This window comes from Pseudomonas guangdongensis, assembly GCF_900105885.1.
GTDB classification, from domain to species: domain Bacteria; phylum Pseudomonadota; class Gammaproteobacteria; order Pseudomonadales; family Pseudomonadaceae; genus Geopseudomonas; species Geopseudomonas guangdongensis.
The window spans coordinates 501575-557672 of record NZ_LT629780.1; the positions used below are offsets into that span (position 1 = coordinate 501575).

General features: G+C 69.2%; 49 protein-coding genes and 1 pseudogene (2 of these 50 cut by a window edge). 23 read left to right on the top strand and 27 right to left on the bottom strand.

Going from position 1 to position 56098, the window contains the following annotated elements; genetic code table 11:
- Nucleotides 1-49: the 5' portion of an SDR family oxidoreductase gene (locus BLU22_RS02495; protein ID WP_090211868.1), read on the bottom strand. 644 nt of this gene lie to the left of the window's left edge; the window shows 49 of its 693 coding nt (coding positions 1-49); it begins with the start codon at nt 47-49; its stop codon lies beyond the left edge, outside the window.
- A 176-nt stretch (nt 50-225) separates the two neighbouring features.
- Nucleotides 226-1533, bottom strand: coding sequence for an alginate export family protein (locus BLU22_RS02500; RefSeq protein WP_090216207.1), 1308 nt, complete (start codon nt 1531-1533; stop codon nt 226-228).
- Nucleotides 1534-2001: 468 nt separating this feature from the next.
- Here BLU22_RS02500 and feaR point away from each other — a divergent pair, with 468 nt between their 5' ends.
- The gene (gene feaR, locus BLU22_RS02505; RefSeq protein ID WP_090211870.1) at nt 2002-2952 is read left to right on the top strand and encodes a transcriptional regulator FeaR; all 951 of its coding nucleotides are present in this window, start codon (nt 2002-2004) and stop codon (nt 2950-2952) included.
- Between the two features lie 15 nt (nt 2953-2967).
- On the opposite strand, the gene BLU22_RS02510 is transcribed toward feaR, so the two are convergent.
- Together BLU22_RS02510 and BLU22_RS02515 are read right to left on the bottom strand one after the other, a co-directional pair.
- Nucleotides 2968-4176 (bottom strand): aminotransferase class III-fold pyridoxal phosphate-dependent enzyme, encoded by a 1209-nt coding sequence (locus BLU22_RS02510; protein ID WP_090211872.1) that lies wholly within the window; start codon nt 4174-4176, stop codon nt 2968-2970.
- Nucleotides 4169-4867 carry an MOSC domain-containing protein gene (locus BLU22_RS02515; RefSeq protein WP_090211873.1) on the bottom strand — a complete coding sequence of 233 codons (699 nt, stop codon included), beginning with the start codon at nt 4865-4867 and terminating at the stop codon, nt 4169-4171. Before BLU22_RS02515 ends, BLU22_RS02510 begins: the two co-directional genes overlap by 8 nt.
- Nucleotides 4868-5002: 135 nt before the next feature.
- Between BLU22_RS02515 and BLU22_RS02520 the strand changes: the two genes are divergently transcribed.
- A complete protein-coding gene (locus tag BLU22_RS02520) occupies nt 5003-5881 on the top strand; it encodes a LysR family transcriptional regulator (protein WP_090211875.1) in 879 nt (292 codons plus the stop codon).
- 240 nt (nt 5882-6121) lie between these two features.
- On the opposite strand, the gene BLU22_RS02525 is transcribed toward BLU22_RS02520, so the two are convergent.
- The 7 genes from BLU22_RS02525 to bioB all read right to left on the bottom strand — a co-directional run bounded on the left by BLU22_RS02525 (nt 6122) and on the right by bioB (nt 14643).
- Nucleotides 6122-7888, bottom strand: a complete 1767-nt coding sequence (locus BLU22_RS02525; RefSeq protein WP_090211876.1) for an acyl-CoA dehydrogenase C-terminal domain-containing protein — start codon at nt 7886-7888, stop codon at nt 6122-6124.
- 106 nt (nt 7889-7994) lie between these two features.
- A complete protein-coding gene (locus BLU22_RS02530) occupies nt 7995-9800 on the bottom strand; it encodes an acyl-CoA dehydrogenase C-terminal domain-containing protein (RefSeq protein WP_090211878.1) in 1806 nt (601 codons plus the stop codon).
- 67 nt (nt 9801-9867) lie between these two features.
- Nucleotides 9868-10551: a dethiobiotin synthase gene (bioD, locus tag BLU22_RS02535; RefSeq protein ID WP_090211879.1), complete on the bottom strand. Its 684-nt coding sequence runs from the start codon at nt 10549-10551 to the stop codon at nt 9868-9870.
- 138 nt (nt 10552-10689) lie between these two features.
- Nucleotides 10690-11484 (bottom strand): malonyl-ACP O-methyltransferase BioC, encoded by a 795-nt coding sequence (bioC, locus tag BLU22_RS02540; protein ID WP_090211881.1) that lies wholly within the window; start codon nt 11482-11484, stop codon nt 10690-10692.
- 81 nt (nt 11485-11565) lie between these two features.
- Nucleotides 11566-12288, bottom strand: coding sequence for an alpha/beta fold hydrolase (locus BLU22_RS02545; protein ID WP_090211883.1), 723 nt, complete (start codon nt 12286-12288; stop codon nt 11566-11568).
- 2 nt (nt 12289-12290) lie between these two features.
- A complete protein-coding gene (gene bioF, locus BLU22_RS02550) occupies nt 12291-13463 on the bottom strand; it encodes an 8-amino-7-oxononanoate synthase (RefSeq protein ID WP_090211885.1) in 1173 nt (390 codons plus the stop codon).
- Between the two features lie 127 nt (nt 13464-13590).
- The gene (gene bioB, locus BLU22_RS02555; RefSeq protein ID WP_090211886.1) at nt 13591-14643 is read right to left on the bottom strand and encodes a biotin synthase BioB; all 1053 of its coding nucleotides are present in this window, start codon (nt 14641-14643) and stop codon (nt 13591-13593) included.
- A 110-nt stretch (nt 14644-14753) separates the two neighbouring features.
- On the opposite strand from bioB, the gene BLU22_RS02560 reads away from it, so the two are divergent.
- The 8 genes from BLU22_RS02560 (at nt 14754) to BLU22_RS02595 (ending at nt 24375) form a co-directional block, all read left to right on the top strand.
- The gene (locus BLU22_RS02560; protein ID WP_157718959.1) at nt 14754-15509 is read left to right on the top strand and encodes a ComF family protein; all 756 of its coding nucleotides are present in this window, start codon (nt 14754-14756) and stop codon (nt 15507-15509) included.
- Nucleotides 15510-15593: 84 nt separating this feature from the next.
- Entirely contained in the window at nt 15594-15773 is a 180-nt protein-coding gene (locus BLU22_RS02565) for a hypothetical protein (protein WP_090211887.1), read from the top strand.
- Nucleotides 15774-15821: 48 nt separating this feature from the next.
- Nucleotides 15822-16796, top strand: a complete 975-nt coding sequence (locus BLU22_RS02570; protein WP_090211888.1) for a serine/threonine protein kinase — start codon at nt 15822-15824, stop codon at nt 16794-16796.
- A gap of 134 nt (nt 16797-16930) precedes the next feature.
- A complete protein-coding gene (rarD, locus tag BLU22_RS02575; RefSeq protein ID WP_090211890.1) occupies nt 16931-17815 on the top strand; it encodes an EamA family transporter RarD in 885 nt (294 codons plus the stop codon).
- Nucleotides 17816-18665: 850 nt separating this feature from the next.
- Nucleotides 18666-20843 carry a malate synthase G gene (locus BLU22_RS02580; RefSeq protein WP_090211891.1) on the top strand — a complete coding sequence of 726 codons (2178 nt, stop codon included), beginning with the start codon at nt 18666-18668 and terminating at the stop codon, nt 20841-20843.
- Between the two features lie 205 nt (nt 20844-21048).
- Nucleotides 21049-21600, top strand: a complete 552-nt coding sequence (locus tag BLU22_RS02585; RefSeq protein ID WP_090211893.1) for a glutathione peroxidase — start codon at nt 21049-21051, stop codon at nt 21598-21600.
- Between the two features lie 124 nt (nt 21601-21724).
- Complete coding sequence (locus tag BLU22_RS02590; RefSeq protein WP_090211894.1) at nt 21725-23659, top strand: putative nucleotidyltransferase substrate binding domain-containing protein; 1935 nt, start codon at nt 21725-21727, stop codon at nt 23657-23659.
- A complete protein-coding gene (locus tag BLU22_RS02595) occupies nt 23656-24375 on the top strand; it encodes a 3'-5' exonuclease (protein ID WP_090211896.1) in 720 nt (239 codons plus the stop codon). The genes BLU22_RS02590 and BLU22_RS02595 overlap by 4 nt, the downstream gene beginning before the upstream one ends.
- 48 nt (nt 24376-24423) lie before the next feature.
- Here the strand turns inward: BLU22_RS02595 and BLU22_RS02600 are convergent, their stop codons facing one another.
- The 4 genes from BLU22_RS02600 to BLU22_RS02615 form a co-directional block, all read right to left on the bottom strand.
- Entirely contained in the window at nt 24424-26265 is a 1842-nt protein-coding gene (locus BLU22_RS02600; protein WP_090211897.1) for a putative nucleotidyltransferase substrate binding domain-containing protein, read from the bottom strand.
- Nucleotides 26266-26425: 160 nt separating this feature from the next.
- Nucleotides 26426-26968, bottom strand: a complete 543-nt coding sequence (locus BLU22_RS02605) for a hypothetical protein (RefSeq protein WP_090211899.1) — start codon at nt 26966-26968, stop codon at nt 26426-26428.
- Between the two features lie 99 nt (nt 26969-27067).
- On the bottom strand, nt 27068-28837 hold the full coding sequence (locus BLU22_RS02610) for a sodium:solute symporter family protein (RefSeq protein WP_090211901.1): 1770 nt from the start codon (nt 28835-28837) through the stop codon (nt 27068-27070).
- 6 nt (nt 28838-28843) lie between these two features.
- Entirely contained in the window at nt 28844-29104 is a 261-nt protein-coding gene (locus BLU22_RS02615; RefSeq protein ID WP_090211902.1) for a DUF4212 domain-containing protein, read from the bottom strand.
- Between the two features lie 713 nt (nt 29105-29817).
- On the opposite strand from BLU22_RS02615, the gene dbpA reads away from it, so the two are divergent.
- The 4 genes from dbpA to BLU22_RS02635 all read left to right on the top strand — a co-directional run bounded on the left by dbpA (nt 29818) and on the right by BLU22_RS02635 (nt 35789).
- Complete coding sequence (gene dbpA, locus BLU22_RS02620) at nt 29818-31194, top strand: ATP-dependent RNA helicase DbpA (protein ID WP_090211903.1); 1377 nt, start codon at nt 29818-29820, stop codon at nt 31192-31194.
- A gap of 85 nt (nt 31195-31279) precedes the next feature.
- Nucleotides 31280-32461: a BaiN/RdsA family NAD(P)/FAD-dependent oxidoreductase gene (locus tag BLU22_RS02625; RefSeq protein WP_090211905.1), complete on the top strand. Its 1182-nt coding sequence runs from the start codon at nt 31280-31282 to the stop codon at nt 32459-32461.
- 74 nt (nt 32462-32535) lie between these two features.
- Nucleotides 32536-34740, top strand: coding sequence for a YccS family putative transporter (gene yccS / locus BLU22_RS02630; protein WP_090211907.1), 2205 nt, complete (start codon nt 32536-32538; stop codon nt 34738-34740).
- Nucleotides 34741-34844: 104 nt separating this feature from the next.
- Nucleotides 34845-35789, top strand: a complete 945-nt coding sequence (locus BLU22_RS02635) for a p-hydroxyphenylacetate 3-hydroxylase reductase component (protein WP_090211908.1) — start codon at nt 34845-34847, stop codon at nt 35787-35789.
- A gap of 26 nt (nt 35790-35815) precedes the next feature.
- Here the strand turns inward: BLU22_RS02635 and BLU22_RS02640 are convergent, their stop codons facing one another.
- Entirely contained in the window at nt 35816-36310 is a 495-nt protein-coding gene (locus BLU22_RS02640; RefSeq protein WP_090211909.1) for a YgjP-like metallopeptidase domain-containing protein, read from the bottom strand.
- A gap of 260 nt (nt 36311-36570) precedes the next feature.
- On the opposite strand from BLU22_RS02640, the gene BLU22_RS02645 reads away from it, so the two are divergent.
- Nucleotides 36571-37395, top strand: coding sequence for an FRG domain-containing protein (locus BLU22_RS02645; RefSeq protein WP_157718960.1), 825 nt, complete (start codon nt 36571-36573; stop codon nt 37393-37395).
- A gap of 65 nt (nt 37396-37460) precedes the next feature.
- Here BLU22_RS02645 and fba read toward each other — a convergent pair whose 3' ends face one another.
- The 5 genes from fba to BLU22_RS02670 form a co-directional block, all read right to left on the bottom strand.
- Complete coding sequence (gene fba / locus BLU22_RS02650) at nt 37461-38525, bottom strand: class II fructose-bisphosphate aldolase (RefSeq protein WP_090211912.1); 1065 nt, start codon at nt 38523-38525, stop codon at nt 37461-37463.
- 192 nt (nt 38526-38717) lie between these two features.
- Nucleotides 38718-39881 carry a phosphoglycerate kinase gene (locus BLU22_RS02655; RefSeq protein ID WP_090211915.1) on the bottom strand — a complete coding sequence of 388 codons (1164 nt, stop codon included), beginning with the start codon at nt 39879-39881 and terminating at the stop codon, nt 38718-38720.
- 25 nt (nt 39882-39906) lie between these two features.
- Nucleotides 39907-40953 carry an erythrose-4-phosphate dehydrogenase gene (gene epd / locus BLU22_RS02660; protein ID WP_090211917.1) on the bottom strand — a complete coding sequence of 349 codons (1047 nt, stop codon included), beginning with the start codon at nt 40951-40953 and terminating at the stop codon, nt 39907-39909.
- 113 nt (nt 40954-41066) lie between these two features.
- The gene (gene tkt, locus BLU22_RS02665) at nt 41067-43067 is read right to left on the bottom strand and encodes a transketolase (protein ID WP_090211918.1); all 2001 of its coding nucleotides are present in this window, start codon (nt 43065-43067) and stop codon (nt 41067-41069) included.
- Nucleotides 43068-43185: 118 nt separating this feature from the next.
- The gene (locus BLU22_RS02670; protein WP_090211920.1) at nt 43186-44340 is read right to left on the bottom strand and encodes a TDT family transporter; all 1155 of its coding nucleotides are present in this window, start codon (nt 44338-44340) and stop codon (nt 43186-43188) included.
- Nucleotides 44341-44507: 167 nt separating this feature from the next.
- Here BLU22_RS02670 and BLU22_RS02675 point away from each other — a divergent pair, with 167 nt between their 5' ends.
- The 3 genes from BLU22_RS02675 (at nt 44508) to metK (ending at nt 47762) form a co-directional block, all read left to right on the top strand.
- On the top strand, nt 44508-45425 hold the full coding sequence (locus BLU22_RS02675) for a LysR family transcriptional regulator (RefSeq protein WP_090211921.1): 918 nt from the start codon (nt 44508-44510) through the stop codon (nt 45423-45425).
- A 99-nt stretch (nt 45426-45524) separates the two neighbouring features.
- Nucleotides 45525-46523, top strand: coding sequence for an ArsR/SmtB family transcription factor (locus BLU22_RS02680; RefSeq protein ID WP_090211923.1), 999 nt, complete (start codon nt 45525-45527; stop codon nt 46521-46523).
- A gap of 48 nt (nt 46524-46571) precedes the next feature.
- Nucleotides 46572-47762: a methionine adenosyltransferase gene (gene metK / locus BLU22_RS02685; RefSeq protein ID WP_090211924.1), complete on the top strand. Its 1191-nt coding sequence runs from the start codon at nt 46572-46574 to the stop codon at nt 47760-47762.
- An 82-nt stretch (nt 47763-47844) separates the two neighbouring features.
- Here the strand turns inward: metK and BLU22_RS02690 are convergent, their stop codons facing one another.
- On the bottom strand, nt 47845-48660 hold the full coding sequence (locus tag BLU22_RS02690) for a TlpA family protein disulfide reductase (protein WP_090211926.1): 816 nt from the start codon (nt 48658-48660) through the stop codon (nt 47845-47847).
- 128 nt (nt 48661-48788) lie between these two features.
- Nucleotides 48789-48980 carry a hypothetical protein gene (locus BLU22_RS02695; RefSeq protein ID WP_090211927.1) on the bottom strand — a complete coding sequence of 64 codons (192 nt, stop codon included), beginning with the start codon at nt 48978-48980 and terminating at the stop codon, nt 48789-48791.
- 200 nt (nt 48981-49180) lie between these two features.
- Here BLU22_RS02695 and BLU22_RS02700 point away from each other — a divergent pair, with 200 nt between their 5' ends.
- Nucleotides 49181-49633 carry a thioesterase domain-containing protein gene (locus BLU22_RS02700; protein ID WP_090211929.1) on the top strand — a complete coding sequence of 151 codons (453 nt, stop codon included), beginning with the start codon at nt 49181-49183 and terminating at the stop codon, nt 49631-49633.
- Nucleotides 49634-49735: 102 nt separating this feature from the next.
- Here BLU22_RS02700 and BLU22_RS02705 read toward each other — a convergent pair whose 3' ends face one another.
- Both BLU22_RS02705 and BLU22_RS02710 read right to left on the bottom strand, forming a co-directional pair.
- Nucleotides 49736-50695, bottom strand: a complete 960-nt coding sequence (locus tag BLU22_RS02705; protein WP_090211930.1) for a TIGR03571 family LLM class oxidoreductase — start codon at nt 50693-50695, stop codon at nt 49736-49738.
- A gap of 22 nt (nt 50696-50717) precedes the next feature.
- Complete coding sequence (locus BLU22_RS02710) at nt 50718-51929, bottom strand: MFS transporter (protein ID WP_090211932.1); 1212 nt, start codon at nt 51927-51929, stop codon at nt 50718-50720.
- A 100-nt stretch (nt 51930-52029) separates the two neighbouring features.
- Between BLU22_RS02710 and BLU22_RS02715 the strand changes: the two are divergent.
- Nucleotides 52030-52908: pseudogene (locus tag BLU22_RS02715) on the top strand (LysR substrate-binding domain-containing protein); the annotation flags it as partial.
- A gap of 13 nt (nt 52909-52921) precedes the next feature.
- On the opposite strand, the gene cysQ reads toward BLU22_RS02715, so the two are convergent.
- Both cysQ and nudE read right to left on the bottom strand, forming a co-directional pair.
- On the bottom strand, nt 52922-53740 hold the full coding sequence (cysQ, locus tag BLU22_RS02720) for a 3'(2'),5'-bisphosphate nucleotidase CysQ (RefSeq protein WP_090211935.1): 819 nt from the start codon (nt 53738-53740) through the stop codon (nt 52922-52924).
- A gap of 8 nt (nt 53741-53748) precedes the next feature.
- Nucleotides 53749-54315 (bottom strand): ADP compounds hydrolase NudE, encoded by a 567-nt coding sequence (gene nudE / locus BLU22_RS02725; protein ID WP_090211937.1) that lies wholly within the window; start codon nt 54313-54315, stop codon nt 53749-53751.
- Between the two features lie 99 nt (nt 54316-54414).
- Here nudE and yrfG point away from each other — a divergent pair, with 99 nt between their 5' ends.
- The 3 genes from yrfG to BLU22_RS02740 all read left to right on the top strand — a co-directional run.
- A complete protein-coding gene (gene yrfG, locus BLU22_RS02730; RefSeq protein WP_090211939.1) occupies nt 54415-55110 on the top strand; it encodes a GMP/IMP nucleotidase in 696 nt (231 codons plus the stop codon).
- A gap of 147 nt (nt 55111-55257) precedes the next feature.
- Nucleotides 55258-55713: a hypothetical protein gene (locus tag BLU22_RS02735; RefSeq protein WP_090211940.1), complete on the top strand. Its 456-nt coding sequence runs from the start codon at nt 55258-55260 to the stop codon at nt 55711-55713.
- Nucleotides 55714-55906: 193 nt separating this feature from the next.
- On the top strand, nt 55907-56098 hold the start of the coding sequence (locus tag BLU22_RS02740; RefSeq protein WP_090211942.1) for a YceH family protein. Its footprint extends 465 nt past the window's final position; only the first 192 of its 657 coding nucleotides appear in the window; it begins with the start codon at nt 55907-55909; its stop codon lies beyond the right edge, outside the window.

The following is a 56098-nucleotide window of genomic DNA, read 5'->3' on the forward strand; positions in this document are numbered from 1 at the left end:
GCCCCAGACCGATACCGCGCGAGGCGCCGGTGACGAGAACGTTGAGCATGGAAACCTCCGGAAATCGGGAACGGTTTCACAGCGTAGCAGGCGCCGGCCGCGCAGCGCGCGATGCAGATCGGTGGCCGGGCCGCCGCGCAGAGCCGCCGGCCGCCCCGGATGACGCCGGCAAGGGACAGCCGGCCCGCCCGTTGCCGCGGGTCGGGCCGGCCGAGGGTGACGCGGTCAGAAGAAGGTGACGAACATCAGCTGGCTGTACAGGTTGGTGCCGCTGCCGCCGAGCTGCACGCCGCCGTTGTCGGCGCTGCGCTCGGGCTGGTAGAGGCCGAGCAGCGGGCTGATCAGCAGGTGGTCGTTGACCATCCACTCGGCGTACAGGTCCAGTTCGCGGCCGCCGAGATCGCCGAGGTTCTTGTCGATGCTGTCGAAGTCGAAGTACAGCGCGCCGACTGTGACGCTGTCCAGCGGCGTGGCCTTGAGGCCGACGTGATGGACGCGGGTGTTGCTGTTGAACGGGCCGGCGTAGTTGGCCGCCACCTCGCCCTGGAACCAGGTGCCGTAGCCGCGGTTGAAGCCGTAGAACAGCGGGTCGAAGGCCTCGGAGAAGCGGCTGTAGCGGTAGGTGGCGGTCGGCGCCCAGGGCAGCTCGGCGAAGGTCCAGCTGCCTTCCAGATACCAGGCGTTCTCGCGGCCGCTGCTGCGGTCCTGGGTGGCGTACTCGAAGGCCAGGTTGAGGTTCTCCACGCCAAGTCCGCCGGCGCCGCGCAGGCTGACGGTGTCCATGCCGTCGCGCTCGGCCTGCGCCGGGCTGGCGAAGCGCTCGTTGACGTCCAGGCCGCGAATCCAGGTCAGCCCCAGGGTGCCGGGCTCGGCGACGTGTTCGAGAGTGGCGATGGCCAGCTCGGTCTCGGCCTGCGCGCGGCTGTCGGACTTCAGCCACATCAGGTCGCCGCGCAGGCCCTGCTCGCCGCCCAGGCGCAGCACGGCGGTCTGGTCGAAGGCCTTGCGTGCGGCGATGTAGTAGGCGCCGCCGCGGTCGTAGTCGTCGCCGAGGTCGACGTCGCCGAAGTTCAGCGAATCGCCGTTGATCAGGAAGCCGTCGCCGATCACCACCTTCTGCCGGCCGGCGGAGAGGTCGACGCCGTTCTCGCCGAGGGCCGGGAACAGGTTACCGGAACGCCAGCCCAGGTAGGCGTCCTCGACGTCGGTACGCCGCTCGCTGCCCTCGGTGAAGCCGGCGGCGTCGCCGTCGCCCCAGGTGCCGGAGCTGATCAGGCTGACCGCGCCGTACAGGCTGCCGGCGCCGCCCAGCCCCTGGCTGCCGCTCAGGCCGTACTTGATGTAGCCCTCGCGCCAGCTGGAGCCGCCGCTGTCGCGGTTGCCGAACAGGGCGTAGTTCTTGCGGCTGTGCATCAGGCCGAAGACCGCCTCCAGGTCGGCGTTGAGCTGCGTGTCGCCCTGGTTGTACAGCTCGTAGGCATGGGCCGGGGCCAGGCTCAGGCCGCCGAGGGCGACGGCCAGGGCCAGCGCCAGAGGGGCGCGGCTCGATCCGTGGGTGGTGTGCTTCATGGGGGCAGACTCCGCTTTTGTTATGTCGTTCGAACGCCGTGGGCACCGGTGCGCAGCCACGGGCACCGGCGCCTGACCGGGCATTAATCCCACAGCCGGCGGGTGGCGGTCTTGTGCCTGCTTGCCAACCGCTTGCTTGTACGCGCCAGCCCAGCACCCGGCGAGGGCGCGCGACTCATGCCGGCGATGGGGCGGATTGCGCAGCAGGTATGGCGGATAGGTATAGCCGCGCGCCGCCTCCGGCGCCTGCAACCGGGCGGAGACGGGGTCGGGACGAGGGTCGGCAGGAGTCCTGCAGTGCAGCGCTGCAGGCGGAACAGCACGGTGCGAGCGCCACCGGGCAGGGCTGGCACGAATCTGGCTAACATGTTAACAATGCCCCGCCCAGCCAATAACAAGCGGCGGCCCACCGCCCACTGCAGGAGGTGCTGCATGTCCAGCCTTCACGTCTCGGCCCGGCTGTTCGACCGCTGGCAGAACGAGCTGCATCGCGTCTGCGGACGCTTCCAGTCCGCCCCGCCGCGCCAGGCCGACGGCTTCATCGGCGAGATCGCCCTGCACGACCGCGGCGGCCTGGAACTGGCACACATCCGCACCAACGCAGGGCGCATCGCCCGCCTGCAGGGCAACGGCGAGCGCGGCGACGGTCGCCACTGTTTCCTGATCGTCAACCGCAGCGGCCACGCCGAGATGCGCCAGGACGGCCGCAGCGTGCGCCTCGGTCCCGGCGACATGGCGCTGATGGATTCGGCGCGGCCCTGCGAGATCCTCCCCGCCGGGCTGATCGACCACCTGTCCTTCCACCTCGAACGCGACACCCTGTGCCGGCACCTGGCGCCCAACCAGCGGCTGTTCGGCAAGCTCGACCTCGCCTCCACCAGCGGCCGCCTGCTGGCCAGCCTGGCGGTACAGATCCACGGCGAGGGCGCGCCTGCAGCGTGCAGCCAGGACGAGGGCGCCGCCCTGCAGAACGCGCTGATCGCCCTGCTGCTGCCGACCCTGCGCGGCGACGCGCTGGCCGGCGGCATCCCCGACGAGGCGCCGCACGCCACCCTACTGCGCGACCGCGCCCAGCGCCTGATCGGCCAGCGCCTCCACGATGCGCAGCTGACCCCGCAGTCGCTCGCCGAGCAGCTGCACATCTCCATCCGCCAGCTCTACCGCCTGTTCGAGGACAGCGGCGATAGCGTGTGCCGCTACATCCAGCGCCAGCGCCTGCAGCGTAGCGCCGAGGACCTGCTCGACCCGCAGTTGCGCCACGAGTCGATCACCCGCATCGCCTTCAAGTGGGGCTTCGCCGACTCGGCGCACTTCAGCCGGGCCTTCAAGCGCGAGTTCGACCGCTCGCCGCGGGAGTACCGCCTGCACGGCGGCGGCCACTGAGCCGCGCGGGACGCCTCAGCCGGCCAGGGCGGCCTCGCGCCGCTCGGACAGCGCAACCCCCACCAGCGCGCGCTCCAGGCGGCGCAGCATCTCGTCGATGTTGCCATGACTGACGGTCAGCGCCGGCGAAAAGCGCAGGATGTGCGGCTGCGGAGCATTGAGCAGCAAGCCCTCGTCGAGCGCCGCGCGGGCCACCTGCGGGGCCGAGAGACGCTGCAGCGGCAGCCCCCAGAGCAGCCCGTGGCCGCGCAGCGGGCCGTGGCCCTGGCGGCGCGCCACCTGGGCCAGACCATCGCGCAGGTGCTCGCCGAGGCCGCGCACCTGTTCGAGAAAGCCCGGCTCCAGCACCGTCTTCAGCACCGCCAGGCCCGCCGCCAGCATCAGCGCGTTGCCGTGGTAGGTGCCGCCCTGCTCGCCCGGCTCCAGGCAGCAGGCGCTGCCGCGCGCCAGCAGCGCGGCCAGTGGCACGCCGCCGCCCAGGCCCTTGCCGAGGGTGAGGATGTCGGCACGCACGCCGTACAGCTCCTCGGCCAGCAGCGCGCCGCAGCGGCCCATGCCGGTCTGCACCTCGTCGAGGATCAGGAGCACGCCGCGCGCGCGGCACAGCCGCTCGGCGCCCTGCAGGTAGTCGAGGGTCGCCGGGATCACCCCGGCCTCGCCCTGCACCGGCTCCAGCAGCACCGCCACGGTATGCGAGTCGACCGCCCGGGAGAGCGCCTCCAGGTCGTTGAACGGCACCTTGACGAAGCCCGGCACCTTCGGCTCGAACATCGCCTGGAAGGCCGGCTTGCCGGAGGCGGACATGGCGCCGAAGGTGCGGCCGTGGAAGCTGTGACGGGCGGTGACGATGGTGAAGGCCCCGTCGCGATGCCGCTGGCCCCACTTGCGCGCCAGCTTGATCGCGCCCTCGCAGGCCTCGGCGCCGCTGTTGAGGAAGTAGGCCTGGTCGCTGCCGGTGGCCTCGCACAGCCGGCTGGCCAGCTTGAGCAGGCCGCCGTGGTAGTGGGCGGCGCCGGGATTGATCAGCCGCTCGGCCTGGCGCTGCAGCGCCTCGACCACCACCTTCGGGCTGTGGCCGAGGCTGTTGACCGCCCAGCCCTGGGTGAAGTCCAGATAGGCGCGGCCCTCGCTGTCCCACAGCCAGGAACCCTGGCCGCGCACGAAGACCTGCTCGGGGCGCTCGACGCTGGGCATCAGGCGCAGGCTCGCCAGTGCGTCACGCATGGCACACCTCCGCCCCGGCGCCGCTGCGTCCGTACAGCCGCATTTGCCAGTCCTCCAGTTCGCCGCTGTCCAGGCGCCGCCCGGCGATCCGCCGCCAGTCCCCCGCCAGCGCCGCGCAGCCCTGCATCTGGCGCAGCGCGCTGCGCTCCAGCGGCTGGTGGACGAACCAGCGCAGCAACTGCGCCACGCTGAGCTGCGGGTAATGGCGCTGCACCAGCGTGAGCGGCGCCTCGACGCTCACCGGGCCGGGGCGCAGTACCCGGTAGTACCAGCCGCAGCGCCCGCTGTCCTGCAGCAGACGCGGCAGCTCGGGCAGGTTCCAACGCTGCGCCAGGCAGTAGTCGGGCAGGTGCGGCTGGCTGACTTCGAGCAGCGCCTCGCCCCAGCGCCAGAGATCGCCAACGCACACCGCCTCCTCCAGCAGGCCGAAGGCCGAGAAGTTCTCGCCGCAGGCCGCCGGGCGCCACTTGTTGAAGGCGAAGCGCTTGCGCCAGTGCCGGTAGTGCTCGGCCGGATAGTGCAGCAACGCACGGTCGCTATCGCCGGGATGGTGTCGCCGGCCCAGGGTGTCGCCGGGCAGACCCTCGCTGCCCAGCCAGACCTCGCCGTCCAGACGCTGCTGCACGGCGGACTCGCCGGTTATTTCTTCGACTTTTCCTATGAATACTTCGCGGATCTTCAGGGCGCGCATGGGGCCACCTGCCAGCCGTTTTGCCTTGGATGGCGATAGACTATGGCGGCCACCGGCCCGTCGGCCATTTCGATTTTCCAGCTTCATTCATAAGCATTCGTTATGAATAGAGCCCATCCGGAGCAGGCACCGCCCATGGACTTTCGCCAGTTGCGCTACTTCGTCGCGCTCTACGAGGAAGGCCACGTCGGCCGCGCCGCCGAGCGCCTGAGCCTCTCGCAGCCGGCGCTGTCACAGCAGATCCGCCAGCTGGAAGGCGAACTGGAGGTGGCCCTGTTCCAGCGCAGCGGCCGGCGCCTGCTGCCGGCGCCCGCCGCGCACACCCTCTATCACCACGCGGTGCCGCTTCTCGACGGCCTGGAGCGCAGCCGCGAGGCGATGCGCGCGTTCCGCGGCCAGACCCCGCGCAGCCTGGCCATCGGCGTGCTGCAGACGGTCAACGCCAGCCTGGTGCCACACCTCCTGGAGCGCCTGCGCGCCGTGCAGCCCCATCTGGTGGTACAGATCTACGAGCTGTCCGGCATCGACATCGAGCGACGCCTGCTCACCGGCAGCCTGGACATCGGCATCGGCTTCCTGCCGCCGCGCCAGCCGGGCCTGCACAGCCTGCCGCTGTACGAGGACGAGCTGCAGCTGGTGATCGCCGCCGACCATCCGCTGCGCGAGTTCCGCAAGGTATCGCTGGCCCAGGCCGCCGAACTGCCGATGCTGCTGCTCGGCGAGGAGTTCCGGGTCCGGCAGATCTGGCAGGAACAACTGGCCGGCATCGGCCGCCGGCCGCGGGTCCAGGCCGAACTCAACCAGATGAGCGGGATTCTCGACAGCCTGGCGCACACCCGCCTGGCCTCGGTGCTGCCCGGCCGCGCCCGGCAGGCCCAGGGCCAGGCGGCGCTGCTGTGGAAACCGCTGAGCGAGCCGCGCATTCCGCTGCAGGTCGGGTTGGTCTATCGCGACGCGCAGCGCCAGCAGGCGACCCTCGAACTGCTGCGCTCGGCGCTGGACGGCGAGCTCTGAACGGGATGGCGGGCAAATCGCAGGCAAAAGAAAACCCCGCCGAGGCGGGGTTCTTGCAGATCGTGTCCTGAAGTTCCGTATCGCTCCACCGTCCTGATGGAATCCCTGTAATCCGTGTTCTGATGTGCGCTTCCTGCGCCAAGTCCAGATGTGCTTAGGTTAGTGCCGCGCCCTGCACCTTTCTAGGGCGCTTGCCCCCGGCGTCGTGTAAGCCATGGCTTACACGGTCGATGCCCCTCATCACAACAGCGATTCGGGCACCTCGTAGAGCACCGCGCTGCCGGATCGCAGCGCCGCGCTCAGGGCGTGGATGCGCGGCAGCAGACGGGCGAAGTAGAAGCGCGCGGTGGCCAGCTTCTCGGCGTAGAAGACCTCCTGCGCCTCGCGGGCCAGGGCGAGCCGCGCCATGCGCGCCCACAGCCAGGCGTAGACGGTGTAGCCGAACACCTGGAGATACTCCACGGAGGCGGCGCCGACCTCGCGGGGATCGCGCCGGCCCCGCTCGATCAGCCAGTCGCTCAGCGCATCCAGGTTGTCCAGGGCGGCGGCCAGCGGCGCGGCGAACTCCCCGGCGGTATCGAGATCGGCGCGCATCTCGGCGGCGAACGCCCGGTACAGCGCGCCGCCGTCGGCGACCAGCTTGCGCCCGGCCAGGTCCAGCGCCTGGATGCCGTTGGTACCCTCGTAGATCTGGGTGATGCGCACGTCGCGCACCAGCTGCTCCTGTCCCCACTCGCGGATGTAGCCGTGGCCGCCGAACACCTGCTGGCCGAGCACGCAGACCTCCAGTCCCAGGTCGGTGAGGAACGCCTTGGCCACCGGGGTGAGCAGCGCCACCCGCGCTTCGGCGGCGGCGCGCAGGTCGGGCTGCGGGGCGTCGCGGGCCAGGTCCAGCTGGCTCGCCACGTAGCTGGAGAAGGCCCGGCCGCCCTCGGTGAGCGCCCTCATGGTCAGCAGCATGCGCCGCACGTCGGGCTGCGCGACGATCGGGTCGGCGCTCAGCCCGGGCGCCACGGCGCCGCCCGGCGCGCGGCCCTGCAGGCGTTCGCGGGCGTAGGCGCGGGCGTTCTGCCAGGAGCGCTCGCCGGCCGCCAGGCCCTGGATGCCGACGCCCAGGCGCTCGTAGTTCATCATGGTGAACATCGCCGCCAGCCCCTGGTGCGGCGCGCCGACCAGCCAGCCGCGGGCGCCGTCGTAGTGCATCACGCAGGTACTGGAGGCCTTGATGCCCATCTTGTGCTCCAGCGCGCCGCAGCTCATGGCGTTGCGCGCGCCGAGGCTGCCGTCGGCCTCGACCAGGAACTTGGGCACCAGGAACAGCGAGACGCCCTTGCTGCCGGGCGGCGCGTCGGGCAGCCGGGCCAGCAGCAGGTGGACGATGTTCGGCGTCAGGTCGTGCTCGCCGCCGGTGATGAAGATCTTGCCGCCGAAGATCCGGTAGCTGCCGTCGCCGTCGGGCTCGGCGCGGGTGCGGATCAGCCCTAGGTCGGTGCCGGCCTGGGGTTCGGTCAGGCACATGGCGCCGGCCCATTCGCCGCGGTACAGGCGCGGCAGGTAAAGGGCCCGGAGCGTCGCGTCGGCGTGGGCGGCCAGGGTCAGCGCGGCGCCGGCGCTGAGCATCGGGTAGAGGGCGAAGGACAGGTTGGCGGCGTTGAGCAGCTCCTCCACCTGGGCGGCGAGCGCCTTGGGCATGCCCAGGCCGCCGTGTTCCGCCTCGCCGCTCAGGCCCACCCAGCCGCCCTCGGCCCAGGCGCGCCAGGCAGCGGCAAAACCGGCCGGGGTGGCGACCCCCTCGGCGCGCCATTGGCAGCCTTCCTCGTCGCCGCTGCGGTTGAGCGGCGCCAGGCGCTGGGCGCAGAGCCGGGCGGCCTCTTCCAGCACGGCGCGGGCAATGTCGGCGTCCAGGCTGCCTGCCAGTCGGGGCAGCGCGGCCCACTGGGCCGGGACGTCGAGCAGTTCTTCCAGCACGAAGCGCATGTCGCGCAGCGGCGCCTGGTAGTCGGCCATTGTCTCTCTCCTTGCGGTCGCGAGCGGCGCGGTGCGGGGCATCCCACGCCCTTGGCGGAGGGCGCGAACCCCGCGCGCGGCGCGGCTCGCGCAGCATTCCGGCGGTTCAGTAGCCGAGGTCGAAGGCCTCGGCCTCCAGCGCCATCAGACTGGCGGCGCCGGCCTGGATCGCCGCCGCGTGGCTGCGGGTGCGCGGCAGCAGGCGCTGGTAGTAGAAGCGCGCGGTGGCCAGCTTGGCGCGGTAGAAGTCCGCCTCGCCGCTGCCGGCGGCGAGCTTCGCCTGCGCCACCCGCGCCATGTCGGCCCAGAAGTAGGCCAGGCAGGCGTAGCCGGAATACATCAGGTAATCCACCGCCGCGGCGCCGACTTCCTCGCGGTCCTGCAGGGCCTTCATGCCCACCTGCATCGTCAGCTCGCCCCACTCCTTGTTCAGCGCGGCCAGCGGGGCGACGAACTCGGCCAGCGCCGCGTCGCCCTCGTGGGCCTTGCAGAAGCGGTGGACGATCCGGGTGAAGGCCTTGAGCATCTCGCCCCGGCTCATCAGCACCTTGCGTCCCAGCAGGTCGAGGGCCTGAATGCCGGTGGTGCCCTCGTACATCATGGCGATGCGGCTGTCGCGGGCGTTCTGCTCCATGCCCCACTCGGCGATGTAGCCGTGGCCGCCGAACACCTGCATGCCCAGGCTCGCGCACTCGAAGCCGACCTCGGTCATGAACGCCTTGGCGATCGGGGTGAGGAACGCCAGCAGGGTGTCGGCCTCCTCGCGGGCCGCCGCGTCCTCGTCGTAGCGCACCACGTCGACCAGTCGGGCGGCGTAATAGACCATCGCCCGGTTGCCCTCGGCGAAGGCCTTGATGGTCAGCAGCATGCGCCGCACGTCGGGGTGGACGATGATCGGGTCGGCCGGCTTGTCGGGCTCCTTCGGGCCGTTCAGGGCGCGCATCTGCAGGCGCTCGCGGGCGTACTTCAGCGCACCCTGGAAGGCCACCTCGGCGTGCGCCAGCCCCTGCAGGGCGGTGCCCAGGCGCGCGGTGTTCATGAAGGTGAACATGCACTTGAGGCCTTCGTTGGCCGGGCCGATCAGCCAGCCGGTGGCGCCGTCGAAGTTCATCACGCAGGTGGCGTTGCCGTGGATGCCCATCTTGTGCTCGATGGAGCCGCAGCCCAGCGCGTTGCGCGCGCCGAGGCCACCGTCCGCGCCGGGCAGGAACTTGGGCACGATGAACAGCGAGATGCCCTTGGTGCCGGGCGGCGCGTCGGGCAGGCGGGCCAGCACGATGTGCACGATGTTCTCCGCCAGATCGTGCTCGCCGGCGGAGATGAAGATCTTGGTGCCGCTGATCTTGTACGAGCCGTCGGCCTGGGGTTCGGCGCGGGTGCGCAGCAGGCCGAGGTCCGAGCCGCAGTGCGGCTCGGTCAGGCACATGGTGCCGGTCCACTCGCCGCTCACCAGCTTCGGCAGCCAGGTGGCCCGCTGCTCGGCGCTGCCGTGGGCCGACAGGGTGTTCATCGCCCCGTGAGCCAGCCCCGGATACATGCCCCAGGCCCAGTTGGCCTCGCCGACCAGCTCGCTGACCACCAGCCCCAGCGACTCCGGCAGGCCCTGGCCGCCGTACTCCGGCTCGTGGGCCAGGCTCGGCATGCCCAGCCCGACGTACTGGCGGTAGGCCTCCTTGAAGCCGCTCGGGGTCTTCACCCCGGAGGCCGACCAGATGCAGCCCTCGCGGTCGCCGACCCGGTTCAGCGGCGCCAGCACCTCCTCACAGAACTGCGCGGTCTGTTCGAGGATCGCCTCGACCACGTCCGGGGTGGCGTCCCGGCAGGCCGGCAGGCGCTGGTAGTGTGCCGGGTAGTCGAGCAGTTCGTCGCGCACGAAGCGCAGGTCGCGCAGGGGGGCTTTGTAGTCGGGCATGGCTTCGTCCTCTGAAAGCATCTGGCGTTCAGTGACAGTATGGCCCAAGGCCCCCGCCGGCAAGGGTTCAGCGGCGCAGCGCGGTCAGGTCGAGATGCGCGGCCACCGCCGCCGGGCTCGCCTGCGTCAGCCGCGGCACGCGGCCCAGGCAGGGCGCGCCCAGGCGCTCGGTGAGGGTGGCGAGGTTGTCGTCCAGGCGCGCGGTGGCCGGATCGACCACGTTGGCCACCCAGCCGGCCAGCGGCAGGCCGTCGCGGGCGATGGCCTCGGCGCTCAGCACCGCGTGATTGATGCAGCCCAGACGCACGCCGACCACCAGGATCACCGGCAGCTGCAGGGCCACGGCCAGATCGGACAGGCTCTCGCCCCCGGCCAGCGGCACCCGCCAGCCGCCGGCGCCCTCGACCAGACTGAAGTCGGCGCCGCGCGCCAGCACCCGTCGCACCGGCGGCAGCAGCGCGGCGACAGTCAGCTCGACGCCGACCTCGCGCGCCGCCAGGTGCGGGGCGATGGCCGGCTCGAAGGCGAAGGGGTTGACCTCGGCATAGTCCAGCGCCAGCGAGCACTCGCCGAGCAGCGCCAGGGCGTCGCCGTTGCGCAGCCCAGCTGCGGTGCGCTCGCAGCCGGAGGCCACCGGCTTGGCCGCCGCGGTGGACAGCCCGCGGCTACGGGCGGCGTGCAGCAGGCCGGCGGCGATGGTGGTCTTGCCGATCTCGGTGTCGGTGCCGGCGATGAAGAAGGCGGCGGTCATGGGGCGATTGTCCTCGCTATGCAGATAATCGTGCCTACGCTCCTGCGCGGGCACGCAGCCAGGGACGCTCCCGCGTCCCGGACGCAGGAGCGTCCGTAGAGTCTGGCCCCCACGCAGGAGCGTGGGAGCCATCATGCATCACGCCCGCCGCAACACCCCGTACACCACCTGCCAGCTGGCCGGCAGGCCGTGCTCGTCGCGGAAGCGCTCGTAGGCCTCGACCAACGCGCGCACCCGCGCGCGGCCGGTGAGGCCGCCGGGGCGGCCGGGATTGAGGTTGTGGGCGCCGAGGGCCTTGAGCTCGTGGGTCAGCTGGCGCAGGTCGGCGTAGTGCAGCACACGCCGCTCCGTCGCCAACTCGACCACTTCAAGACCGCAGGCTTCGCACAGCGCCCGGTAGTCCTCGAAGCGGCGGAAGCGGTTGACGTGGACGAAGCCGTCCACCGCCTGCCAGCTGCCCTGCAGCTCCTGCAGGGTGCCGACGCACAGGCTGCTGAAGGCCAGCACGCCGCCCGGCGCCAGCACGCGGCGCGCCTCGGCCAGCACGGCGGCGAAGTCCGCGCACCACTGCAGGGCCAGGCTGGAGAAGATCAGGTCGTGGCTGGCAGTGGCCAGCGGCAGGCGCTCGGCATCGCCACAGACGAAGCGGCTGGCGCCGCCCAGCGGGCGGGCGTGGCGCAGCATGCCCTCGGCGATGTCCACCGCGGTGCCGCTGGCCTGCGGGAAGCGCGCGGCCAGGGCGCGGCTGAAATGGCCGGTGCCGCTGCCCAGGTCGACCCAGCGATCCGGCACAAGGTCGCCCGGCAGGCGCGCCAGCAACTCGGCGCCGACCGCGCGCTGCAGCTCGGCGACGCTGTCGTAGCTGGCCGCGGCGCGGGAGAAGGAGGCGGCGACCTGGCGCTTGTCGGGCAGCACGCCCTGTGGATCGGTCATGGTCGTCCCCTCGATGGCGCACGGTGCGCCGCGCGCACCGGACAGAACCTCTCTGCGGCGCCCGTGGCGCGCCCTGTCAGGCTACGCATTCCCGGCCTCGCGGACGCCTTCGTCGATCAGCGTGGCCAGCGCCTGCGGCTGTTCGGCGACGCAGGCGTGGCTGCAGCCCTCCAGCACGTCCACCTCGCCGGCCGGCAGCAGGGCCAGCAGCGCCTCGGCGGCGCTCGCCGGCAGCAGCGCATCGGCCTCGGCCAAGAGGTGCAGTTGCGGGCCGGCGAAACTCGCCAGCGCGGCGCGGTTGTCCAGCGCGGCCAGCACGTCGAGGCCGGCGAGCAGGTGCGCCGGCTCCTGTGCCGGCAGGCCCTGCTGCAACTGGCGGCCCAGCGCGCGGGCGTCCACGCCGCCCTGGGCGCAGAGCATGGCGAAGCGCCTGAGGGTGGCGGCGGCATCCGCCGCGCAGCCGGCGCGGAAGGCGGCGAAAGTGGCGGCGGCCATGGCGCTCGGCCAGTCGTCGCGGGCAACGAAACAGGCGTTGCTGGCCAGGGTGACGAGGCCCTGGCAGCGCGCGCCGCGCCGGGCGGCCAGGGCCGTGGCGAGCATGCCGCCGAGCGACCAGCCGCCCAGCCAAGTGTCGGCGGGCAGGCGCGCGTCCAGCTCGTCCAGCCAGTCGCGGGGATCGGCGGAGTCCAGCGCCGGCAGCGCGACCAGTTCGGTCGACAGGCCCTGCCCGTTGAGGGCGGCGACCAGCGGTTGCAGGGCGGCAGGGCCGAGGCCCCAGCCGGGCAGCAGGATCAGTCGGCTCATGCTCATTGCTCCACGGGCGGCAGCAGGGCCTGGCACTCGCCCAGCGCATCGAGCAGGCGCTCGACCTGCGCGACGCTGTGCGCGGCGGACAGGGTGACGCGCAGCCGCGCGGTGCCGGCCGGCACGGTGGGCGGACGGATCGCGCCGACCAGGATGCCGCGCTCGCGCAGCAGGCGGGACAGCTCCACGGCGCGGGCGCTGTCGCCGATCAGCAGCGGCTGGATCGGCGTCGGGCTGTCCATCAGGGTCAGGCCCAGCTCAGCGGCGCCGGCGCGGAAGCGGGCGATCAGCGCAGCGAGGTGCTCGCGGCGCCAGCCTTCCGTGCGCAGCAGCTCCAAGCTCTTCAGGCTGGCGCAGGCCACCGCCGGCGGCTGGCTGGTGGTGTAGATGTACGGACGGGCGAACTGCACCAGGGTCTCGATCAGCTCCGCGCTGCCGGCGACGAAGGCGCCGGCGGTGCCGAACGCCTTGCCGAGGGTGCCGACCAGTACCGGCACCTCCTCCAGGCCCAGGCCGAAGTGCTCGACGATGCCGCCGCCGCTGGCGCCGAGGGCGCCGAAGCCGTGGGCGTCGTCGACCATCAGCCAGGCGCCTCGCGCCTTGGCCGTGGCAGCCAGCGCCGGCAGGTCGGCGAGGTCGCCGTCCATGCTGAACACCCCGTCGGTGACCACCAGGGTGTTGCCGCTCGCCTTGTCCAGGCGGCTGGCCAGGCTGGCGGCGTCGTTGTGCCGGTAGCGCGAGAAGCGCGCGGCGGAGAGCAGACCGGCGTCGAGCAGGGAGGCGTGGTTGAGGCGGTCCTCCAGCACGGTGTCGCCCTGCCCGACCAGCGCGGTGACCGCTGCCAGGTTGGCCATGTAGCCGGTGGAGAACAGCAGCGCGCGCGGCCGGCCGGTGAACTCGGCCAGCGCTTCCTCCAGGACGTGGTGCGGCTGGCTGTGGCCGATCACCAGGTGCGAGGCGCCGCCGCCGACGCCCCAGCGCTCGGCGCCGTCTAGCAGGGCGCGAACCACCTCGGGGTGGCTGGCCAGGCCCAGGTAGTCGTTGGAGCAGAAGGCCAGCAGCGGCTGGCCGTCGACCCGCACCTGCGGGCCCTGGGGGCTTTCCAGCAGCGGGCGCTGGCGGAACAGGTGCTCGGCGCGGCGGGCGGCGAGACGGGCGGCGAGATCGAATGTCATGGCGGTGCTCGGTGGATAACCGCGTTGCGGGTTATCCACCCTACGGGTTCGGCGGGCGTGTGGTGGACGACTCGCGACGCGATGGTTCACCACACGGGGATGGCGCACGGCGCCTCCCCTCTCGGGGTCAGACGGCGGCGGCGTCGTGGAACAGCGCGCTGTTGCGCTGCTCGACCAGCGCCTGCTCGATGGCCGCCTGGTGTACCTCGTCGGCATGCTCCTCGCGCGCTTCCGGCTTGATGCCCAGGCGCTGGAACAGGCGCATGTCGCGCTCGGCCTCCGGGTTGCCGGTGGTCAAGAGCTTCTCGCCGTAGAAGATCGAGTTGGCGCCGGCGAGGAAGGCCAGCGCCTGCATCTGCTCGTTCATCTGCTCGCGGCCGGCGGACAGGCGCACGTGCGACTGCGGCATGAGGATGCGCGCCACCGCCAGGGTGCGGATGAAGTCGAAGGGATCGACGTCCTCGGCCTCGGCCAGCGGGGTGCCCTGGACCTTGACCAGCATGTTGATCGGCACCGACTCCGGGTGCTCCGGCAGGTTGGCCAGCTGGATCAAGAGGCCCAGGCGGTCGTCCAGCGACTCGCCCATGCCGAGGATGCCGCCGGAGCAGATCTTCATCCCCGCCTCGCGCACGTAGCCGAGGGTCTGCAGGCGCTCGGCATAGGTGCGGGTGGTGATGATGTTGCCGTAGAACTCCGGCGAGGTGTCGAGGTTGTGGTTGTAGTAGTCGAGGCCGGCGTCGGCCAGGGCCTTGGTCTGCTCGGCGTCGAGGGTGCCGAGGGTCATGCAGGTCTCCAGGCCCAGCGCCTTGACGCCCTTGACCATCTCCAGCACGTAGGGCATGTCCTTGGCGCTCGGGTGCTTCCACGCCGCGCCCATGCAGAAGCGGGTCGAGCCGATGGCCTTGGCCTCGGCGGCGGCCTTGAGCACCTTCTGCACTTCCATCAGCTTCTCTTTGTCGAGGCCGGTGTTGTAGTGGCCGGACTGCGGGCAGTACTTGCAGTCTTCCGGGCAGGCGCCGGTCTTGATCGACAGCAGGGTCGACACCTGCACCTCGTTGGCGTTGAAGTGCTGGCGGTGCACGCCCTGGGCCTGGAAGATCAGGTCGTTGAACGGCTGGGTGAACAGGGCGCGGACCTCGTCGAGGGTCCAGTCATGGCGCAGGGAGGCGGTGGCACTCATCGGGCGGTGTTCCTTGTTATGGGGACAGCACACCCCTGCTAGAGTGGCGGGGCGGCACGGATGGCGCATCTTCACGACAGCTCGGGCAACTGTCAACTGCGAGGGATAGCATGGTTTACAAGTGGCCAAAAAGCGTGCAATCGCACCACTGGCAGCGCATCGCCGCCGCCCTGTCCCGCCTGCAGCCAGCGCGCTGCCTGCTCTGCGACGGCCCCGCCGACACCCGCCATGCCCTGTGCAGCGGCTGCCAGGACGACCTGCCCTGGCTCGCCACGCCCTGCAGCGTCTGCGCCCTGCCGCTGCCGGCGGCGGACCTCACCTGCCCGCGCTGCCTGCGCCGCGCGCCGGCCTTCGCGCGGGTCGAGGCGCCGTGGCACTACGCCTTTCCCCTCGACACCCTGATCAAGCGCTTCAAGCACCAGGGCGACTGGCCGCTGGGCCGCCTGCTCGCCGCGCTGCTCGGCGAACACCTGCAGCACGCCTGGCTGGAAGGCCTGCCCCGCCCCGACCTACTGCTGCCGGTGCCGCTGTCCGCACGGCGCCTGCGCCAGCGCGGCTTCAACCAGAGCGCCCTGCTGGCGCGCTGGCTGGGCGCGGCACTGCAGCTGCCGCAGCACGAGCACTGGCTGCTGCGCGTGCAGGACACCCCGGCCCAGCAGGGCCTCGACGCCGCGGCGCGCCGGCGCAACCTGCGCGGCGCCTTCGCCGTGGCCGCGGGCGCGGCCCTCGCCGGGCGGCATATCGCGCTGGTCGACGACGTGCTGACCACCGGCGCCACCGCCGAAGCCCTCGCCCGCCTGCTGCGCGGCGCCGGCGCCGCGCGGGTCGATGTCTACTGCCTGGCGCGCACCCCGGCGCCGGACTGAAGCCCGCGCGGCGCTGGGCTACGCTGGAGACAACGGCCGTCGGCCCGTCCAGTCCCCCATTCCCGCGCCGGCGAGGTGCAACCCATGAAGATCGTCCACTGCCGCGAGTGCCACCGCGAGGTCGAACGCCATGCCCGGGTCTGCCCGCACTGCCGCGCCGAGATTCCCGGCGAGGGCAAGTGGCTGCTGACCGCCAAGTACGGCCTGTTCTTCGTGATTCTCGCCGCGCTGGTCTACGTGCTGTTCAACTTCGCCGGCGGCTGAGCCGGCCGCCAGCGGGTACACTCCAGGGCCCTCGCCCCGGAGCCCGCCATGAGCCACCCCTTCGCCACCCTCACCCCCGACCTGGTCCTCGACGCCGTGGAGAGCCTCGGCCTGCTCAGCGACGCGCGGGTGCTGGCGTTGAACAGCTACGAGAACCGCGTCTACCAGGTCGGCATCGAGGGCGAGGCGCCGCTGATCGCCAAGTTCTACCGACCCGGGCGCTGGAGCGATGCGGCGATCCGCGAGGAACACGCCTTCGCCTTCGAGCTGGCCGAGCACGAGGTGCCGCTGGTGGCGCCGCTGCAGTACGCCGGCGACAGCCTGTTCGAGCACGCCGGGTTCCGCTTCGCGCTGTTCCCGCGCCGCGGCGGCCATGCCCCGGAGCCGGGCGATCTGGACCAGCTGTACCGCTTCGGCCAGTTGCTCGGCCGCCTGCACGCCATCGGCGCCAGCCGGCCGTTCGTGCACCGCGAGGCGCTGACCGTGGACAGCTTCGGCCGGCAGTCGCTGGCCACCCTGCAGGACGGCGGCTTCATTCCCCAGGCCCTGCGCGCCGACTACGGCGCGCTGGCCGAGACGCTGCTGGCGCGCCTCGATGCGCTGTTCGCCGGCGTGCCCCATCGGGCGATCCGCCTGCACGGCGACTGCCACCCCGGCAACCTGCTGTACCGCGACGAGCGCTTCCACATCGTCGACCTCGACGACTGCCGCATGGGGCCGGCGGTGCAGGATCTGTGGATGCTGCTGACCGGCGACCGCCACGAACGCCAGCGCCAGCTCGGCGAGCTGATCGACGGCTACAACGAATTCCACGACTTCGCCCCGCGCGAGCTGGCGCTGATCGAGGGCCTGCGCAGCCTGCGCCTGCTGCACTACAGCGCCTGGCTGGCGCGCCGCTGGGACGATCCGGCCTTCCCGCCGAGCTTCCCCTGGTTCGCCGGCGAGCACTACTGGCACGGGCAGGTGGCGATGCTTCGCGAACAGCTCGCTGCCCTCGACGAGGAACCGCCGCGCCTGTACTGACGGCGACTGTCAGCTGCGGCTGACAGTCATCGCCGCGCGGACCGGCACGCACGGCTCGCCGGTCGCCACGCCGGGAGCGTCCGGCACTAGAATGGTGCGTCGATTTCCTTAGCTTCCTAAAGATCGGAGCATCCATGCACAGCAACCCGCGCCGCGGCCTGGCCCTGGGCCTGACGGCCTATCTCATCTGGGGCCTGTTCCCGCTCTACTTCAAGGCCCTCGCGGCGATTCCCGCCCTCGAAATCATCGTCCACCGGGTGCTCTGGTCGGCGCTGTTCGGCAGCCTGCTGCTGCTGGCCTGGAAGCATCCCGGCTGGTGGCGCGAACTGCGCGAGCACCCGCGGCGCCTCGGCGTGCTGGCCGCCAGCGGCGCGCTGATCGCGGTGAACTGGCTGACCTATGTGTGGGCGGTGAACAATGGCCACATGCTCGAAGCCAGCCTCGGCTACTACATCAACCCGCTGATCAACGTGGTGCTGGCCATGCTGCTGCTCGGCGAGCGGCTGCGCCCGCTGCAGTGGCTGGCGGTTCTGCTCGCCGCCGCCGGCGTGGCCCAGCAGGTCTGGCAGCTCGGCAGCCTGCCGTGGATCTCCCTGGTGCTGGCGCTGACCTTCGGCTTCTACGGGCTGATCCGCAAGCAGGCGCCGGTCGCCGCGCTGCCCGGACTGGTGGTGGAAACCTGGCTGATGCTGCCGGTGGCGCTCGCCTGGCTGCTGCTGCATCCGGCCGCGCAGAGCGCCCAGCCCGGCTTCTGGAGCGACAGCCAGGCGCTGTGGCTGGCCGCCGCCGGCCCGGTGACGCTGATTCCGCTGATCTGCTTCAACGCCGCCGCCCGCCACCTGTCCTACGCCAGCCTGGGCTTCCTGCAGTACCTGGCGCCGACCCTGGTGCTGCTGCAGGCGGTGCTGCTGTATGGCGAACCGCTGCACGGCGCGCAGCTGCTGGCCTTCGGCTGCATCTGGCTGGCCCTGGCGGTGTTCAGCGTCGACAGCCTGCGCCTGCTGCGCCGCGCCGCCTGAGCCTTGCACGTTTTTCGTACAGTTGCCTGCAGGCCACGCCAGCCGTGGCCTGCAGGCAACTGCCCCGAGCTTGTCCACAGCCTGGCGCACGGCGAATGTGCATAAGAAGGTCGCCGCGCGCTGGACGAAAAATCGCCAGAAGCCCTGCAGGGCCCATGGCTGGCGGGCTCCGGAGATCGATACCGGAGTTGTCCACAGCCTGATCCCCGGCAACGGTGGACAACTGCCTGCCGCTCCCCGCCGCCGGCCCTGCTCAAAATTCGCTCACCCGCGGCAACGCCGCGCCGGCCGTGGCCTGCAACGAGCTGCACGCAGTTTGTCCACAGCCTCGTCCACCTTCGCAGTGGACAATCCCGCCTCGGCGCTACGCATTTGTCCACAGATACGCCGCACATTACCGATCAAAAAACCACCAGTCACCTGCAAGCCGCGCCGGCTCTGGCCTGCAGCCAGGACTCCAGAGCTTATCCACAGGCAGGCGCACGGTTGTCGTGCATAACTGGCGCACCGCTGGTCAAATTTCGATCAATACCGCGCAGACCGCATGGCGCCTGGGTTGCAGCCAGGTATGCAGGGCTTTTCCACAGGCAGGCGCAGGATAACCGGGGACAACTGCGCAACAGGCCGCCATCCCCGGCACGGCGCATCGCCCAGCCCCCGCCGCGACGGGCCGTCGACCTGTGCATAACCGCGCGCTTGAGCCTTGCGACGGAGTTTCCCACGACTTTTGTCGAAGCCGGCGCGCGCCTCGTACATTTATCCACCGGCTTAATGTAGTATCTCGCCGCGTGTACTACATGAAGGGCGTGGCTGCGATGACTCGCGGCTCCCAAGCAGAGTGAGGCAAACAATGACTGATCGCGTTCAAGCCGGTGGCCTGCAGGTCGCCAAAGTCCTGTTCGACTTCGTCAACAACGAAGCCATTCCCGGCACCGGCGTCAGCGCCGAGCAGTTCTGGAAGGGTGCCGATGCCCTGATCCACGACCTGGCTCCGAAGAACAAGGCCCTGCTGGCCAAGCGCGATGCGCTGCAGGCGCAGATCGACGCCTGGCACCAGGCGCGTGCCGGCCAGGCCCACGACGCCGCCGCCTACAAGGCCTTCCTGCAGGAAATCGGCTATCTGCTGCCCGAGCCCGCGGACTTCGCCGTCACCACCGAGAACGTCGACGACGAGATCGCCCGCATGGCCGGCCCGCAGCTGGTGGTGCCGGTGATGAACGCGCGTTTCGCCCTGAACGCCGCCAACGCCCGCTGGGGCTCGCTGTACGATGCCCTGTACGGCACCGACGCCATCCCGGAAACCGACGGCGCCGAGAAGACGGCCGGCTACAACCCGGTGCGCGGCGCCAAGGTCATCGCCTTCGCCCGTGACTTCCTCAACCAGGCTGCGCCGCTGGAAGGCGCCTCCCACGTCGACGCCACCGGCTACGCCATCGACGGCGGCAAGCTGGTCGTCAGCCTGGCCAACGGCGCCACCACCGGCCTGCAGAACCCGGCCCAGCTGATCGGCTTCCAGGGCGAGGCCGCAGCGCCCAAGGCCGTGCTGCTGAAGAACAACGGTATCCACTTCGAGATCCAGATCGACCGCAACAGCCAGATCGGCAAGACCGACGCGGCCGGCGTGAAGGACGTGCTGATGGAAGCCGCGCTGACCACCATCATGGACTGCGAGGACTCGGTCGCCGCGGTCGATGCCGACGACAAGGTCATCGCCTACAAGAACTGGCTGGGCCTGATGAAGGGCGACCTGGCCGAGGAAGTGGCCAAGGGCGGCACCACCTTCACCCGCACCATGAACCCGGACCGCGTCTACACCGCGGCCAACGGCGGCGAGCTGACCCTGCACGGCCGCTCCCTGCTGTTCGTGCGCAACGTCGGTCACCTGATGACCAACGACGCGATCCTCGACAAGGACGGCAACGAGGTGCCGGAAGGCATCATCGACGGTCTGGTCACCAGCCTGATCGCCATCCACAACCTCAACGGCAACACCAGCCGCAAGAACACCCGCACCGGCAGCGTCTACATCGTCAAGCCGAAGATGCACGGTCCGGAAGAAGCCGCCTTCACCAACGAGCTGTTCGGTCGCGTCGAGGACGTCCTCGGCCTGGCGCGCAACACCCTCAAGGTCGGCATCATGGACGAGGAGCGCCGCACCACCGTCAACCTCAAGGCCTGCATCAAGGCGGCCAGCGAGCGCGTGGTGTTCATCAACACCGGCTTCCTCGACCGCACCGGCGACGAGATCCACACCTCCATGGAAGCCGGCGCCTTCATCCGCAAGGGCGAGATCAAGGGCGCCAAGTGGATCGGCGCCTACGAGAACAACAACGTCGACATCGGCCTGGCCACCGGCCTGCAGGGCCACGCACAGATCGGCAAGGGCATGTGGGCCATGCCCGACCTGATGGCCGCCATGCTGGAGCAGAAGATCGCCCACCCGCTGGCCGGTGCCAACACCGCCTGGGTGCCGTCGCCGACCGCCGCCGCGCTGCACGCCCTGCACTACCACAAGGTCGACGTGTTCGCCCGCCAGGCCGAGCTGGCCAAGCGCGTGCCCGCCTCGGTGGACGACATCCTGACCATCCCGCTGGCGCCGAGCACCGACTGGTCGGCCGAGGAAATCCAGCAGGAACTGGACAACAACGCCCAGGGCATCCTCGGCTACGTGGTGCGCTGGGTCGACCAGGGCGTCGGCTGCTCCAAGGTGCCGGACATCAACGACATCGGCCTGATGGAAGACCGCGCCACCCTGCGCATCTCCAGCCAGCACATCGCCAACTGGCTGCGCCACGGCATCTGCTCCGAGGCCCAGGTGCGCGAGACCTTCGAGCGCATGGCCCTGGTGGTCGACCGGCAGAACGCGGGCGACCCGCTGTACCGTCCGATGGCGCCGAACTTCGAAAGCAACATCGCCTTCCAGGCCGCCCTGGAGCTGTGCATCGAAGGCGGCAAGCAGCCCAACGGCTACACCGAGCCGGTCCTGCACCGCCGTCGCCGCGAGTTCAAGGCCAAGAACGGCCTGTAATCCCCGGCCGGCAAGGATGCCGTCCTGCGGCAAGCGTCCCATGGCGCTTGCCGCCACGACGCGCCGCACTCCCTCGGGAGGCGGCGCGTCGTGCGTTGTGGCGCCCGCACGGTGGCCGCCACCCTGCCAACGGCCGATTGCCAGCGCCGGCCCCCGCGGTTAGCGTGAAGCCTGGGTACCTGACCGACCCGCTTCGGAGACCGCCATGCGCCGTTTACGTTTTCTCCTCGGCCTGCCCCTGCTGCTGGGCAGCGTCGCGAGCCACGCCGACAGCTGCCACAGCGTGCTGGAAGGCAGCCTGCCCGCCCTGCGCGGCAAGGAATCCATCGATTTGTGCCAGCGCTTCGCCGGCAAACCCCTGGTGGTGGTCAACACCGCCAGCCATTGCGGCTTCACCGGCCAGTTCGAGGGACTGGAAAGCCTCTACCAGCGCTACAAGGACCAGGGGCTGGAGATGCTCGGCGTGCCCTCCGACGACTTCCATCAGGAGGCCGACGACAGCGCGGAAACCGCCAGCGTCTGCTACGCCAACTACGGCGTCACCTTCAGCATGGCCGCCGCGCAGAAGGTCACCGGCGCCGAGGCCATCCCGCTGTTCCGCCACCTCGCCGCGCAGAGCGGCGCGCCGCGCTGGAACTTCTACAAGTACGTGATCGACCGCCAGGGCAAGGTGGTGGCCAGCTTCTCCAGCCTGACCAAGCCCGAGGACCCCAAGCTGCTGCGCGCCGTCGAACAGGCCATCGCCTCGACGCCCTGAATAGCGGCGCAGCGCCCGCGAGCGGCCAGGCCGGAGGCCGCCGCTCGCACACGGCTGCCGCAGATCATCCGCGGCGGCAGGCAGCCGTGCGAACATGAACGAATGCTCCCAGGAGAATTACAAGATGAGCAAGCACGATGCTTTCGCGGACGTCGGCAAGACCGCCGTGCTGCAGAACATCCAGGGCACCATGCACTTTCTGCTGCGCTATGCCCCGTTCAACCAGATGGAACTCGGCCACCTGGCACAGATGGTCGAGCAATGCCGGCTGCGCTTCTACGCCGCCGGCGATCCGGTGGTCGGCCCCGGCGACGGCAAGATCGAGCACGTCTACATCGTCAAGCAGGGCCTGGTGCTCGGCCAGCGTCCGGCGCTCAGCGGCGACGCCATGGAGACCACCCAGGAGATCGCCCCCGGCGAGTGCTTCCCGGTGGCGGCGATGGTCAGCGAACGGGCCACCCGCAGCCACTACATCGCCGCCGAAGACACCTTCTGCCTGCAACTGAGCCGCGCCGCCTTCACCCACACCTACAACCAGTCGGAAGCCTTCCGCGACTTCGCCCTGCGCGGGGTCAGCAGCCTGATGGGCCAGGTGCAGCAGCAGGCCCAGCTGCAGGCCGCGGAAACCCTCGGCGCCCAGTATTCGCTGGAGACCCAGCTGAACATCCTCGTCGCCGCCAACCCGGTGACCTGCCGCAGCGGCGTCAGCCTGCGCGACGCGGTGCGGCTGATGCACGAGCACCACGTCGGCAGCCTGGTGATGATCGACGACAACGGCTATCCGATCGGCATCTTCACCCTGCGCGACCTGCGCCGGGTGATCGCCGACGGCAGCGGCGACCTGCAGCAGCCGCTCGACGAGCTGATGACCCGCGACCCCATCCACCTGCCGCCGACCGCCACCGCCTTCGATGCGGCGATGATCATGACCCGGCGGCAGATCGCCCACATCTGCGTGGTGGAAAAGGGCCGGCTGATCGGCGTGCTCTCCGAGCGCGACCTGTTCTCCCTGCAGCGGGTCGACCTGGTGCAGCTGGCGCGCACCATCAGCGCCGCGCCCCGACTCGACACCCTGGTCGAACTGCGCGAGCAGATCGCCCACCAGATCGACAACATGCTCGCCCACGGTGCCAACCCGGAGCAGCTGACCAACATCCTTACCCTGCTCAACGACCACACCGTGGCGCGGGTCATCGAGCTGATGATCGAGGAACACGGCGATCCCGGCGTGCCCTTCACCTGGCTGGTGTTCGGCAGCGAGGGGCGCCGCGAGCAGACCCTGCTCACCGACCAGGACAACGGCATGCTGTTCGAGGCCGCCAGCATCGAGGAGGCCGAGCGGATCCGCCAGCGCCTGCTGCCGCTGGCGCGCCAGATCAACGAGGCCCTGGACCGCTGCGGCTTCGCCCTGTGCAACGGCAACATCATGGCCAGCAACCCGGAGCTGTGCCTGTCGCGTCAGGAGTGGCTGCGCCGCTTCGGCGCGATGATCCAGAGCCCGACCCGCGACAACCTGATGCACTCGTCGATTTACTTCGACCTGCGCCCGGTCTGGGGGCCGGGCGAAGGCTGCCGCCAGCTCCAGGAAGCGCTGCTGCAGATGATCGAGGGCAACGAGCTGTTCCAGCACATGATGGCGGCCAACGCCCTGCGCCATCCGCCGCCCATCGGCCGCTTCCGCGACTTCATCGTCGCCAGCCGCGGCGCCGAGAAGAACACCCTGGACCTCAAGGTGGAGGGCCTGATGCCCTTCGTCGAAGGGGTACGCATCCTCGCCCTGGCCCATGGCATCGACGAGTGCAACACCCTCGAACGCCTGCGCCTGCTCGGCGAGCGCGGCGTGCTCAAGGCCCAGGATGCCGCCGCCTACGCGGAGGCCTACCACTTCATCCAGCTGACACGCATGCAGCTGCACCAGCGCCAGGAGCGCGACGGCCTGCCCCTGAGCAACCGCCTCGATCCCGACACCCTCAACGAACTGGACCGGCGCATCCTGCGCGAATCCTTCCGCCAGGCCCAGCGCCTGCAGAACAGCCTGAGCGTGCGGTACCAGCTATGAATCCGATCTCAGCCCTGTTCGCCCGCCTGCAGCGCCGCCCGCTGCAGCTCGACGACCACCAGCGGCAGCGCCTGCAGGCCCTGCCGCCGCCGCCCCGCCTGGACGCCCCGCTGCAGGAGCAGCGCTTCGTGGTGCTCGATCTGGAAACCACCGGCCTGAACGTCAACCGCGACATCGTCATCTCGATCGGCGCGGTGACCATCGAGGCCGGCGCCATCGACATGGCCCAGCAGTTCGAATGCACCCTGCGCCGCCAGGTCGAGGTCAACGAGGCCGTGCTGATCCACGGCATCGCGCCCAGCGAGCTGGCCAATGGCGAGCCGCCGGCCGAGGCGCTGCTCAGCTTCATGGAGTTCGCCGCCGACAGCGTGATGCTGGCCTTCCATGCGCCCTTCGACCAGCGCATGCTGGCCCGCGCGCTGAAGAACGAGCTGGGCTATCGCCTGGAGCACCCCTTCCTCGACGTCGCCGATCTGGCGCCCATGCTGTTTCCCGAGGTGCTGACCCGGCGTGGCGGCCTGGATCACTGGATGAACTACTTCGGCATCGACATCGCCCAGCGCCATCACGCCTCGGCGGATGCGCTGGCCACCGCGGAAATCGCCCTGATCCTGTTTAACCGTGCCCGGCGCATGGGCATCGAGCGGGTCGACAAGCTGGCCGAACAGGTGCGCTGCTGGCAGCGCGCGCGCCAGGCCTCGCTCAACTCGATCTGATCCCCCGCGGGCTGCGCCAGCGCGCAGCCCGCAGATGCGCGGCGCGGTTCAGACACTGATGTGGTAGCGCACGGCGAACAGCTTCTTGAAGTCCTTGACGATGTGCAGGGCGTCGCGCAGCAGGTCGCGCTCCAGCTTGTTGAGCTGCTGCAGGTCGATGCCGTTGGGCATCGCGTCGCGCCCCTCGCCGCCGGCCTCGATCCGCCGCATCTGCTGGTCCAGGCGCAGCTGGATGAAGATCGACAGGGCCTCGCCGAGGTTCTCGCCCATGCTGCGGGTCATCTTGCCCTGCTCGACCAGCGCCTCGATGCGCTTGAAGGTGTTGGTCTCCAGGATACGCTGCTCCAGCGCCATGGTGCGCACCCCGTGGACGATGGGGAAGATGCCACCCTTCTTGATGTCCAGCGGCTCCTTGTCCTTCAGGTTGCCGAACAGGGTCAGCGGCGTGTCGAAGTTCAGCGCCGCGCGGGCGAAGTGCGAGAAGAACAGGTCGTTGCTGTGCACGCGGCGCAGGAAGGCGTTTCTCGCCACCTTGAACAGGGCGATGTTGCCGGCGATCGGCTTGCTGTCCACGGCGATCGCCAGGTTCATCACCGACAGGCCGTCGCAGCTGTGGCTCCACTGGGCCAGCTTGCGCGCCCACTCGTCGATCGAGTTCACCCACTCCGGGTTCGACACCATGATGTTGCCCGGGCAGGGCGGGAAGCCGAAGCTGATCAGGGTCTCGCTGAAGCGGCGCATGCAGTCCATCATCCCCGGCCACTCCAGGCCGTTGCGCACCAGCAGGGCATTGTCCTGGTCGGTCTTCATGATCTGCTCGCCGCGCCCTTCCGAACCCATCACGATCAGGCAGACGTGCGGGCGCATGTCGTTGGGAATGATCAGGTCGAACAGCTTGGAGATGATCCGCCCGTTCATCGCCGCCAGCAGCTCCATGGTGAAGCGGATCTTCACCCCGGTGGAGGTCAGCGCGCGGATCAGGTCGGTGAGCCCCTGCGCCGCTTCGCGCAGCTCCTCGACGCTATTGGCCCGCTCGACGCGCAGGCCGATGACGTGGGAGTGGCTGGAGAAGTGGCTGAGCACATCGGTCAGCTCGACGATACCGATCAGGGCGTGGTTGCCGTCCATGACCACCACCCGCTCGATCTGGTGCTGGGTCATCAGGATCAGCGCATTGAACAGGTAATCGTCGGGATCGGCGGTGATCAGCCGGTAGCTGGCGATCTCGCCGACATCGGTGTCCAGCGGCATCCCCTGCAACACCACCGCGTCGAGCAGGTCGGTCCGGGTCACCAGGCCGTAGCGGTTGCGCCGCTTCGCCAGCAGGCAGTCCGCCTTCGTCTCGCGCATCAGCCGGGTCGCCTCGTGCAGGCTGGTGCCCTCCGCGACGATCAGCGGCTCACGGATCATGCCGTCGCTGATCTTGGCAAGCATGAACTCGGCCATGTCCTGGCTCTGCCCGTGCTGGGCGACGATCTCCCGCTTGGCGCTGAGGTTCTGCTGGAAATAGTCGGCGAATAGCGGATTGCTGGCGATCAGCTCCAGCAGGATCCGGGTCGGCAGCAGATGGCAGGTGGTGTCCTCGGCGGCGACGAAGTTGTGGATCGCCACGCCATTGATTGCCGACCAGCCGCCGAAGTAGTCGTCATCCTCGTAGTGGACGAACACCTGCGGAGCCAGCGGCGCGCCCTGCGCATCGAACTCGCCCAGCTCGCCTTCCGCGACCCGCCCCCGGGACACGATGAAGACCCCCTGCGGAGGCTTGCCCGCCTCGATGATCACCTCGCCGCGCCGGAAGTCGACGCTCTGCAGGTGCTCGTTCAGCAGGGCCTGCTCGCGAGCGTCCAGCAGGCTGAAAGGCAGGTTGTCCATCTTGAACGCCTCGGACATGACACGCTCTCCATTTCAATTATTGTTCTGGCCGGGCGCACGAAGCGGCAGGCCTGCTGGCTCCCTCGCCACCCCGCAGACTAGCGGATGCGTCGGCATGATTGAAGGCGCGGCGGCCGGAGATGTCGGAGTCGGCGCCGGATACTCGGTACTTGCCGGCTCACTGGCCCGGCGCGGCGACCTGCAGACCGTTGCCGGTGCAGACGGCCTGATAGAGCGGAGCGTCCACATCCAGCTCGGTCAGGGTCTCGAACTTCGCCTGGCCGGCCTCATTGAGCAGGAACATCGCCTTCTCGGCGCAGAGCATCTGGTAGGTGCCGCTCTTGACCGTGGAGATCAGGTGCTGCTTCTCGAAGCGATACAGCACGAAGCGGGCAACCCGCCCCTGGCTGGTCTCCTCGATCTGCGCATTGGCGCCATCGAGCACCGTATAGACCAGCGGCATGGGGAACTGCATGGTCCAGGGACGCCAGAGCATCTCGCCCTTCTCGCTCGCCACGACCACCGAGCCGGCCGGCAGGCGCGCCTGCTTGGAGTCGAACCAGGTGTATTCGTAGTGGATGGTGTAGGCCAGCATGCCCAGGCCGGCAAAGGCCGGAATGGTCCATGCCGGCAACCACTTGCGGGTCAGGGAACGCAGCAGCAGCGCAATCCCCGCTCCCGCCGCAGCGGCACAGAGTGCGGCAACCAGATGCCAGATCATAGGTAACTTCCTCAAAAAAATCGGGCTTCCGAATGGAAGCCCGATATTCACATCAACCCTGGTTCAGAATTAACACCTGATTTCGGGCCATATTGTCGCTTAGTGGTCAAGCGCGGCGCCAGCACCCTTCGGAGTACGCACGCTCTCCACCAGATCCTGCACAGCCTTCGGCGGAGCCTCGCTGGCCAGGGATACGGTGTAGGCCACGGCGAAGTTGATGATCGCACCCACGGAGCCGAAGGCTTGCGGGGAGATACCGAACAGCCACTGATCCGGAGTGTTGGCGAAGGTCGCGGTGCCCGGAATGAAGAACCAGCCCAGATACAGGAAGATGTAGACGATAGTGGTCAGCAGACCGACAACCATGCCTGCGATCGCGCCCTTATCGTTCACGCGCTTGGAGAAGATACCCATCATCAGGGCCGGGAACAGGGTCGCGGCAGCCAGACCGAAGGCCAGTGCCACTACCTGCGCCGCGAAGCCCGGAGGATTCAGGCCCAGCCAGGTGGCCAGCAGGATCGCAGCGGCCATGGACAGACGCGCGGCGAGCATTTCGCTCTTCTCGCTGATCTTCGGATTGATCAGGGTCTTGATCAGGTCATGGCTCACCGCCGAGGAGATGGCCAGCAGCAGACCGGCAGCGGTGGACAGCGCAGCGGCGATGGCGCCCGCGGCGATCAGACCGATGACCCAGGACGGCAGGTTGGCGATTTCCGGGTTGGCCAGCACGATGATGTCGTTGTTGACGGTCAGCTCGTTGCCGCTCCAGCCACGCTCCTGAGCGGTCGGGGCGAACTTGGCGTTGGCGTCGTTGTAGAACTGCACGCGGCCATCGCTGTTCTTGTCTTCCCACTTGATCAGACCGGTTTCTTCCCAGGTCTTCACCCACTGCGGACGCTCTTCATAGGCCAGAGCCGGAGCCTCGGCACCCTGCGGGTACACGGTGGTCATCAGGTTCAGGCGCGCCATGGAGGCCACGGCCGGAGCGGTGAGGTACAGCAGGGCGATGAAGATCAGGGTCCAGCCGGCGGACCAGCGAGCATCGGCCACCTTCGGTACGGTGAAGAAGCGGATGATCACGTGCGGCAGACCGGCGGTACCGATCATCAGCGACAGGGTGAACAGGATCATGTTCAGCTTGTTGTCGGCGTCAGCGGTGTAGGCCGCGAAGCCCAGATCGGTGACCACGGCATCCAGCTTGGCCAGCAGCGGCTCGCCGGACTCGACGTGGGTACCGAGCATGCCGAACATCGGGATCGGGTTGCCGGTCAGCTGGAAGGCGATGAACACCGCCGGGATGGTGTAGGCGATGATCAGTACCACGTACTGGGCCACCTGGGTGTAGGTGATGCCCTTCATGCCGCCGAATACCGCGTAGGCGAACACCACGGCTGCGGCGATCCAGATACCGGCCGAGTTGCTCACTTCGAGGAAGCGGGAGAAGGCGATACCGGCACCGGCCATCTGGCCGATCACGTAGGTCACGGAGATCAGGATCAGGCAGACCACAGCGGCGAGACGCGCGCCACGGCTGTAGAAGCGGTCACCGATGAAGTCCGGTACGGTGAACTTGCCGAACTTGCGCAGGTAGGGTGCCAGCAGCATGGCGAGCAGCACGTAACCGCCGGTCCAGCCCATCAGGTAGACCGAAGTGGAGTAGCCGCCAGCCGCGATGATGCCGGCCATGGAGATGAAGGACGCCGCGGACATCCAATCGGCCGCGGTGGCCATGCCGTTGGTGACCGGGTGTACGCCGCCACCGGCAACGTAGAACTCCTTGGTCGATCCGGCACGGGCCCAGACCGCGATACCGAAGTAGAGAGCGAAGGATGCCCCTACGAATAGCATGTTGATTACAAATTGGCTCATGCTGGCTTACTCCTCAACGCCGAATTCTTTGTCCAGCTTGTTCAGCCGCCACGCGTAGTGGAAGATGATCGCGATGAACGTGATGATCGAGCCCTGTTGAGCGAACCAGAAGCCCAGGTCCGCCCCGCCGACCGAAATATTCATCAGCATCGGGCGCAAGAGGATGCCAAAACCATATGAAACCAGAGCCCATACCACCAGGCTCCAGGTGATCAGGCTAACGTTAGCCTTCCAGTACGCAGCAGCATTCGCTTTATCGTCTGCCATCGTTGTTCTCCATTGTTTTATTTTTATTGCAGGTGAAAAAATTCACAGGCTGAATCTAGCAAAGGGGTCACGTAAAAAGAAAGTCCCGACTTTAGTCTGAAGGAAGGCCCGCCACACAGTTTCCGGCAGGCCGGCGCATAGCACTCCTTCAGCCCTGGCGCGGTCTGCAACGGCGTGTGTGGCGGCATGACCATCCCGATGGACGCCGCCCTTCGCTACGGCAAAGCGCGGCAAGCACAACCACAGCAGACAAGCTCCCGCTCCTGGGCCACCGGTCCGCGGCGGCAAACCGCCGCCACAGAGCCGACCCTCGCGCCCGACCAGCACCTCTGGCCCCTGCCTCCAGAGCTTGTCAGCGCCCGCCAGCAGCCAGCCTGCACGGCCTCAAGAGCAGCCAGTCTGGAGAGTTGGAAGTTACTGCGCCGGCCGTCATCCATAAAAAATTAATATAAAACCAAGTTAAATGCCCGAAAAAAGAAAATATGTAAGCCAGCATTCAACCCACCTAAAAAAAGCACTACCAGCCAAAAAAATAATTACATAAAACCGAGCATAGAATTAGAAAATAATCGCTCGACAGAATGCACACACAATAAAAGCCACACAAAACCAGTGCCTTATTGGTCAGCCCCTACCGGCCGCCGGCAAACGGCGGCCATGGCACGCCAGCCTGTTACACTGCGCGCCCCTTGTTGCCATGCAGATCCGCCGCCGTGACCGACGCCTTCTCCACCCTGCCGCTGCCCGCCAGCCTGCTCGACAGCCTGAACGCGCTGGGCTACCCGCACATGACGCCGATCCAGGCCGCCAGCCTGCCGGCGATCCTCGCCGGTCACGACCTGATCGCCCAGGCCAGCACCGGCAGCGGCAAGACCTGCGCCTTCGCCCTCGGCCTGCTGGCGCCGCTCAACCCGCGCTATTTCGGCTGCCAGGCGCTGGTGCTGTGCCCGACCCGCGAGCTGGCCGACCAGGTCGCCAAGGAAATCCGCCAGCTGGCCCGCAACCTGGGCAACATCAAGGTGCTGACCCTGTGCGGCGGCGTGCCCTTCGGCCCGCAGGTCGGCTCGCTGGAGCATGGCGCGCATGTGGTGGTCGGCACCCCGGGGCGGGTGCTCGAACACCTCAACCGCGGCAACCTCAAGCTCGACGGGCTCAACCGCCTGGTGCTCGACGAGGCCGACCGGATGCTCGACATGGGCTTCGTCGACGCCATCGCGGCGATCGTCGAGCAGACTCCCGAGCGCCGGCAGACCCTGCTGTTCTCCGCCACCTACCCCGAAGGCATCGAGCGCCTGGCGGCGCGCTTCATGCGCCAGCCGCAGCGCGTCGCGGTGGCAAGCCAGCACGACCAGAGCGTGATCGAGCAGCGCTTCTACGAGGTCGACCCGCAGCAGCGCATGGACGCCGTGGCGCGCCTGCTGCTGCACTTCCGCCCGGCGTCCAGCGTGGTGTTCTGCCAGACCAAGCAGCAATGCCAGGAGCTGGCGAGCCTGCTCGATGCCCGGAAGATTTCCGCACAGGCCCTGCACGGCGATCTCGACCAGCGCGAGCGCGACCAGGTGCTGGCGATGTTCGCCAACCGCAGCTGCTGCGTGCTGGTGGCCACCGACGTGGCCGCCCGCGGCCTTGACATCGACGGCCTCGAAGCGGTGATCAACCTGGAGCTGCCGCGCGATCCGGCGATCCACGTCCACCGCATCGGCCGCAGCGGCCGCGCCGGCGCCAAGGGCCTGGCGCTGTCGCTGGTGGCGCCCGCCGAGGCCCACCGCGCCAACGCCATCGAGCAGCAGCAGGGCGGCGCGCTGCAGTGGGGCAACCTGGAGCTGCTCAAGGATCGCGGCGAGCCGCGCCTGCTGCCGGCGATGACCACCCTGGGCATCAACGGCGGGCGCAAGGACAAGCTGCGGCCCGGCGACATCCTCGGCGCGCTGACCGGCGAGGACGGCCTGCCCGGCAGCGCCATCGGCAAGATCGCCCTGTACGACTTCAACGCCTATGTCGCCGTCGAGCGCGAACTGGCGCCGGCCGCCCTGCAGCGCCTCAGCGAGCGCAAGGTCAAGGGCCGCCACTTCAAGGCGCGGATTCTCTGAAGTCGCGCCCGGCCCCGCGCCGGCAGCCCGCGCGGCGGCGCTTTGCTAACATGCGCGCTCCGTTCGCCAGCCTGAGAGTTCCCCCGTGTCCAGTCCCGATGTCGTGATCCTGGGAGCCGGCGCCGCCGGCCTGATGTGCGCGCTGACCGCCGCCGGCCGCGGCCGCCGCGTGCTGGTGCTCGACCACGCCAACAAGGCCGGCAAGAAGATCCTCATGTCCGGCGGCGGGCGCTGCAACTTCACCAACCTGTACACCGAGCCGGGCGACTTCCTCTCCCACAACCCGCACTTCTGCAAGTCGGCGCTGGCGCGCTACACCCAGTGGGACTTCCTCGAACTGGTCGGCAAGCACGCCATCCCCTACCACGAGAAGAAGCTCGGCCAGCTGTTCTGCGACCACAAGGCCAGCGACATCCTGCAGATGCTGCTGGACGAGTGCCGCGAGGCCGGCGCCGAGATCCGTCTGGATACTGCCATCGAACGGATCGAGCGCGATGACGCCGGCTACCGGCTGGCCACCAGCGCCGGCGAATTCGCCTGCCGCTCGCTGGTGGTCGCCACCGGCGGCCTGTCGATCCCCACCCTCGGCGCCAGCGGCTTCGGCTACCAGATCGCCCGCCAGTTCGGCCATAACGTGCTGCCGACCCGCGCCGGGCTGGTGCCCTTCACCGTCACCGAGCCGCAGCTCAAGGCGTTGTGCGCCGAGCTGTCCGGCACCGCCGTGGACTGCCTGGTCAGCTGCAACGACAAGAGCTTCCGCGAAAACCTGCTGTTCACCCACCGCGGCCTCAGCGGCCCGGCGATGCTGCAGATCTCCTCCTATTGGCACAGCGGCGATGCGCTGGAAATCAACCTGCTGCCCGATCGCGACGCGCTGGACTGGCTGAGCGGCCAGCAGGCCGAACGGCCGAACATCGAGCTGAAGACCCTGCTCGCCGAGGTGTTCACCAAGAAGATGGCCGGCCTGCTCTGCGAGCTGTGGTGGGCCAGCAAGCCGCTCAAGCAGTACACCCCGGGCGAGCTGCAGGGCATCGCCGCGCAGCTGTCCGCCTGGCGGCTGGTGCCGGCCGGCACCGAGGGCTACCGCACCGCCGAGGTGACCCTGGGCGGGGTGGACACCCGCGAGGTGTCGTCGAAGACCATGGAGTCGCAGAAATCGCCGGGGCTGTACTTCGTCGGCGAAGTGCTGGACGTCACCGGCCACCTCGGCGGCTTCAACTTCCAGTGGGCCTGGGCCTCCGGGCACGCCGCCGGAGAAGTGGTCTAGCCCCTCCCATCACGCGCGACAGCCTGTCTACAATGGGCCCACCGAGCCCGTTCCCCGTCATGGCAGGCTGTCCCATGCCCTCCCCCTCGCTTCGCCACACCCTGCGCCGCCTCTGGGCGCTGGACACCTTCGGCTCCAGCCTGCGGGTCTTCATCGCCCTCACCGGCAGCATGGCGCTGTGCTGGCAGCAGGAGCGCATGGACCTGCTGATCCCGCTGTTCCTCGGCATCATCGCCAGCGCCCTGGCCGAGACCGACGACAGCTGGCGCGGCCGCCTGCGCGCGCTGCTGGTGACCCTGGGCTGCTTCGCCGCCGCCGCCTTCGCGGTCGAGCTGCTGTTCCCCTATCCCTGGCTGTTCGTCGTCGCCCTGGCGCTGTCGACCTTCGTCCTGACCATGCTGGGGGCGCTGGGCGAGCGTTACGGCACCATCGCCTCGGGCACGCTGATCCTCTCCATCTACACGATGATCGGCGTCGACCAGCGCGGCGGCGAAGTCGCCGACCTGTGGCACGAACCCCTGCTGCTGGTCGCCGGCGCCGCCTGGTACGGCGCGCTCTCGGTGCTCTGGCAGGCGCTGTTCAGCCAGCAGCCGGTGCAGCAGGCGCTGGCCCGGGTATTCCGCGAACTGGGCCTGTACCTGCGCCTGAAGGCCGCGCTGTTCGAGCCGCTGCGCGACCTCGACGTGGAACGGCGGCGCCTGGAGCTGGCGCAGCAGAACGGCAGGCTGGTGGCCGCGCTCAACGCCGCCAAGGAAATCATCCTCCACCGGGTCGGCAAGGGCCGCGTCAGCCCGCGGGTCAACCGCTACCTGAAGCTGTACTTCCTCGCCCAGGACATCCACGAGCGCGCCAGCTCCTCCCACTACCCCTACCACGCGCTGGCCGAGGCGTTCTTCCACAGCGACGTGCTGTTCCGCTGCCGCCTGCTGCTGCGCCAGCAGGGCAAGGCCTGCCGCGCGCTGGCCGAGGCCATCGAGCTGCGCCAGCCGTTCGCCTACCAGCGCGCCAGCGCCCAGGCCCGCGACGACCTGGAGGCCTCGCTGGCCTACCTGCAGGCTCAGGACAACCCGCACTGGCGCGACCTGCTGCGCTCGCTGCGCGCGCTGGCCGACAACCTCGGCACCCTCGAACAGCTGCTCGGCGCCGCCAGCAACCCCGAGGCGCTGGCCGAGGAACAGGACAGCACCCTGCACGACCGCGACCCGCACAGCCTGCGCGAAGTCTGGGAACGCCTGCGCCTGCAGCTCACCCCCACCGCGCTGCTGTTCCGCCACGCCCTGCGCCTGTCCCTGGCGCTGGCCGCCGGCTACGGCGTGCTGCACGCCATCCACCCGACCCAGGGCTACTGGATCCTGCTCACCACGGTGTTCGTCTGCCAGTCCAGCTACGGCGCCACCCGCACCAAGCTGACCCAGCGCATCGCCGGCACCCTGCTCGGCCTCACCGTCGGCTGGGCGCTGTTCGACCTGTTCCCCGGCGCCCTGGCCCAGTCGCTGATCGCGGTGGCCGCCGGGGTGGCGTTCTTCGCCACCCGCGCACGCCGCTACACCCTGGCCACCGCGGCGATCACCCTGATGGTGCTGTTCTGCTTCAACCAGGTCGGCGACGGCTACGGACTGATCTGGCCGCGGCTGTTCGACACCCTGCTGGGCAGCCTGATCGCCGGTCTGGCGGTATTCCTGATCCTCCCCGACTGGCAGGGCCGGCGCCTGCCCCGCGTGCTGGCCAGCGTGCTGCACAGCCACGCCGCCTACCTGCGACAGATCATCCTGCAGTACGCCAGCGGCAAGCGCGACGACCTCGCCTACCGCCTGGCGCGGCGCAACGCGCACAACGCCGACGCCGCGCTGTCGGCGGCGCTGGCCAGCATGCTGCTGGAACCGGGGCACTTCCGCCGCGAGGCGGAGCTGGGCTTTCGCTGCCTGGCGCTGTCGCACACCCAGCTCAGCTACCTGTCGGCGCTCGGCGCGCACCGCGCCGCGCTGCCGGCCGAGCTGCGCGGCGGGCTGGTCGAGCAGGCCGCTGCGCAACTGGCCAGCGAGCTCGACGCCATCGCCGCGCAACTGGGCGGCCAGCCGGCGCCCGGCGAGCTGGTTGGCGATGCGGCCACGCTGGCCCTCGCCCTGGAACAGCTGCCGGAGGACATCGACGCGCGCCAGCGCCTGCTGCGCACCGAACTGGCGCTGATCGCCCGCCAGTTGCCCCTGCTGCGCGAGCTGGCCGCACGCCTGCTGAGCGGCGCCGCAGCCCCGGCCGGACTGCCGCCGCCGGCGCCCTGAGACTCTCGCCGCCACCGGCCGGCCCGACTAGACTGCAACCAAGGATCGTCGCGCCACGCCCGTTATTCGCAGTGCGCCCACGGCGCCATGACTGGAGAGTCCGCATGAGCACAACGCCCGCCACCGCCTTCGATCCCCGCGTGTTCCGCCGCGCGCTGGGCAACTTCGCCACCGGAGTGACCATCATCACCGCGCGCAGCACGGCCGGCGCGCAGGTCGGCGTCACCGCCAACAGCTTCAACTCGGTGTCCCTGGAGCCGCCGCTGATCCTCTGGAGCATCGACAAGCGCTCCGGCAGCCATGCGGTGTTCGAGGCCGCCAGCCACTTCGCCGTGCATGTCCTGGCCGCCGACCAGATCGAGCTGTCCAACCACTTCGCCCGCCCGCAGGACGACAAGTTCGCCGGCATCGCCTTCGAGAGCGGTCTGGGCGGTGCTCCGCTGCTGGCCGACTGCGCGGCGCGCTTCCAGTGCGAGTGCTACCAGCAGCTCGACGGCGGCGACCACTGGATCCTGATCGGCAAGGTGGTGGCCTTCGACGATTTCGGCCGCTCGCCGCTGCTCTACCACCAGGGCGCCTACTCGATGGTCCTGCCCCACCCGCGTGCGCCGAAGAAGGCCGACCCGCACGCCGCGCCGGCGACCATGCACGGCCGGCTGGCCAGCAGCAACCTGTTCTACCTGATGATCCAGGCGGTCAACGCCTACCAGGCCAGCTACGCGCCCAAGCAGCTGTCCACCGGCCTGCGCACCAGCGAAGCGCGCATGCTGATGGTGCTGGAAGACAGCGCCCAGCTCGACCTGGTCGCCCTGCAGCGCGAGGTGGCGATGCCGACCCGCGAGATCGAGGAGGCGCTGGCCAACCTGCAGGGCAAGGGCCTGGTCGCCGACAGCCCCGCCGGCTACCTGCTGACCGACGCCGGCCGTGCGCAGACCGAGGCGCTGTGGGAAATCGCCCGCCGCCAGCAGGACGCGGTGTTCGCCGGGGTCGGCGCCGAGGACATCGAGACTTTCAAGAAGGTGCTCAGGGTAGTGATGGCGGCGCAGTGAACCGCGCGGGCAGCTAGCCGCGCGGTTCACTGCGCCAGATCGCGCCAGGTCAGGTACACCCGCAGGTCGAACTCCAGCTGGTGATAGCCGGGCAGCATGTGCTCGCAGAGCTGGTAGAAGGCCTTGTTGTGGTCGAACTCGCGCAGGTGCGCCAGCTCGTGAACCACGATCATGTCGAGAAACTCCGGCGCCGCGTCGCGAAACAGCGCGGCGATGCGGATTTCCTTCTTCGCCTTGAGCTTGCCGCCCTGCACCCTGGAGACAGCGGTGTGCAGGCCGAGGGCGTTGCGCAGCACGTCCAGCTTGCTGTCGTAGAGCACCTTGTCGATGCCCGGCGCATTACGCAGGAAGCGCTGCTTGCGCTCCATCACATAGGCGTACAGCGCCTTGTCGCTCTGCACCGGGTGACGCTCCGGGTAGCGCTGCTGCAGGTACTCGCCCAGGCGGTCGGCGGCGAGCAGCCGGCGCACCTGCTCCTGCAGGTGCGCCGGGTAGGCGGAGAGGTACTTGAGCGGCGGCATCGGCAGGTCGGCGGTGGCGGCGGGAGGGGCATTCTAACCCCGTTGCGACGCCGCGTCCGGGCGCCGCGACAGAGCCTTTTGTGGTAATTTTCCGGCATTCGTCCATGCCCGCCGCGCCGCCCCTCGCACCGGCCCGCGCGGCGGCGCGGCCCCGTCCGTCCCGCCCTCCATACCCGCCCCGCGCCAGCGCCGCCTGCTCGCGCGGACGGGCCATGCGGGCCGTCGGCGGCCGACTGCCACAGGAAAAACAGGGCTCGCCGATGAGCAGAGAGAACAAGCCGCGCTGGACCTCCGGGCGCGTCAAGGATGGCATCGAGGAAATCCATATCCGCAAGTGGAACTTCTTCATCGACTACATCCAGGAGGCCTTCTCGCCCGGCTGCGGCTGGATTCACCGCGGCCACCGCAAGGACTACTACAAGCTCGAATCGACCATCGACCGCAAGATCTTCGACAAGGCGCAGACCGAGCAGCTGCGCCGCGAGCAGCTCGACCGCTTCAAGATGGCGATCCGCGGCAAGCGCGGCGCCAACCCGCCGCAGTACGACGAACCGCTGGAATGGTGGGCGCTCGGCCAGCACTTCGGCCTGCTCACCCCGCTGCTGGACTGGACCCACTCGCCCTACACCGCGGCGTTCTTCGCCTTCGCCAACGCCGGCAAGGACGACACCCGCAAGCGCATCATCGTCTCGCTGAACAAGCACGAGGTGGAGCGCTGCCCGGAGCTGGCCGCCACGGTGCGCTTCTACACGCCCAACTCCGACGAGAACGCGCGGGTGCTCGGCCAGAACGGGCTGTTCTCCTACTCCGACTCCGGCGAGGAGCTGGAGTCGGTGGTCGCCCAGGCTTTCGCCGGCTCGCGCACGGCGATCATCAAGAAGGTCTACCTGCCCAACGCCGAGCGCATCGACGTGCTGCGCGGCCTGGAGCAGATGAACATCAACCACCTGACCCTGTTCCCCGACCTCAGCGGCGCCAGCAGCTACGCCAACATGCAGTTCGAGCTGTACTCCAGCCGGCCGAGCGCCAGCGAGCCGGCGAGCCCGGCGGCGCGGGACAGCGTGGAGGAGCAGGCCGAGGACTGAACGCCGGACAGCAAAAAGGGGCGCCCCTCGACGAGGGAGCGCCCCTTGGGCACGGCGGACGCGGATCAGTTGACCTTGGCGTTCAGCTCGCCGCTGGCGTAGCGCTGGTACATGCCTTCCAGGGAGATCGGCTTGATCTTGGAGGCATTGCCGGCGGTGCCGAAGGCTTCGTAGCGGGCGATGCAGATGTCGCGCATGGCTTCGATGGTCTTGGCGAAGAACTTGCGCGGGTCGAACTCGCTGGGGTGCTCGGCCATCATACGGCGCATGGCGCCGGTGGAGGCCAGGCGCAGGTCGGTGTCGATGTTGACCTTGCGCACGCCGTGCTTGATGCCCTCGACGATCTCCTCGACCGGCACGCCGTAGGTTTCCTTGATGTCGCCGCCGTACTGGTTGATCACCGCCAGCCACTCCTGCGGCACGCTGGAGGAACCGTGCATCACCAAGTGGGTGTTGGGGATGCGCTTGTGGATTTCCTTGATGCGGTCGATGGCGAGGATGTCGCCGGTCGGCGGCTTGGTGAACTTGTAGGCGCCGTGGCTGGTGCCGATGGCGATGGCCAGGGCGTCGACCTGGGTGGCCTTGACGAAGGCCGCGGCCTCTTCCGGATCGGTGAGCATCTGGCTGTGGTCGAGGGTGCCCTCGGCGCCGACGCCGTCTTCCTCGCCGGCCTGGCCGGTTTCCAGGCTGCCCAGGCAGCCCAGCTCGCCTTCCACCGACACGCCGCAGGCGTGGGCGAACGCCACGGTCTGCTGGGTCACGCGCACGTTGTAGTCGTAGTCGGCCGGAGTCTTGCCGTCGGCCATCAGCGAGCCGTCCATCATCACCGAGCTGAAGCCCAGCTGGATCGAGCGCTGGCAGACGTCCGGGCTGGTGCCGTGGTCCTGGTGCATGCACACCGGGATGTGCGGGAATTCCTCGATGGCGGCGAGGATCAGGTGGCGCAGGAACGGTGCGCCGGCGTACTTGCGCGCGCCGGCGGAGGCCTGGACGATCACCGGGGAGTCGGTCTTGTCGGCCGCTTCCATGATGGCGCGCATCTGCTCGAGGTTGTTGACGTTGAAGGCCGGCACGCCGTAGCCGAATTCGGCGGCGTGGTCCAGCATCTGGCGCATGCTGATAAGTGCCATCTGTGCTGCTCCCAGTAAGGGTCGTTTGATCGGTGCCCAGCCTGCCGCAGGGGCAGGCCGGGTTCAAGTCTGTGGTGATCGCTCCCACGCTCCGCGTGGGAACGCCTCCCCGGACGCTCCGGCGTCCATGCACCGGGACGCCGGAGCGTCCCAGGCGCGGCTCCCACGCCGGAGCGTGGGAGCCATCAGGCATCAGCCCTGGGCGCGCGCTTCCAGCACCGCCACGGCCGGCAGGACCTTGCCCTCGACGAATTCGAGGAAGGCGCCGCCGCCGGTGGAGATGTAGGAGATCTGCTCGGCCACGCCGTACTTGTCGATGGCTGCCAGGGTGTCGCCGCCGCCGGCGATGGAGAACGCCGGGCTGGCGGCGATGGCGCGGGCCAGGGCCTGGGTGCCGTTGCCGAACTGGTCGAACTCGAACACGCCGACCGGGCCGTTCCACAGGATGGTCTGCGAGGCCTTGAGCATCTCGGCGAACATCGCCGCGGTCTGCGGGCCGATGTCGAGGATCATGTCGTCGTCGGCGACCTCGGCGATCAGCTTGACGGTGGCCTCGGCCGACTCGGCGAATTCCTTGGCGACCACCACGTCGACCGGCAGCGGCACGGCGACCTTGGCGGCGATGGCCTTGGCGGTGTCGAGCAGGTCGGCCTCGTGCAGCGACTTGCCGACCTTGTAGCCGGCGGCGGCGAGGAAGGTGTTGGCGATGCCGCCGCCGACGATCAGCGAGTCGCAGATCTCGGCCAGCGAATTCAGCACGTCGAGCTTGGTGGACACCTTGGAACCGGCGACGATGGCGACCATCGGGCGCTGCGGCTTGTCCAGCGCCTTGCCCAGGGCGTCCAGCTCGGCGGCCAGCAGCGGGCCGGCGCAGGCGACCTTGGCGAACTTGGCCACGCCATGGGTCGAGCCCTCGGCGCGGTGGGCGGTGCCGAAGGCGTCCATGACGAACACGTCGCACAGTGCGGCGTACTGCTGCGCCAGCTCGTCGGCGTTCTTCTTCTCGCCCTGGTTGAAGCGCACGTTCTCGAACAGCACGATCTCGCCCGGCGCGACCTCGACGCCGCCCAGGTAGTCCTTGACCAGCGGCACGTCGCGGCCGAGGGCCTTGGACAGGTAGTCGGCGACCGGCTTGAGGCTGTTCTCTTCGGAGAACTCGCCCTCGGTCGGGCGGCCCAGGTGCGAGCAGACCATCACCGCCGCGCCCTTCTCCAGCGCAAGCCGGATGGTCGGCAGGGAGGCGAGGATGCGCGCATCGCTCTTCACCACGCCATCCTTCACCGGGACGTTGAGGTCTTCGCGGATCAGCACGCGCTTACCGGCGAGGTCGAGGTCGGTCATCTTCAACACGGTCATGGGATGGTCCTTCAGAGGGCAGTTGTTATCGGTTGAACGCGGCAACGTCCAGCCAGTGGCCGGCGACGTCGAGCATGCGGTTGGCAAAGCCCCATTCGTTGTCGAACCAGGCCAGCAGGTTGACCAGCCGCGGGCCGGAAACCAGGGTCTGGCTGCCATCGACGATGGCCGAATGGGGGTCGTGATTGAAATCGCAGCTGGCGTGGGGCAGCTCGGTGTAGTCGAGCAGGCCCCGGAGCGGGCCGCGCTCGGCGGCCTCGCGCAGCACGCGGTTGATTTCGGCGGCACTGGTGTCGCGGCGGGTCTGCAGGGTGATGTCCAGGCAGGACACGTTGACCGTCGGCACGCGGATCGCCTTGGCCTGCACGCGACCGGCCAGCTCCGGAAGCAGGCGCTCGATACCGCGCGCCAGGCCGGTGGACACCGGGATCACCGACTGGAACGCCGAGCGGGTGCGGCGCAGGTCCTCGTGGTGATAGGCGTCGATCACCGGCTGGTCGTTCATCGCCGAGTGGATGGTGGTGATCGCCACGTAGTCGAGGCCGATGGCCTCGTCGAGCAGTTTCAGCAGCGGCACGCTGCAGTTGGTGGTGCAGGACGCGTTGGAGACCAGCCGCTCGGCGCCGGACAGGCGCCTCTGGTTGACCCCGTAGACGATGGTGGCGTCGACGTCGGCCTCGCTGGCCATCGGCTGGGAGAACAGCACGCGCGGAGCGCCGGCGCCCAGGAAGCGCTCGCCGCCCTCGCGGGTGGTGTAGACGCCGGAGCACTCCAGCACCAGATCGACGCCCAGCGCCGCCCAGTCGATGCCCTCGGGCTCGCGCTGGCGCAGCACCTTCACGCAGTCGCCGTTGAGGTGCAGGCAGTCGCCGACCACCTTCACCTCGCCGGGGAAACGGCCGTGGGTGGAGTCGAAGCGGGTCAGGTACTCGATGCTGGCCTGATCGGCCAGGTCGTTGAGCGCGACGATCTCCAGCCCGGCGGCCGGCCCGCGCTCGTAGAGCGCGCGCAGCACGCAGCGACCGATGCGGCCGTAGCCGTTGAGGGCGACTTTGTAGGGGCGGTTGGGCATGGCGGCTCTGCTTGTGGTGCCGGATGGGGAAAACCGCGACGCGGATTTCCCCATCCGGCACGGGACCGGGCATCCGCAGGGTGGATGGCCGCAGCCATCCACCGCTCGCGGCATCAGACGTCCAGCAGCTCCTCGGCGGTGGCCAGAATGTTGTCGAGGGTGAAACCGAACTCCTCGAACAGCTGGCCCGCCGGGGCGGATTCGCCGAAGGTGGTCATGCCGATGATGCGGCCTTCCAGGCCGACGTACTTGTACCAGAAGTCGGCATGCGCGGCCTCGATGGCGATGCGCGCGCCGACCTGCAGCGGCAGCACTTCCTGCTTGTAGGCGGCGTCCTGCTGGTCGAACACGGTGGTCGAGGGCATCGACACCACGCGCACCCGGCGACCCTGGGCGGTCAGTGCCTCATAGGCCTGCACGGCCAGGCCGACTTCCGAGCCGGTGGCGATCAGGATCAGTTCCGGCTCGCCGGCGCAGTCCTTGAGCACGTAGCCGCCGCGGGCGATGTCGGCGATCTGCTGCTCGCTGCGCGACTGGTGGTTGAGGTTCTGGCGGCTGAACACCAGCGCCGACGGGCCGTCGTTGCGCTCGATGGCGTATTTCCAGGCGGCGGCGGATTCCACCGCATCGCACGGGCGCCAGCAGTCGAGGTTGGGCGTGCCGCGCAGGCTGGTCAGCTGCTCGATCGGCTGGTGGGTCGGGCCGTCCTCGCCCAGACCGATGGAGTCGTGGGTGAACACGTAGAGCACGCGCTGCTTCATCAGCGCCGACATGCGCACGGCGTTGCGCGCGTATTCCATGAAGATCAGGAAGGTGGCGCCGTAGGGGATGAAGCCGCCGTGCAGGGCGACGCCGTTCATGATCGCGCTCATGCCGAACTCGCGCACGCCGTAGTGCACGTAGTTGCCGCCGGCGTCGTCATGGGCCAGGCCCTTGCAGCCCTTCCACAGGGTCAGGTTGGAGCCGGCCAGGTCCGCCGAGCCGCCGAGGAACTCGGGCAGCAGCGGGCCGAAGGCGTTGAGGGTGTCCTGGCTGGCCTTGCGGCTGGCGATGGTCGCGCCCTTCTCGGCCACTTCACGCACGTAGGCGGCGGCCTTGGCGCTGAAGTCTTGCGGCAGCTCGCCGGCCAGGCGGCGCTTGAACTCGGCGGCCAGTTCCGGGAACTCGGCGGCGTAGGCGGCGAAGCGCTCGCTCCAGGCGGCCTCGGCGGCGGCGCCGGCCTCTTTCGCATCCCACTCGGCGTAGATGTCGGCGGGGATCTCGAACGGGCCATGGTTCCAGCCGAGCTGGGCGCGGGTGGCGGCGATCTCGGCATCGCCCAGCGGCGCGCCGTGGCACTCTTCCTTGCCGCCCTTGTTCGGCGAACCGAAGCCGATCACGGTCTTGCAGCAGATCAGGGTTGGCCGCTCGGTTTCGGCGCGGGCGGTCTCGATGGCCATGCGGATCTCGTCGGCATCGTGGCCGTCGACGTTGCGGATCACCTGCCAGCCGTAGGCCTCGAAGCGCGCCGGGGTGTCATCGGTGAACCAGCCCTCGACCTCGCCGTCGATGGAGATGCCGTTGTCGTCGTAGAAGGCGACCAGCTTGCCCAGGCCAAGGGTGCCGGCCAGCGAGCAGACCTCGTGGGAGATGCCTTCCATCATGCAGCCGTCGCCGAGGAAGGCGTAGGTGAAGTGGTCGACGATGGCGTGGCCCGGACGGTTGAACTGCGCGCCCAGCACCTTCTCGGCCAGCGCGAAGCCCACCGCGTTGGCGATGCCCTGCCCCAGCGGGCCGGTGGTGGTCTCCACGCCCGGGGTGTAGCCGTATTCCGGGTGGCCCGGAGTGCGGCTGTGCAGCTGGCGGAACTGCTTGAGGTCGTCGATCGACAGGTCGTAGCCGGAGAGGTGCAGCAGCGAGTAGATCAGCATCGAGCCGTGGCCGTTGGACAGCACGAAGCGGTCGCGGTCGGCCCACTGCGGGTTCTGCGGGTTGTGCTTGAGGAAGTCGCGCCACAGCACTTCGGCGATGTCCGCCATGCCCATGGGTGCGCCCGGATGGCCGCTGTTGGCTTTCTGCACGGCATCCATGCTGAGGGCACGAATGGCATTGGCTCGGTCACGACGGCTGGGCATCGCTGGTCTCCTGCGGGGGGCTTGATCGAAAAAGGCGGCCATTTTCGCCCAGCGGCAGGGGAACGGGCAATCACAGATGGTCGCGCCGGGGCGGATATCCGCCCCGGCGCGCGCCAATTCAGCAGCTGCCGGCGTCCAGCACGCTGCGCGCCGGGCTGTGCGGGCCGGCCAGGCAGGGGGCGTGGAACAGCTCGCCGTGCCACATGCCGAGCAGGGTGCGCTGCAGCACCAGCAGCCAGACGGCGCTCAGCTGCAGCGCCAGCAGCAGCGCGGCCAGGGCGAAGAAGGTCATCCCGGTCAGCCGCCACAGCTCGACGGTGGCCAGGGCGAACACCCCGAGGGGGAAGGTGAAGCCCCACCAGCCGAGGTTGAACGGCATGTTGTCGCGCAGGTAGTGGCGGGTGAACAGCATGGCAGTGACCAGCCACCACAGCCCGGCGCCCCACAGCGCCAGCCCGCCGACCAGGCCCAGGCCGCTGGCCAGTTCCGCCGCGCCGGCCAGCGGCGTGCCGGCGAAGGCCGCCGGGGCGTCGTGGCCGAGGGTCAGCAGGCCCAGGCAGCCGGTGGCCAGCGGGCCCAGCGGCAGCCAGCTGGTGGCGGCGAAGTCGGTGTCCGGCAGCTTGTGGATGGCCAGACGCAGCAGCACCAGGGTGATCAGCGAGAAGGCCAGGCTCAGGGACATGCCCCACAGCACGAAGCCGACCACCAGCACCGGCCGCGCCGCCTCGGCGGCCAGGTGCGGCACCAGCACCCCGGCGGTGCTGGCCGCCACCTCGGGGGCGACGATGGGCAGCAGCCACACCGCGGTGAGCTTCTCCAGCGCGTGGTTCTGCCGGGTGAACATCAGGTAGGGCACCAGCATCGCCGCCGCCACCGAGAGCAGCGCGCAGTACCACCACAGACCGTGGGCCAGCGTGTACACCCAGTCGCCCCAGCGCGGCGCACCGAACAGCACCAGGCCGCTGAGCAGCACCGCCAGCCCCATCGGGATGGCGCCGAGGAACATCGACTGTACCGGGTGCAGCAGCATCGGCCTGACGGTGTCGCGGAACAGCGCCAGGCGCGTCATGAACAGCAGGCTGAACAGGCCGTAGAGCAGCACGCCGAACAGCCACAGGCCCTCGGCCAGCGCCATCTGCCCGGGAAACGCCCAGGGCAGGCGGGCCACCACCAGCGCCAGCACGCCGGTGCCCATGGTCATGGCGAACCAGTTGGGGGTGAAGTGACGGACGAAGGCCAGCGGCTCGGGCTGGCGGGTGAAGGGTCTGGGCATGCTCGGCTCCGGTCGGGATGTCCCGTGGCATCGACGAATGGGCACAGCCTAGAGAGGCGCTTGCCATATGAAAAATACATGTTCAGCATGTTTTACATACTTTTAATTTATGCAATGCGCCGCAGCCCGGACGGACACGGGCCGCCCCTGCCCACGGAGCCAGCGCCATGAACCTGCACCACCTCAGGGTGTTTCTCGCCGTCGCCGAGTGCGGCGGCATCGGCGCCGGCGCGGCGCGCCTGCACATCAGCCAGCCGGCGGTGACCCGCGAGATCCGCGAGCTGGAGGCCAGCGTCGGCGTGCCGCTGTTCGACCGCCACCCGCGCGGCGTCAGCCTCACCGAAGGCGGCCGGCGCCTGCTGCAGTACGCCCAGCGCATCTTCGCCCTGGAGCTGGCCGCCGAGCGCGAGCTGCGCGGCTTCGCCAGCCTCAGCCAGGGCGAGCTGCACCTGGGCGCCAGCGCCACCCTCGGCTCCTACCTGCTGCCGCCACTGCTCAACCGCTTCCGCGAGCAGTACCCCCAGGTGTTCGTCAGCCTGCAGATCAGCAACACCGGGGAAGTCACCCAGCAGCTCGACGACGGCCGGATCGCCCTCGGCTTCGTCGAGGGCGCCTTCGACCGCGCCGGCTACGCCCACCGCCTGCTGGCCTGCGACGCCCTGCTGCCGGTGGTCGGACCGCGCCACCCGCTGGCCGGGCGCCGCGACCTGGCAATGCGCGAACTGGCCGAGCACGCCCTGTACCTGCGCGAACCGGGCTCGGGGGCGCGCGCCAGCGTCGAGGAGGCCTACCGCGAGCACGGCCTGGAACCGCAGGCGCGCATGGTGATCGGCGGCACCGAGGCGCTCAAGCGGCTGATCGCCGACGGCCACGGCATCGCCTGGCTGTCGCAGCTGGTGGTCGGGGAAGAGCTGGCCTGCGGCCGGCTGCAGCGCCTGCAGGTGCGCGACCGGCAGATCGTCCGCGAGCTGCACGTGCTGTGGCGCCAGGACAGCCAACTGAGCCCGGCGCCGGCGGCCTTCCTCGCCCTGCTGGAAGCCGCCGCGGCGAGCGCTACGGAGGCGCCACGCCAGCCCGGCGGGTAGGCGGAGCGCCGCCAGCGCCGGCGGCCGGCCCGGCAATATCAAAACTTTTTGATACAGGCATTGCGCCAGCGGGGCGCGCTGGCTAGACTTCGCCGCCTTATGAGCCTGCGCCAACCTGCCCTGCGTACCGATGCCGACGAACACCTGGCCGCCCTGTGCAAGGCCGGCGGCGACCCGCTGCGCCTGAACGTGCTGCGCGCGCTGGCCAGCGACTCGTTCGGCGTGCTGGAGCTGGCGCAGATCTTCGCCATGCGCCAGTCGGGGATCAGCCACCACCTCAAGGTGCTGGCCCAGGCCGGCCTGGTGGCCACCCGCCGCGAGGGCAACGCGATCTTCTACCGCCGCGCCCTGGCCCAAGGCGAGCAGACCGGCGGTGCGCTGCACGCGGCGCTGCTCGCCGAGGTGGACGCGCTGCAGCTGCCGGACGCGGTGCAGACCCGCATCGCCGCGGTGCAGGCGCAGCGCAGCGCGGCGGCGCGCGACTTCTTTGCCCGCACCCTGGAGAAGTTCCGCGCCCAGCAGGACCTGATCGCCGGGCTGGCGCAGTACCGCGACAGCCTGCTGACCCTGCTCGATGCGCTGCACTTTCCACCCGGTGCCACGGCGCTGGAGGTCGGCCCCGGCGACGGCGCCTTCCTGCCCGAGCTGGCCCGGCGCTTCGCCGCCGTCACCGCGCTGGACACCAGCCCGGCGATGCTCGAGCTGGCCCGCCAGCGCTGCGCCGAGGAAGGCCTGGACAACGTCGAACTGAAACTGGCCGACGCCCTGCGCGATCCGCAGCCGGCGGCCGACTGCGTGGTGCTGAACATGGTCCTGCACCACTTCAGCGATCCGGCCGCCGCCATGGCGCGGCTGGCGCGACTGGTGCGGCCCGGCGGCAGCCTGCTGCTCACCGAGCTGTGCAGCCACCATCAGGCCTGGGCCCGCGAGGCCTGCGGCGATGTCTGGCTGGGCTTCGACCAGGACGAACTGGCGCACTGGGCGCAGGCGGCGGGACTGAACCTCGGCGAAAGCCTGTACATCGGCCTGCGCAACGGCTTCCAGATCCAGGTGCGGCACTTCGCCCGCCCGGAACGACTACCCCCACTTGCTGTATGACACGGCCGCGAGGCCGACTCACCCACCGGTAATAACAGGAACCGATCGATGAGCGAATATTCCATCTTCACCTCCGAGTCCGTGTCCGAAGGCCATCCGGACAAGATCGCCGACCAGATCTCCGATGCCGTGCTCGACGCCATCATCGCCGAGGACAAGCACGCCCGCGTGGCCTGCGAGACCCTGGTGAAGACCGGCGTGGCCATCGTCGCCGGCGAGATCACCACCAGCGCCTGGATCGACCTGGAGCAGATCGTCCGCGACGTGATCTGCGACATCGGCTACACCAGCTCCGACGTCGGCTTCGACGGCGCCACCTGCGGCGTGCTCAACGTCATCGGCAAGCAGTCGGTGGACATCAACCAGGGCGTCGACCGCGCCAAGCCGGAAGACCAGGGCGCCGGCGACCAGGGCCTGATGTTCGGCTACGCCAGCAACGACACCGACGTGCTGATGCCGGCACCGATCGTGCTGTCGCACCGTCTGGTCGAGCGCCAGGCCGAGGCGCGCAAGAGCGGCCTGCTGCCGTGGCTGCGCCCGGACGCCAAGTCGCAGGTCACCTGCCGCTACGAGAACGGCAAGGTGGTCGGCATCGACGCGGTGGTGCTGTCCACCCAGCACAACCCGGAGATCAGCCAGGCCGACCTGCAGGAAGCGGTGATGGAGCTGATCGTCAAGCACACCCTGCCGGCCGAGCTGCTGCACAAGGACACCCAGTACCACATCAACCCGACCGGCAAGTTCGTCATCGGCGGCCCGGTGGGCGACTGCGGCCTGACCGGGCGCAAGATCATCGTCGACTCCTACGGCGGCATGGCCCGTCACGGCGGCGGCGCCTTCTCCGGCAAGGACCCGTCCAAGGTCGACCGCTCGGCCGCCTACGCCGGCCGCTACGTGGCCAAGAACATCGTCGCCGCCGGCCTGGCCGAGCGCTGCGAGATCCAGGTGTCCTACGCCATCGGCGTGGCCCAGCCGACCTCCATCTCGATCAACACCTTCGGCACCCACAAGATCGCCGAAGAGAAGATCATCCAGCTGGTCCGCGAGGTGTTCGACCTGCGCCCCTACGCGATCACCAAGATGCTCGACCTGCTGCACCCGATGTACCGCCCGACCGCGGCCTACGGCCACTTCGGCCGCAACCCGGTGGAGATGAGCTACGGCGACGACACCTTCACCGCCTTCACCTGGGAGAAGACCGACAAGGCCGAGGCGCTGCGCGCCGCTGCCGGCCTGTAAGTCTCCCGGCGTCACGCCAAGCCCCGCCCGGCACTGCCGGGCGGGGCTTTTTTGTGGTTCAGCGCATTGCCCGGACAGCGGCCTACTTGTGGGCGCCGCTCCTGAGCGCTTCGAGCGCCTGCGCCAGGCTGGCGTCGGACAGCTCGCCCAGGTGGGTGCCGAGCAGGCGCCCGTCGGCGCCGTAGAACAGCGTGGTGGGCAGGGCCCGCGAGCCGACCAGCGCGCCGAGCCGGCCGCCGCCGTCGAGCAGCACGTCGCGGGTATCGAAGCGCTGCCCGGCGAGAAAACGCGCCACCTCGCCGGCCCCCTCGCCCTGGTTGACGAAGACGAAGCGGATGCCCGGCTCGCGCCGGCGGGCGGCATCCAGGACCGGCATCTCGCGGCGGCACGGCGGGCACCAGGTGGCCCAGAGGTTGACCACCAGCGGCTCGCCGCGCAGCGCCTGCAGCTCGACGGGCCGGCCCTGCAGGTCGCGCAGGGCCAGCGCCGGCAGCTGCGCGGAGCGTTCCAGAGCACCGAGTACCAGGCTGCCCAGCCCCCACAACGCCAGCCCGGCCAGCAGCGCCGCGGCCAAGGGTCGGCGCAGCGCCGCACGGCGCCAGAGCAGCCACAGCCCGCAGAGCAGCGCGGCGAGCACGCCGGGCCAGGCGATGAAGCCGCCGTCGCGGATGTCCAGCACCCGCCACCAGGCGCCGGCGAAGTGCTCGGCGTAGACCAGCACGAAAGCCAGCCGCGCGACCAGCAGCCCGAGCAGCAAGAGCAGCAAGAGCGGCGTCTCGGGATTGCTGCCGGCGCGCCGGCCGAGCCGGGCGCCGACGACGCTGGCCAGCGCCAGGCTGGCGATCAGCAGCAGATGATGGCTGGCCAGCGCCAGCGGGCCCAGATTGACGGTCAGCACCGGAGTCTCGCAGATCGGACGGAGGACAGCGCCCGGCAGCGCGAGCGCGGTCCGGGCGAGGGACTGCGCAGGCTAACGGCTGGGGGCGCGCGACGCCAGCGCTCGGCGCGCGCCACCCCACGCGGCGCTCAGTGCGCCTGCTCCCACAGGCGGCTGTCGCGCAGGCTGGCGCTCTGCACGTAGCGCGGCCGGCCGCAGACCTCCTCCAGCTCGGTCAGCCCGGCCAGCTCGCGCACCACCCGGTAGCGCTTGCCGGCCTGCTTGTCGCGCAGCGGATAGAGTTCGACCACCAGACGGGCCAGTTCGGTAATGCTGGACATGCAAGGACACCTGCTTCCTGGAACGATGCCAGCTGTTTACCCGCTCCCTGTTACGCTTTGAGGACGCCGCGGCGATTTACAGCACGACCGGCGAGGCGGGATGATTGCCGCCCGTCGCGGGCCCAGCCCGCCCCCGGCGCGCCTGCCCGCCGCTTCCCGCCCTCCCGCGCAGCGCGCGCCCCGCACTCAGGACTCCGGACATGACTGCCGACTGCCGCTATCTGCAAGACCTCCTCCACCGCGACATCCCGCTGACCCGCGCCATGCAACTGCGCGTCGCCAGCTACCGGGACCACGAACTGCGCCTGGCCATGCCGCTGGCACCCAACGTCAACCACACCGGCAGCATGTTCGGTGGCAGCCTGTACAGCCTCAGCGTGCTGGCCGGCTGGGGCTGGCTGACCCTGCGCCTGCGCGAGGCGGGCATCGACGACGGGCACATCGTGATCAAGGGCGGGCAGATCGACTACCCGCTGCCGGTGGTCGACGAGGCCGTGGCGATCTGCGCCGCGCCCGCCGAGGAGGACTGGAAGAAGTTCGAGACCCTGTACCGCCGCCGCGGCCGCGCCCGCCTGTACCTGGACATCCGCATCCTCGCGGCGAGCGGCGAGACGGCGGTGCATCTGCACGGGGAATACGTGCTGCACCGGTAGATCGAGGCAAGAACGTTCGTGCCATGCGCCAGATGATACGTTCGGCCTTACCGGGGATGTCCGGGGCCACCCGGCAGATACCAAGGTCATAGCCGAAGTCGATCAGGCCGGTTCTACCCACCTGGGCACCGGCATCTCTTGCGTGTGAAAGATCGGCAGCACGAATTCGGCAATCTCATTGAGGGTTTCTGCCAGTGGACGCTGATTGCGCCGCAAATGCAGGCCAACGTGGTCGACCCCGGCCACGCGCATGGCTTGCAGTTCAGCGATCAGCCCCTCGCGACCAACAGCAGCACCAAAACGATGACGGCGCAGTGGCGCATGCGGATCTTCCAGCAGGTCGAGGTGAATGAAGCTGACGTAAGGTTTATCGCCAGCCACCTCACGCCACAGAGCGCTGCGGCGTTGATGGTCGTCCGGAGCGCCAGGGTAGGCGAGCCAGCCGTCAAGGTGCTCACCAGCCCAGGCCGGGGTTTGCTGGGCCAGCCCGGCGACCAGCAACGGCAAGCGGTGCTGCACGGGGGTCGGCAGCAACGAAACGCCACTGGGCAATAGGTCGGCGCCACCACTGCGCAGCAGCTCGACCTGTTCACGGAACATTGCGCCGCGACTGTCGAAGTCCTCACCGAAGACTGGGTACTCGACCGGACGATCTCCACTGGCGACACCCAGCAGCAGACGCCCGCCGCTGAGTCGGTCGATGCTGGCGGCGGCTTTCAGGGTCAGCCAGCGCTGGCGCAGCGGCAGAACCACGGCGGCCGTACCGAGCAGGATACGTTCAGTGATACCGGCGAGGTAACCAAGGTAGCTGAAAGTTTCGAACACCTGCGCCGCATCGCCAAACTGCGGGTCATACAGCGGCACATCTCGCACCCAAAGGGCGCGAAAGCCCAGGCGGTCGACCAGGCGAGCCAGCTCTGCATGCCGGCGCAGGTCTGGCACACCCTGTGGGCGACCTGCGTGTTGCGCCGTCATTCGGCCGGCGACCGACCAGTCGTTATCCAGCGGTAGTTCGACACCGAGGCTGAAGCCGCCTTGGCGAAGTTGGGCAAGTGCTTGCATCGTCAGTCTCCCGCACCTGCCGTTAGTGGCTGGCATTGAAGTCATGGCGGCTATGACCTTGGCCGTACGGTGCCGGATTGCTGCCGTCCAGACGGCCACTCCAGAAGGTCAGCCCCAAGGCAGCCAGTACCACCAAGGCACCAATCCATGCGGTGTGAATCAGCCCGGCAGAGGCAACGACCTCTCCACCCAGCCAGGCACCAGCGGCGATGCCGAGGTTGAAGGCGGCGATGTTCAAGCCCGAAGCCACGTCTACTGCCTGCGGGCTGAAGCGTTCGGCCAGGCGCACGACATAGAGCTGCAGGCCGGGCACGTTGCCGAAGGCTACCGCCCCCCACAACAGCACTGTGCCCAATGCCAGCCAAGGGTTGCTGGCGGTGAAGCTGAACAGCAGCAGCACGCCGGCGAGCAGACCGAAGATCCGTTTGAGTGCGCCGATTGGCCCGCGCTGATCGGCCAACCTGCCGCCCCAGAGATTGCCCACCGCTACCGACACACCGTACACAAGCAGCACCAGACTGACGGCTCCCGCACTGAAACCGCTGACGTTTTGCAGGATCGGCGCCAGGAAGGTGAACGCCGTGAACGTGCCGCCGTAGCCCAGTGCGGTCATGGCATAGACCAGCAGCAGACGCGGCTGCTTGAGTACCGCCAGCTGGGTGAGCAAGGACGCTGGCGGGGCGTGCGGGATCCGGCGCGGAACAAACAGCAGGCTACCGACAAAGGCGATCACGCCAAGCGCGGAAACCGCAAGGAAGGTTTCGCGCCAGCCGAAATGCTGGCCGATGAAGGTGCCCAGCGGCACACCGGTGACCAGCGCCACGGTGAGCCCGGTAAACATGGTGGCGATGGCGCTGGCAGCTTTTTCCTTGGCTACCAGGCTGGTGGCGATGGTCGAGCCAATTGAGAAGAACACGCCGTGCGCCAAGCCGGTGACGATCCGCGCAACGATCAGCGACTCATAACCCGGTGCCTTCCAAGCCAGCAGATTGCCTGCAGTGAACAGAAGCATCAGACCGAGCAACAGCAGCTTGCGGGGTACCTTTCCGCTGAGGGCGGTCAGCAGCGGCGCACCGATGGCGACGCCCAGGGCATACAGGCTGACCAGCAGTCCAGCCGAGGGAATATCGACGCCGAGGTCGGCAGCGATGGTGGGGATAAGGCCAACGATCACGAACTCTGTCGTGCCGATAGCAAAGGCGCTGAGAGTCAGCGCAAGCAGGGCAATAGGCATGGGGGGAACTCCGCCGAGGATTGATGGCGCGCAGTATCCCCGGCAGACTCATGCGGAAAAATCTGCCAAAAACCCAAAGACATTTGACTCGGAGTCAATAATGAAGACCAGCCTGGAAGAAATGCTCGCCTTCGTCAGCGTGGTGGACTGCGGGTCGATCAGCGCGGCTGCCGAGCAACTGCATCTAACTGCGGCCGGGGTGAGTCGCTCCCTCAGTCGTCTGGAAGAAAAGCTTGCGGTGACCCTCCTGCGCCGTACCACCCGGCGCATGGAGCTTACCGAGGAGGGAGCGGTCTTTCTGGGGCAGGCCAGGCGAATTCTGACCAGCGTTGAGGAAGCCGAGGAACAAATGGCGATACGCCGCCAGGTGCCTGCCGGACGCCTGCGGGTGAATACCGCTGCTCCGTTCATGCTGCATGTGATCGTGCCGCTGATCGCCGACTTCCGCGAACGCTATCCCCAGATCGAGCTGGAGCTGAACAGCGATGACCGCTTTATCGACTTGCTTGAGAGGCGTACCGATCTGGCGATACGTATCGGTGCGCTGACCGACTCCAGCCTGCATGCACGATTGCTATGCCATAGTCGCAGGCGTGTGCTGGCCAGTCCCGATTATCTGAAGCATCACGGCGTGCCGCAGTCTGTCGAGGCGTTGACCGGGCACAGCCTGATTGGCTTCTCCGAGCCGGAAAGTCTGAACGAATGGCCGCTGCGCCATGCTCAGGGCGAGTTCTGGAAAATCACTCCCACCTTGCGCGCTTCCAGTGGTGACACGCATCGCGCCCTGGTCTTGGCTGGGCAGGGTCTGGCCTGTCTGTCCGATTTCATGACCGCTGCAGATCTTGCCTGCGGAGATCTTGTTGAAGTGCTACCGGATCAGCGGGTCGAAGTACTGCAGCCCATCAATGCGGTGTATTACCGGAATACCGCATTGGCTTCCCGGATCACTTGCTTTCTGGACTTCCTGAGCGAGCGGATGAAAGGCGACAAGCTCAATCCAGGGCCAGAGCCAGCTGCAGCAGCTCCTCGCGCCACGGCGCCGCCTGCGGCAGGGCGAGGAAGTGCGGGTTGAGGAAGTCGGCGCGCGCCGTATAGGCCAGCGGCGCACCGTGCAGGTCGAGCACCTCGCCGCCGGCGCCTTCCAGCACGCCCTGGGCGGCGGCGGTGTCCCACTGCGAGGTCGGCGCCAGACGCGGATAGCAGTCGGCGGCACCCTCGGCGAGCAGGCAGAACTTCAGCGAACTGCCGACGCCGGCCAGGGCCAGATCGCCGAAGCGTTCGGCCAAGCCGTTCAGCAGACGCTCCTGGGCCGGGCTGGAGTGGCGGCGGCTGGCCACCACGGTGAAGGCCTCGGCCGGCGCCAGGCGCACGCCGATGGGCGCGAGATCGCTGGCGCTGCGGCGCCAGGCGCCCAGTCCGGCGCCGCCGTAGAAGCACAGCCCCTCCGCCGGCACGCCGACCACGCCGAACACCACCCGGCCCGCCTCGATCAGCGCGACATTGACGGTGAATTCGCGGCTGCCGGCGATGAACTCCTTGGTGCCGTCCAGCGGATCGACCAGCCACCAGCGGCTCCAGCGGCGGCGCTCGGCCAGGGGAGTCTCGCAGGCCTCCTCGGAGAGCACCGGAATACCCGCCTCCAGCTGCGCCAGGCCCTCGGCCAGCAGGCGATGGGCGGCCAGGTCGGCGGCGGTGACTGGCGAGGCGTCGGCCTTGGTCGTCACCGCCAGCTCCTGGCGCCAGAACGGCAGGGTCGCCGCACCGGCGCGCTGCACCAGGTCGACCACGGCGGGCAGCAGCGGATGACGCATGGACGGGCTCACGGCTGGAACTCGCCGCGCTGGGTCAGCAGGTCGCGCACCAGGTAGAGCGCGGCCAGGGCGCGGCCCTCGCTGAAGTTCTCGGCCATCGCCAGACGCGAGATGTCGCGCAGGCTGAAGCGCTCGACGCGGATCGCCTCCGGCTCGTCGCCGGGCAGGCGCTCGGGGTACAAATCGCGAGCCAGCACCACCTGGATGCACTGGCTCATGTAGCCCGGCGACAGCGACAGGCCGGTGAGGTGTTCGAGCTGGCGGGCGCCGAAACCGGCTTCCTCCTTCAGCTCGCGGTTGGCGGCGGCCAGCGCGTCCTCGCCCGGCTCGATCAACCCCTTGGGCAGGCTCAGCTCGTAACCGTCGGTGCCGGCGCAGTACTCCTCGATCAGCAGCACCGTCTCGGCGTCCTCCATGGCCACCACCATCACCGCGCCATAGCCCAGCCCGCGACTGAGCAGCCGTTCGTAGGTGCGCTCGACCCCGTTGGCGAAGCGCAGCTGCAGCTCCTCGACGGTGAACAGGCGGCTCTTGGCCACGATGGCGCGGGCGAGAACATCGGGTTTCTGGCGCATATGCGGGACTCCTTGGCGTGGTCGACACGGTATCATAAAGCGCCCTTTTTTCGACTCCCGGCAGCCCGCGCTGCCGCCCTGCCCGAGCCTTCCGCGACCATGCCCCAGCTGCCCTGGAACCAGATCGACACCGTCCTGCTCGACATGGACGGCACGCTGCTCGACCTGCACTTCGACAACCAGTTCTGGCTGCACCACCTGCCGCAGCGCTACGCCGACAAGCACGGCATCGCCCTCGACGCCGCGCTGGCCGAGCTGCTGCCGCTGTTCCAGCGCCACGCCGGCCAGCTCGCCTGGTACTGCCTGGATTTCTGGAGCCGCGAACTGGACCTGCCGGTGCGCGCGCTGAAGGAGGAGATCGCCCACCTGATCGCCCTGCGCCCGGACGCCGACCGCTTCCTCGCCGCCCTGCGCACCGCCGGCAAGCGCGTGGCGCTGATCACCAACGCGCATCGCGACTCGCTGTCGCTGAAGATGGAGCGCATCGAGCTGGCGCCGTACTTCGACCGCCTGATCAGCTCCCACGACTACGGTTTCCCCAAGGAAGACCAGCAGTTCTGGTTCGCCCTGCAGCAGGACTTCGGCTTCGATCCGGCGCGCAGCCTGTTCATCGACGACAGCCTGCCGATCCTGCGCAGCGCCCGCGACTACGGCATCGCCCACCTGCTCGGTGTGCGCCAGCCGGACAGCCGCGGGCCAGCCAAGGACACCGAGGAGTTCGCCGCGCTGACCGACTACCGCCGCCTGCTCGACGGCCTCGCCGCACCCTCGGACGACGCCACACCAGAGCGCTGAGACAGGGCCATATTCGGCAAAGTTCCGCCAAAACAAGGGGAAAATAGAAAAATTTCGAAAAACCTGCCGGTCGTCGGGTGATGCCTTGCCAAGCCCGCGGCAACTGCGCAGGATCGCCGCGACTGCAACCACAGAGTGATAGCTCTCATGAAATACGCACCCCTGCTCCTGCTGTCCCTGAGTCTGGGCGCCGGCTCGGCCTGGGCCGACGGCGATGCCCGCACCGCCATCACCGGCGCGCTCGGCGGGGTTCTCGGTTCGGTCGTCGGCCAGCAGGTCGGCGGCAGCACCGGCGCGGCCATCGGTGCCGGCGTCGGCGGCGCGGCCGGCGGTGCCGTCGGCGCCAACCGCGGCAGCAAGACCGAAGCTGCGATCGGCGGCGGCCTTGGCGCGGCCGGCGGCAACGTGATCGGCAACCAGATGGGCGGCAGCACCGGCGGCCTGATCGGCGCGGCCCTGGGCGGCGCGGTGGGCGGCGGCCTGGGCAACAACATCGGCGACCGCAATACCCGCGAGGAGCGCTACGACGGCCGTCGCGGCTACCGCGAGGTGCATCACCACTACCACGGCAAGAAGCGCAAGCACCGCCACTGGGACGACTAAGCATCCGCCCCGCGTCCGCGCAGCCCGGACGCGGCAGGAGGCAGCGCGGCGCCACCCACGGCGCTGCGCTGATTCCTCACCGCGCAACACATCCACTCGCCACCCACGCTACCCGGCGCCCGCAGCAGGCACTGGCCAAGCTGCCACCGCTTGGGGACACTAGACGCCCTCTTCCCGCCCGAGCGTCCTGTCCATGAGCGAACCGACCCCAGCCCCCTCGCCTTTCGCCGACGCGCCGCTGTCGGCCGCCGAAAGCCGCGTGCTCGGCTGCCTGATCGAAAAGCAGGCCACCACCCCGGAAAGCTATCCGCTGACCCTCAACGCCCTGCAGCAGGCCTGCAACCAGAAGACCAGCCGCGAACCGCTGATGAACCTCGCCGCCGGA

Bases quoted from the DNA above. Each gene is read 5' to 3' on its own strand.
- feaR (WP_090211870.1), top strand. From the start codon at position 2,002: ATGTCCAGCCTTCACGTCTCGGCCCGGCTGTTCGACCGCTGGCAGAAC.
- BLU22_RS02510 (WP_090211872.1), bottom strand. From the start codon at position 4,176: ATGCGTGACGCACTGGCGAGCCTGCGCCTGATGCCCAGCGTCGAGCGC.
- BLU22_RS02515 (WP_090211873.1), bottom strand. From the start codon at position 4,867: ATGCGCGCCCTGAAGATCCGCGAAGTATTCATAGGAAAAGTCGAAGAA.
- BLU22_RS02520 (WP_090211875.1), top strand. From the start codon at position 5,003: ATGGACTTTCGCCAGTTGCGCTACTTCGTCGCGCTCTACGAGGAAGGC.
- BLU22_RS02525 (WP_090211876.1), bottom strand. From the start codon at position 7,888: ATGGCCGACTACCAGGCGCCGCTGCGCGACATGCGCTTCGTGCTGGAA.
- BLU22_RS02530 (WP_090211878.1), bottom strand. From the start codon at position 9,800: ATGCCCGACTACAAAGCCCCCCTGCGCGACCTGCGCTTCGTGCGCGAC.
- bioD (WP_090211879.1), bottom strand. From the start codon at position 10,551: ATGACCGCCGCCTTCTTCATCGCCGGCACCGACACCGAGATCGGCAAG.
- bioC (WP_090211881.1), bottom strand. From the start codon at position 11,484: ATGACCGATCCACAGGGCGTGCTGCCCGACAAGCGCCAGGTCGCCGCC.
- BLU22_RS02545 (WP_090211883.1), bottom strand. From the start codon at position 12,288: ATGAGCCGACTGATCCTGCTGCCCGGCTGGGGCCTCGGCCCTGCCGCC.
- bioF (WP_090211885.1), bottom strand. From the start codon at position 13,463: ATGACATTCGATCTCGCCGCCCGTCTCGCCGCCCGCCGCGCCGAGCAC.
- bioB (WP_090211886.1), bottom strand. From the start codon at position 14,643: ATGAGTGCCACCGCCTCCCTGCGCCATGACTGGACCCTCGACGAGGTC.
- BLU22_RS02560 (WP_157718959.1), top strand. From the start codon at position 14,754: ATGGTTTACAAGTGGCCAAAAAGCGTGCAATCGCACCACTGGCAGCGC.
- BLU22_RS02565 (WP_090211887.1), top strand. From the start codon at position 15,594: ATGAAGATCGTCCACTGCCGCGAGTGCCACCGCGAGGTCGAACGCCAT.
- BLU22_RS02570 (WP_090211888.1), top strand. From the start codon at position 15,822: ATGAGCCACCCCTTCGCCACCCTCACCCCCGACCTGGTCCTCGACGCC.
- rarD (WP_090211890.1), top strand. From the start codon at position 16,931: ATGCACAGCAACCCGCGCCGCGGCCTGGCCCTGGGCCTGACGGCCTAT.
- BLU22_RS02580 (WP_090211891.1), top strand. From the start codon at position 18,666: ATGACTGATCGCGTTCAAGCCGGTGGCCTGCAGGTCGCCAAAGTCCTG.
- BLU22_RS02585 (WP_090211893.1), top strand. From the start codon at position 21,049: ATGCGCCGTTTACGTTTTCTCCTCGGCCTGCCCCTGCTGCTGGGCAGC.
- BLU22_RS02590 (WP_090211894.1), top strand. From the start codon at position 21,725: ATGAGCAAGCACGATGCTTTCGCGGACGTCGGCAAGACCGCCGTGCTG.
- BLU22_RS02595 (WP_090211896.1), top strand. From the start codon at position 23,656: ATGAATCCGATCTCAGCCCTGTTCGCCCGCCTGCAGCGCCGCCCGCTG.
- BLU22_RS02600 (WP_090211897.1), bottom strand. From the start codon at position 26,265: ATGTCCGAGGCGTTCAAGATGGACAACCTGCCTTTCAGCCTGCTGGAC.
- BLU22_RS02605 (WP_090211899.1), bottom strand. From the start codon at position 26,968: ATGATCTGGCATCTGGTTGCCGCACTCTGTGCCGCTGCGGCGGGAGCG.
- BLU22_RS02610 (WP_090211901.1), bottom strand. From the start codon at position 28,837: ATGAGCCAATTTGTAATCAACATGCTATTCGTAGGGGCATCCTTCGCT.
- BLU22_RS02615 (WP_090211902.1), bottom strand. From the start codon at position 29,104: ATGGCAGACGATAAAGCGAATGCTGCTGCGTACTGGAAGGCTAACGTT.
- yccS (WP_090211907.1), top strand. From the start codon at position 32,536: ATGCCCTCCCCCTCGCTTCGCCACACCCTGCGCCGCCTCTGGGCGCTG.
- BLU22_RS02635 (WP_090211908.1), top strand. From the start codon at position 34,845: ATGAGCACAACGCCCGCCACCGCCTTCGATCCCCGCGTGTTCCGCCGC.
- BLU22_RS02640 (WP_090211909.1), bottom strand. From the start codon at position 36,310: ATGCCGCCGCTCAAGTACCTCTCCGCCTACCCGGCGCACCTGCAGGAG.
- BLU22_RS02645 (WP_157718960.1), top strand. From the start codon at position 36,571: ATGAGCAGAGAGAACAAGCCGCGCTGGACCTCCGGGCGCGTCAAGGAT.
- fba (WP_090211912.1), bottom strand. From the start codon at position 38,525: ATGGCACTTATCAGCATGCGCCAGATGCTGGACCACGCCGCCGAATTC.
- BLU22_RS02655 (WP_090211915.1), bottom strand. From the start codon at position 39,881: ATGACCGTGTTGAAGATGACCGACCTCGACCTCGCCGGTAAGCGCGTG.
- epd (WP_090211917.1), bottom strand. From the start codon at position 40,953: ATGCCCAACCGCCCCTACAAAGTCGCCCTCAACGGCTACGGCCGCATC.
- tkt (WP_090211918.1), bottom strand. From the start codon at position 43,067: ATGCCCAGCCGTCGTGACCGAGCCAATGCCATTCGTGCCCTCAGCATG.
- BLU22_RS02670 (WP_090211920.1), bottom strand. From the start codon at position 44,340: ATGCCCAGACCCTTCACCCGCCAGCCCGAGCCGCTGGCCTTCGTCCGT.
- BLU22_RS02675 (WP_090211921.1), top strand. From the start codon at position 44,508: ATGAACCTGCACCACCTCAGGGTGTTTCTCGCCGTCGCCGAGTGCGGC.
- BLU22_RS02680 (WP_090211923.1), top strand. From the start codon at position 45,525: ATGAGCCTGCGCCAACCTGCCCTGCGTACCGATGCCGACGAACACCTG.
- metK (WP_090211924.1), top strand. From the start codon at position 46,572: ATGAGCGAATATTCCATCTTCACCTCCGAGTCCGTGTCCGAAGGCCAT.
- BLU22_RS02695 (WP_090211927.1), bottom strand. From the start codon at position 48,980: ATGTCCAGCATTACCGAACTGGCCCGTCTGGTGGTCGAACTCTATCCG.
- BLU22_RS02700 (WP_090211929.1), top strand. From the start codon at position 49,181: ATGACTGCCGACTGCCGCTATCTGCAAGACCTCCTCCACCGCGACATC.
- BLU22_RS02705 (WP_090211930.1), bottom strand. From the start codon at position 50,695: ATGCAAGCACTTGCCCAACTTCGCCAAGGCGGCTTCAGCCTCGGTGTC.
- BLU22_RS02710 (WP_090211932.1), bottom strand. From the start codon at position 51,929: ATGCCTATTGCCCTGCTTGCGCTGACTCTCAGCGCCTTTGCTATCGGC.
- cysQ (WP_090211935.1), bottom strand. From the start codon at position 53,740: ATGCGTCATCCGCTGCTGCCCGCCGTGGTCGACCTGGTGCAGCGCGCC.
- nudE (WP_090211937.1), bottom strand. From the start codon at position 54,315: ATGCGCCAGAAACCCGATGTTCTCGCCCGCGCCATCGTGGCCAAGAGC.
- yrfG (WP_090211939.1), top strand. From the start codon at position 54,415: ATGCCCCAGCTGCCCTGGAACCAGATCGACACCGTCCTGCTCGACATG.
- BLU22_RS02735 (WP_090211940.1), top strand. From the start codon at position 55,258: ATGAAATACGCACCCCTGCTCCTGCTGTCCCTGAGTCTGGGCGCCGGC.